The organism is Oceanospirillum multiglobuliferum (assembly GCF_900167095.1).
In the GTDB taxonomy this organism is placed as follows: Bacteria; Pseudomonadota; Gammaproteobacteria; order Pseudomonadales; family Halomonadaceae; genus Oceanospirillum; species Oceanospirillum multiglobuliferum.
This window is the reverse complement of record NZ_FUXG01000004.1, coordinates 90,795-148,465: the sequence shown is the minus strand read 5'-3', so window position 1 is coordinate 148,465 and position 57,671 is coordinate 90,795. Positions and strand designations below refer to the sequence as shown.

51 protein-coding genes and 1 CRISPR repeat array are annotated in these 57,671 nt (G+C 44.6%); of the genes, 28 read left to right on the top strand and 23 right to left on the bottom strand.

Translation table 11 applies throughout. From position 1 onward, the window contains the following. Nucleotides 1-209: 209 nt before the first annotated feature. The 7 genes from tssI to B5D26_RS04465 are packed head-to-tail and all read left to right on the top strand — an operon-like array spanning nt 210 to nt 8,551. Nucleotides 210-3,002 (top strand): type VI secretion system tip protein TssI/VgrG, encoded by a 2,793-nt coding sequence (tssI, locus tag B5D26_RS04495; protein ID WP_078744501.1) that lies wholly within the window; start codon nt 210-212, stop codon nt 3,000-3,002. Nucleotides 3,003-3,009: 7 nt separating this feature from the next. Further along, nucleotides 3,010-4,779: a DUF2169 family type VI secretion system accessory protein gene (locus B5D26_RS04490; protein ID WP_078744500.1), complete on the top strand. Its 1,770-nt coding sequence runs from the start codon at nt 3,010-3,012 to the stop codon at nt 4,777-4,779. Further along, a complete protein-coding gene (locus B5D26_RS04485) occupies nt 4,776-5,699 on the top strand; it encodes a pentapeptide repeat-containing protein (RefSeq protein ID WP_078744499.1) in 924 nt (307 codons plus the stop codon). Before B5D26_RS04490 ends, B5D26_RS04485 begins: the two co-directional genes overlap by 4 nt. Next, nucleotides 5,699-6,769, top strand: coding sequence for a pentapeptide repeat-containing protein (locus B5D26_RS04480; protein ID WP_159445589.1), 1,071 nt, complete (start codon nt 5,699-5,701; stop codon nt 6,767-6,769). Before B5D26_RS04485 ends, B5D26_RS04480 begins: the two co-directional genes overlap by 1 nt. Before the next feature lie 32 nt (nt 6,770-6,801). Then, nucleotides 6,802-7,212 carry a PAAR-like domain-containing protein gene (locus B5D26_RS04475; RefSeq protein WP_078744497.1) on the top strand — a complete coding sequence of 137 codons (411 nt, stop codon included), beginning with the start codon at nt 6,802-6,804 and terminating at the stop codon, nt 7,210-7,212. 17 nt (nt 7,213-7,229) lie between these two features. Next, a complete protein-coding gene (locus B5D26_RS04470; protein ID WP_078744496.1) occupies nt 7,230-7,889 on the top strand; it encodes a DUF3540 domain-containing protein in 660 nt (219 codons plus the stop codon). 41 nt (nt 7,890-7,930) lie between these two features. After that, nucleotides 7,931-8,551, top strand: a complete 621-nt coding sequence (locus B5D26_RS04465) for a FecR family protein (RefSeq protein WP_078744495.1) — start codon at nt 7,931-7,933, stop codon at nt 8,549-8,551. Between the two features lie 93 nt (nt 8,552-8,644). Here the strand turns inward: B5D26_RS04465 and B5D26_RS04460 are convergent, their stop codons facing one another. Further along, complete coding sequence (locus tag B5D26_RS04460) at nt 8,645-9,505, bottom strand: MBL fold metallo-hydrolase (RefSeq protein ID WP_078744494.1); 861 nt, start codon at nt 9,503-9,505, stop codon at nt 8,645-8,647. 185 nt (nt 9,506-9,690) lie between these two features. Between B5D26_RS04460 and B5D26_RS04455 the strand changes: the two genes are divergently transcribed. Beyond that, the gene (locus B5D26_RS04455; RefSeq protein WP_078744493.1) at nt 9,691-11,448 is read left to right on the top strand and encodes a SulP family inorganic anion transporter; all 1,758 of its coding nucleotides are present in this window, start codon (nt 9,691-9,693) and stop codon (nt 11,446-11,448) included. A 27-nt stretch (nt 11,449-11,475) separates the two neighbouring features. On the opposite strand, the gene B5D26_RS04450 is transcribed toward B5D26_RS04455, so the two are convergent. After that, nucleotides 11,476-11,766 (bottom strand): hypothetical protein, encoded by a 291-nt coding sequence (locus B5D26_RS04450; protein WP_078744492.1) that lies wholly within the window; start codon nt 11,764-11,766, stop codon nt 11,476-11,478. Nucleotides 11,767-11,982: 216 nt separating this feature from the next. On the opposite strand from B5D26_RS04450, the gene B5D26_RS04445 reads away from it, so the two are divergent. The 4 genes from B5D26_RS04445 (at nt 11,983) to B5D26_RS04430 (ending at nt 16,994) form a co-directional block, all read left to right on the top strand. Further along, nucleotides 11,983-12,495, top strand: coding sequence for an RNA methyltransferase (locus B5D26_RS04445; protein ID WP_078744491.1), 513 nt, complete (start codon nt 11,983-11,985; stop codon nt 12,493-12,495). Between the two features lie 119 nt (nt 12,496-12,614). Continuing rightward, on the top strand, nt 12,615-12,953 hold the full coding sequence (locus B5D26_RS04440; RefSeq protein WP_078744490.1) for a DUF6172 family protein: 339 nt from the start codon (nt 12,615-12,617) through the stop codon (nt 12,951-12,953). A gap of 179 nt (nt 12,954-13,132) precedes the next feature. Continuing rightward, nucleotides 13,133-15,034: a sensor domain-containing diguanylate cyclase gene (locus B5D26_RS04435; protein ID WP_078744489.1), complete on the top strand. Its 1,902-nt coding sequence runs from the start codon at nt 13,133-13,135 to the stop codon at nt 15,032-15,034. Further along, complete coding sequence (locus tag B5D26_RS04430) at nt 15,024-16,994, top strand: sensor domain-containing diguanylate cyclase (protein WP_078744488.1); 1,971 nt, start codon at nt 15,024-15,026, stop codon at nt 16,992-16,994. The genes B5D26_RS04435 and B5D26_RS04430 overlap by 11 nt, the downstream gene beginning before the upstream one ends. Before the next feature lie 11 nt (nt 16,995-17,005). Here the strand turns inward: B5D26_RS04430 and B5D26_RS04425 are convergent, their stop codons facing one another. The 7 genes from B5D26_RS04425 to B5D26_RS04395 form a co-directional block, all read right to left on the bottom strand. Continuing rightward, a complete protein-coding gene (locus B5D26_RS04425; protein WP_078744487.1) occupies nt 17,006-18,478 on the bottom strand; it encodes a cobyric acid synthase in 1,473 nt (490 codons plus the stop codon). A gap of 244 nt (nt 18,479-18,722) precedes the next feature. Beyond that, entirely contained in the window at nt 18,723-19,997 is a 1,275-nt protein-coding gene (locus B5D26_RS04420) for an OmpP1/FadL family transporter (protein WP_078744486.1), read from the bottom strand. A gap of 18 nt (nt 19,998-20,015) precedes the next feature. After that, nucleotides 20,016-20,858, bottom strand: a complete 843-nt coding sequence (locus B5D26_RS04415) for a M48 family metalloprotease (protein WP_078744485.1) — start codon at nt 20,856-20,858, stop codon at nt 20,016-20,018. After that, nucleotides 20,855-21,349, bottom strand: a complete 495-nt coding sequence (locus tag B5D26_RS04410; RefSeq protein WP_078744484.1) for an SH3 domain-containing protein — start codon at nt 21,347-21,349, stop codon at nt 20,855-20,857. The genes B5D26_RS04415 and B5D26_RS04410 overlap by 4 nt, the downstream gene beginning before the upstream one ends. Before the next feature lie 44 nt (nt 21,350-21,393). After that, nucleotides 21,394-23,556 (bottom strand): adenylate/guanylate cyclase domain-containing protein, encoded by a 2,163-nt coding sequence (locus tag B5D26_RS04405; protein WP_159445588.1) that lies wholly within the window; start codon nt 23,554-23,556, stop codon nt 21,394-21,396. A 29-nt stretch (nt 23,557-23,585) separates the two neighbouring features. After that, complete coding sequence (locus B5D26_RS04400; protein ID WP_078744482.1) at nt 23,586-24,356, bottom strand: 3',5'-cyclic-nucleotide phosphodiesterase; 771 nt, start codon at nt 24,354-24,356, stop codon at nt 23,586-23,588. Nucleotides 24,357-24,367: 11 nt separating this feature from the next. Beyond that, on the bottom strand, nt 24,368-26,029 hold the full coding sequence (locus tag B5D26_RS04395; protein WP_078744481.1) for an HD family phosphohydrolase: 1,662 nt from the start codon (nt 26,027-26,029) through the stop codon (nt 24,368-24,370). Nucleotides 26,030-26,219: 190 nt separating this feature from the next. Between B5D26_RS04395 and B5D26_RS04390 the strand changes: the two genes are divergently transcribed. Next, nucleotides 26,220-27,062, top strand: a complete 843-nt coding sequence (locus B5D26_RS04390) for an RMD1 family protein (RefSeq protein WP_078744480.1) — start codon at nt 26,220-26,222, stop codon at nt 27,060-27,062. A gap of 393 nt (nt 27,063-27,455) precedes the next feature. After that, nucleotides 27,456-27,620 (top strand): DUF2986 domain-containing protein, encoded by a 165-nt coding sequence (locus B5D26_RS04385; RefSeq protein WP_078744479.1) that lies wholly within the window; start codon nt 27,456-27,458, stop codon nt 27,618-27,620. A 46-nt stretch (nt 27,621-27,666) separates the two neighbouring features. Here B5D26_RS04385 and B5D26_RS04380 read toward each other — a convergent pair whose 3' ends face one another. Continuing rightward, the gene (locus B5D26_RS04380; RefSeq protein WP_078744478.1) at nt 27,667-28,518 is read right to left on the bottom strand and encodes a PA4780 family RIO1-like protein kinase; all 852 of its coding nucleotides are present in this window, start codon (nt 28,516-28,518) and stop codon (nt 27,667-27,669) included. Nucleotides 28,519-28,904: 386 nt separating this feature from the next. Here B5D26_RS04380 and megL point away from each other — a divergent pair, with 386 nt between their 5' ends. After that, nucleotides 28,905-30,110, top strand: a complete 1,206-nt coding sequence (gene megL, locus B5D26_RS04375; RefSeq protein WP_078744477.1) for a methionine gamma-lyase — start codon at nt 28,905-28,907, stop codon at nt 30,108-30,110. A gap of 77 nt (nt 30,111-30,187) precedes the next feature. Here the strand turns inward: megL and paaE are convergent, their stop codons facing one another. The 5 genes from paaE to paaA all read right to left on the bottom strand — a co-directional run bounded on the left by paaE (nt 30,188) and on the right by paaA (nt 33,984). Continuing rightward, complete coding sequence (gene paaE, locus B5D26_RS04370; protein WP_078744476.1) at nt 30,188-31,285, bottom strand: 1,2-phenylacetyl-CoA epoxidase subunit PaaE; 1,098 nt, start codon at nt 31,283-31,285, stop codon at nt 30,188-30,190. 50 nt (nt 31,286-31,335) lie between these two features. Next, on the bottom strand, nt 31,336-31,875 hold the full coding sequence (paaD, locus tag B5D26_RS04365) for a 1,2-phenylacetyl-CoA epoxidase subunit PaaD (RefSeq protein WP_078744475.1): 540 nt from the start codon (nt 31,873-31,875) through the stop codon (nt 31,336-31,338). A gap of 61 nt (nt 31,876-31,936) precedes the next feature. After that, nucleotides 31,937-32,701 carry a 1,2-phenylacetyl-CoA epoxidase subunit PaaC gene (paaC, locus tag B5D26_RS04360; protein WP_078744474.1) on the bottom strand — a complete coding sequence of 255 codons (765 nt, stop codon included), beginning with the start codon at nt 32,699-32,701 and terminating at the stop codon, nt 31,937-31,939. 36 nt (nt 32,702-32,737) lie between these two features. Then, nucleotides 32,738-33,028 (bottom strand): 1,2-phenylacetyl-CoA epoxidase subunit PaaB, encoded by a 291-nt coding sequence (gene paaB / locus B5D26_RS04355; protein ID WP_078744473.1) that lies wholly within the window; start codon nt 33,026-33,028, stop codon nt 32,738-32,740. 14 nt (nt 33,029-33,042) lie between these two features. Beyond that, a complete protein-coding gene (paaA, locus tag B5D26_RS04350; protein ID WP_078744472.1) occupies nt 33,043-33,984 on the bottom strand; it encodes a 1,2-phenylacetyl-CoA epoxidase subunit PaaA in 942 nt (313 codons plus the stop codon). Between the two features lie 428 nt (nt 33,985-34,412). On the opposite strand from paaA, the gene B5D26_RS04345 reads away from it, so the two are divergent. The 3 genes from B5D26_RS04345 to B5D26_RS04335 all read left to right on the top strand — a co-directional run bounded on the left by B5D26_RS04345 (nt 34,413) and on the right by B5D26_RS04335 (nt 37,416). Next, entirely contained in the window at nt 34,413-34,979 is a 567-nt protein-coding gene (locus tag B5D26_RS04345) for a cytochrome c3 family protein (RefSeq protein ID WP_234985182.1), read from the top strand. Between the two features lie 34 nt (nt 34,980-35,013). Next, on the top strand, nt 35,014-36,357 hold the full coding sequence (locus tag B5D26_RS04340; protein ID WP_169917379.1) for a multiheme c-type cytochrome: 1,344 nt from the start codon (nt 35,014-35,016) through the stop codon (nt 36,355-36,357). Nucleotides 36,358-36,606: 249 nt separating this feature from the next. Next, nucleotides 36,607-37,416, top strand: coding sequence for a substrate-binding periplasmic protein (locus B5D26_RS04335; protein ID WP_078744470.1), 810 nt, complete (start codon nt 36,607-36,609; stop codon nt 37,414-37,416). Between the two features lie 131 nt (nt 37,417-37,547). Here the strand turns inward: B5D26_RS04335 and B5D26_RS04330 are convergent, their stop codons facing one another. Then, nucleotides 37,548-38,483, bottom strand: coding sequence for a chemotaxis protein CheV (locus B5D26_RS04330; RefSeq protein ID WP_078744469.1), 936 nt, complete (start codon nt 38,481-38,483; stop codon nt 37,548-37,550). 114 nt (nt 38,484-38,597) lie between these two features. Here B5D26_RS04330 and B5D26_RS04325 point away from each other — a divergent pair, with 114 nt between their 5' ends. The 3 genes from B5D26_RS04325 to B5D26_RS04315 are packed head-to-tail and all read left to right on the top strand — an operon-like array spanning nt 38,598 to nt 40,532. After that, nucleotides 38,598-39,425, top strand: coding sequence for a TatD family hydrolase (locus B5D26_RS04325; protein WP_078744468.1), 828 nt, complete (start codon nt 38,598-38,600; stop codon nt 39,423-39,425). Between the two features lie 29 nt (nt 39,426-39,454). Continuing rightward, entirely contained in the window at nt 39,455-39,970 is a 516-nt protein-coding gene (locus B5D26_RS04320) for a hypothetical protein (RefSeq protein ID WP_078744467.1), read from the top strand. Nucleotides 39,971-40,025: 55 nt separating this feature from the next. Next, complete coding sequence (locus B5D26_RS04315) at nt 40,026-40,532, top strand: DUF4442 domain-containing protein (RefSeq protein WP_078744466.1); 507 nt, start codon at nt 40,026-40,028, stop codon at nt 40,530-40,532. 22 nt (nt 40,533-40,554) lie between these two features. On the opposite strand, the gene B5D26_RS04310 is transcribed toward B5D26_RS04315, so the two are convergent. The 3 genes from B5D26_RS04310 to B5D26_RS04300 form a co-directional block, all read right to left on the bottom strand. Then, a complete protein-coding gene (locus B5D26_RS04310; protein WP_078744465.1) occupies nt 40,555-41,625 on the bottom strand; it encodes an ABC transporter ATP-binding protein in 1,071 nt (356 codons plus the stop codon). 106 nt (nt 41,626-41,731) lie between these two features. Continuing rightward, entirely contained in the window at nt 41,732-42,646 is a 915-nt protein-coding gene (argF, locus tag B5D26_RS04305; RefSeq protein WP_078744464.1) for an ornithine carbamoyltransferase, read from the bottom strand. Between the two features lie 76 nt (nt 42,647-42,722). Then, the gene (locus B5D26_RS04300) at nt 42,723-43,907 is read right to left on the bottom strand and encodes an aspartate aminotransferase family protein (RefSeq protein WP_078744463.1); all 1,185 of its coding nucleotides are present in this window, start codon (nt 43,905-43,907) and stop codon (nt 42,723-42,725) included. Between the two features lie 236 nt (nt 43,908-44,143). Here B5D26_RS04300 and grxD point away from each other — a divergent pair, with 236 nt between their 5' ends. Together grxD and B5D26_RS04290 are read left to right on the top strand one after the other, a co-directional pair. Further along, nucleotides 44,144-44,464, top strand: coding sequence for a Grx4 family monothiol glutaredoxin (gene grxD / locus B5D26_RS04295; RefSeq protein WP_078744462.1), 321 nt, complete (start codon nt 44,144-44,146; stop codon nt 44,462-44,464). A gap of 110 nt (nt 44,465-44,574) precedes the next feature. Then, nucleotides 44,575-45,177, top strand: coding sequence for a peroxiredoxin (locus B5D26_RS04290; protein ID WP_078744461.1), 603 nt, complete (start codon nt 44,575-44,577; stop codon nt 45,175-45,177). Nucleotides 45,178-45,273: 96 nt separating this feature from the next. Here the strand turns inward: B5D26_RS04290 and rnt are convergent, their stop codons facing one another. After that, a complete protein-coding gene (gene rnt / locus B5D26_RS04285) occupies nt 45,274-45,951 on the bottom strand; it encodes a ribonuclease T (RefSeq protein ID WP_078744460.1) in 678 nt (225 codons plus the stop codon). A 162-nt stretch (nt 45,952-46,113) separates the two neighbouring features. Between rnt and B5D26_RS04280 the strand changes: the two genes are divergently transcribed. Together B5D26_RS04280 and B5D26_RS04275 are read left to right on the top strand one after the other, a co-directional pair. Further along, nucleotides 46,114-47,076, top strand: a complete 963-nt coding sequence (locus B5D26_RS04280) for a flagellar protein MotY (protein WP_078744459.1) — start codon at nt 46,114-46,116, stop codon at nt 47,074-47,076. Nucleotides 47,077-47,242: 166 nt separating this feature from the next. After that, entirely contained in the window at nt 47,243-48,475 is a 1,233-nt protein-coding gene (locus B5D26_RS04275) for an argininosuccinate synthase (RefSeq protein WP_268808387.1), read from the top strand. Between the two features lie 205 nt (nt 48,476-48,680). Here B5D26_RS04275 and B5D26_RS04270 read toward each other — a convergent pair whose 3' ends face one another. Further along, a complete protein-coding gene (locus B5D26_RS04270) occupies nt 48,681-49,190 on the bottom strand; it encodes a DUF1499 domain-containing protein (RefSeq protein WP_078744457.1) in 510 nt (169 codons plus the stop codon). Between the two features lie 106 nt (nt 49,191-49,296). On the opposite strand from B5D26_RS04270, the gene uup reads away from it, so the two are divergent. Next, nucleotides 49,297-51,225, top strand: coding sequence for an ATP-binding cassette ATPase Uup (uup, locus tag B5D26_RS04265; RefSeq protein WP_078744456.1), 1,929 nt, complete (start codon nt 49,297-49,299; stop codon nt 51,223-51,225). 75 nt (nt 51,226-51,300) lie between these two features. Here the strand turns inward: uup and B5D26_RS04260 are convergent, their stop codons facing one another. Next, a complete protein-coding gene (locus tag B5D26_RS04260; RefSeq protein ID WP_078744455.1) occupies nt 51,301-51,741 on the bottom strand; it encodes a universal stress protein in 441 nt (146 codons plus the stop codon). 95 nt (nt 51,742-51,836) lie between these two features. On the opposite strand from B5D26_RS04260, the gene B5D26_RS04255 reads away from it, so the two are divergent. Further along, nucleotides 51,837-52,328, top strand: a complete 492-nt coding sequence (locus B5D26_RS04255) for a hypothetical protein (RefSeq protein ID WP_078744454.1) — start codon at nt 51,837-51,839, stop codon at nt 52,326-52,328. A 74-nt stretch (nt 52,329-52,402) separates the two neighbouring features. On the opposite strand, the gene B5D26_RS04250 is transcribed toward B5D26_RS04255, so the two are convergent. Beyond that, a complete protein-coding gene (locus B5D26_RS04250) occupies nt 52,403-52,750 on the bottom strand; it encodes a RidA family protein (RefSeq protein ID WP_078744453.1) in 348 nt (115 codons plus the stop codon). A gap of 278 nt (nt 52,751-53,028) precedes the next feature. Between B5D26_RS04250 and B5D26_RS04245 the strand changes: the two genes are divergently transcribed. Beyond that, nucleotides 53,029-55,404: a DNA polymerase II gene (locus B5D26_RS04245; RefSeq protein WP_078744452.1), complete on the top strand. Its 2,376-nt coding sequence runs from the start codon at nt 53,029-53,031 to the stop codon at nt 55,402-55,404. A gap of 37 nt (nt 55,405-55,441) precedes the next feature. After that, nucleotides 55,442-57,666: a CRISPR direct-repeat array (repeat unit 28 nt; unit sequence GAAACACCCCCACGGGCGTGGGGAAGAC). Between the last annotated feature and the right edge of the window lie 5 nt (nt 57,667-57,671).

Below are 57,671 nucleotides of genomic sequence, written 5' to 3'. Positions count from 1 at the left end.
TCACACAGATATACTATGATCATTTAGGTATCTGCTTTGTAATTTGTTACTTAATGTAGCCTATGTTTTTTAATTTAAACAGTACTGTTATTAAAATTTGTGCGCCACGTCTTATTTATCTCAAAATATGCTGGGCTGCTTATAGCTTATACCAATCGAAAGTGTTAAGACTAGATTCACTAACTATCGGTATCGATTTGGAGTAAAAAATGAGCCTATCACCTGATGTTAAATTTGAATTTATCAACCAAGGGGTAGATGAAAATTGTTTTCAGGTTTTACAATTTATAGGGACAGAATCCTTGGGTGATCTTTTTCAATTTGAGATAAAGCTAATTAGTCAAAATCAGCAACTTGACGTAGACGCTATACTCAATTCGGATAGCAAGCTAATACTGGATGTTTACGGTAAATTAAGAGTAATTAACGGAATTTTGTCTGATTTTAAGTATCTAGGGGCAGTTGATAACGGCCATATTTTTCAGGCAACCCTAGTTCCAAAATTGTGGCTACTGTCGCAGATTATCACCAACGAAGTGTATTTAGCCTTAGATATTAATGCTACGTTAATACAACTGTTTGATGAATCCAGCCTTACTGAAAGTCAGTATGACCTATCAGGTTTAACAGGTTATAGAAAATGGGATTACCGTTGCCAGTTTGGTGAAAGTCATTATGATTTTTTGAAACGAATTACTGAAAGAGAAGGTATATATTACTTCTTTGATAGCAATGACAATGATAAGTTAATATTTTGTGACAGTACTGCTCAGTACTCGGCTAAGACAACCTCTATAAGTTACAACTTGCTGTCGGGCCTGTCTTTGGCAGTTGATTCGCCTATAGTTTATCAATGGACTCGACATAATCAACGCATTGCTAAAAAGATTACTATAAAAGACTATAATAACGATCAGCCCTCTGTTGATCTTTCTGCCAGTTACGTGATGAACAGCAGCGGTGTTGGAGAGGTTTTCCGCTATTGCGACCACTTGATTGACAAAGAGGAGGCTGAAAGACTGGTGGAAATTCGCGCGCAGGAGTTACTACTGAAGAAAGAGCAATTCTTTGGCAGTAGCATTGATGTGGGCATGTCACCTGCACATCTGTTTGAGTTGGTTGACCATCCTTTTCAAGCACTGAATCAGCGCTACAACCCTATACAGGTTTGCCACCAAGGCTATTCCCCTGCTTTAAAGTATCTACATGGTTCAGACGAACTTCCTTATAGCAACACGCTTACCGCTATTAATGCGGATATTGAATTCAGACCAGAGCAAAAAACTGAAAAACCACGCTTTTATGGTGTATTAAACGCTATTATTGACTCTGAGGGTGATGGGCAATATGCCCACCTAGACTCTCGCGGCCGTTATCGTGTCAGCTTGCCTTTTGATCGTCGAGATAGAGATGGCGCGCAGGCATCATGGTGGGTGCCTATGTCGCAGCCTAATGCGGGGGAGGGTAGTGGCATGCACTTTCCCCTATTAAAAGGAACTGAAGTATTGCTCAGTTTTATTGGTGGCGATCCTGATCGTCCCGTAATTACTGGCGCAGTGCCTAATGCGGCCAAACCCAGTATTGTGTCCGAGGAAAACCATACCGCAAATAAGATTAAAACAGCTGCGGGCAACGTACTTGAAATGCAAGATGAGGCGGGCAGTAACCGGATCAAATTATTTTCACCCCATAACAATTCCTATCTGCACTTAGGTGCCGCCAACCCAGTTAAGGCCGATGGCATCACTATGATGACTAATGGCGGATGGTATCAAGAGATCGCGGGCGGTTATCAGATCACGCGCTTAACCAAGAAAAATCAAGATGCGGTGCGTGATCAAAAAAGTGTCATCAATGGCAAAGATATTGTTGTCGATATTATTAATGAGTCGGACGTATTTCCCTTCCCTAAAGCAGATGATAACGGAAAACTAACTGGCACCCTTTCCGCAGCTGACGAACGCTCCGGTAATTACTTTACCCATCGGGAACATGGGGAAAAATATTTCTGGAATGATGAGAATATCTACACCTTTGGCGGCGCAAAAAACTTCAACTACGGCAATGGTTATGAAGTGAGCTATGTCGATTACGAGAGCAATAGCACTTGGGATGGCAGCTTTGGTTTAGACCATTATTCGGTTCCCGGCTCCGATCCTAGTAAAATGCTGGTCAGTAAAACCATTGGGCATACCTATGATTATCAACACGGCAACAAAGAAGAGGTGTATTTAGGGCTTGATGCTATTAGCCGTGAGAGCTTACTCGCCAAAACAGAAGCCAGTATTTGCGGGGTTACGACCACTGCATCTATCTCTGTCTTAAACTTTAGTTTTGAAGCGGGTATTAAGTTTGGCGTCACTCTTGCTGCGTCAGTTGATATGACGTTTGGCCCTCAAATATCTCGATCAGACTCTAGCCAAGACATATTCGGTTTTACAGATGTAGCCGTAAGCTCTGCCAATAAAGTCGGCTTGTATGTAGCCCCTCAACCACCAGATAATGTCAGCACTAATTGGGAAGTGATGCAACGGATGGCAACAGGTTTGCTCACTTCATTAGGGCTGAAAAAACAAGCATTACAAGCTGCCGCGACTGCAGGATCCGTATTTGAACTGACCCAGACACCTCCAGCTGCAAAACTCTCTGTTTTAGGTGCAAATAGTATTCTTGTAAGCGCATCAGGCATTACAGGCACAACAACCGCAGCAGTTAACTTAACAGGCGGCACAACGAATCTAACCGCAACAACTGCAAGTTCCATCAAAGGTGCGACCATAGCGCTTACCGCAACAACAAGTTCAACCATCTCAGCACCTTCTGTAAGCGCCAGCGCCACTGGTGCATTAATGCTAAAGGGTGGCGCAAGTGCGATGGTGGATGGCGGCCCCGCACTAACGCTCAAAGGTGCAGCTCTGACTGTCAAAGCCGATGGTATCGGCAATATCAACGCAGGTGGTATGCTAAAAGTGTCTGCCGCAGGTTTAGTGCAACTAGGATAAGTTAATCATGCAACTGATTGCACCGCCTGAAATCACACTCCAAACCCTTGTTTATGGTTGGAAGGGACAACAACGACTGGTTATCACCTTGATGCTGGCGACCCCTCTCGACTCGCCTCAGCCTTACTCCACACAAGATGCTTGGACGGGCATTGCCGCACAAATCCCTAACGCTGAAGTGTTTGACTTAGGTTATCCAAAACCCAAAGGGGAAGTATTGGTCTATGGTCAGTATCACGCCCCAGAGGGCTTTGCCATTAGCGCAGATCAAGTCCGTTTAAAACTTGGCAACGTTGATAAAACACTTGCGGTGACTGGGCCGCGTGTGTGGCGATCCATTTTGGCGCCAACCGCACCAGAACCTTTTAGTCAGCTGCCATTAACCTATCAATATGGGTTTGGTGGAGAGCACTTTGCAAACAACCCTGTTGGCATGGGCGATCCCGCACAAACAGATGCACCATTGCCACAGCTAGAATACCTTGATCAACTGCTGACATCGAAGCATCAGAAACCTGCACCAGCAGGTCTAAATGCCACCAATGTCGATTGGTTGCCCCGCAAAAATTGGTGGGGCACTTACGATACGGCATGGCAGGAGCAAGACTCACCCTTTTTAGCCCGTGATTTAAACCCTGATTTTTTTATGCAAGCGGCATCTGATCAGTGGTTGAAAAGCTATTTCCAAGGGGGCGAGCACTTTGAACTGCACAATATGCATCCCACACAACGCTTGATAAAAGGTGTTGTACCCGCTTATCAGCTTCGTGTTTTGGTACAAAAACTCAACCAACCTGCACAATTACTAGACTGCGTAACCGACACATTACTGCTGTTACCTGACATTAATATGCAAGTGCTGTTGGCGCGCACCGAGCTTTCAATCAACAGCATTGACGGCAGTGAGATTACCCTATTGCAAGCCGCTTATGAGCACCAGTCACAATCTCGCCAAGCCATTGAGCACTACACTGCCCATGCACAGCTTCGGCAGAGCGATACGATTAAAGACGAAGAGATATTAGATTACTCACCGTTACGTCCTAAAGGCTTGTTGGAACCACTGTCTGCACTCAAAGTTGCCTCAACAGCAAAACCCCCTGTTGCCCAGCCGGGTGCTGCTACACTGGCTGTTTTAGCCGCCGCAGGTGGGTTTGCAGCAATGGCAGCTAAAGCCGCAGCTCAATCTAAATCGGATGCTGAGCAAGCCTCCTCCGCAGAAACCACGACGGCGGATAGTGCAGCGGCAAGCAGCGAGATGGTCAACAACATACCAGATGTATCAGAGGCGCAAGCACAAAAAGCTGCTGATGCTATCAACACCCAGTTTGCTGCATTGGGGCTTACGGAGGCAGAACTTGATGCATTGGTACAAGCGCCACCTGAGCAGGTTGCCATACTTATCAATCAGATTTTGGCCAAACAATTCCCCGATGAAACTCGACCGGATGCGACCGCCGTAGGAACAGACCCTGTGGTACAAGCCCAATTGAGTCAAACAGGCGTATTGGTAAAGGACAGCAAAGGCAGCATCCCCGACAGCGACAATCCTGCGGTGGATGCAGAAGTCAAACGCGTGCACCAAACACCGGACACAAATGCCGATATAGCAATACTGTCGCCTTTGGTTACCCAGCAATTGGATCGAGTCTCGACCGAATTAAAGCAGCTATACGAACACTACCCCGGAGAGGACAAACAAGACCTCACTCAACCGGGCAACATCCCCACGCAAGCATTATTAGAGGCCATTAAAAGTCTGGTGGGCAAAACATGACATTAGATGAATTTGTTGAGCGTATTCTCAATAACAGCTTACCGGCTGAAGGGGAGCTGGAGTCAGCGCATATTGAGCACTTTTCTTTCAGTGACTTGGCTCTGCCACGCTGGAGTTTTGTCGATTGCGTATTCAAGAGCGGCACCCTAAAACAGTGCGATTTAACAGAAAGCCGCTGGTTGAACTGCCATTTTGAACAGGTTACTTTTGAAGAAGTGCTGTTACCCAATAGCTTTTGGCACAATACACAATCTCAACAACTGACCTTAAAACACTGCAATCTAAGCGAGTCAGAGTGGCTGACGTCACAATTGCAGCAGTTGAACAGCCAACACTGTCAGTTTAATAGCGCCAACATTAGCCAAAGCCAATGGCCGCAGTGGCAGGATCAAGGCAGTGATTTGAGTGACAGCACGTTTATGCAGTGCCAATTGGAAAGAAGTATTTTCGTAACACTGACAGCACCACGCTCTAGCTGGTTAGAGTCTGATCTAAACGGCGTAAACTTCAATGCAGCCCAGCTGGAAAACGCCCGTTTTCTGGCAGGCACAACACTACAAAACGCCAATATTCAGGCGGCCAACTTGAATAATGCCAGTTTTGCTCAAGCCAACTTAAAGCAAGCTAATCTTTCTGAAAGCCTGCTACATAGCGTTAACTTTTCAGAAGCCGATCTGAGTGATGCACGCGTAAATAGAGTAATGGCAGAGCGAAGCGTTTGGGTGCGTGCCAATTTAAACCGTACCGATTGTTATGGCAGTCAATTGATGTATACATTGTGGCTAGAAGCAGATCTCAGGCAAACTGACTTCAGTTATGCCAATATGTATGGTGCTGACTTTTATTTGGCAACCTTCGCTGAAACTCAATGGCACAAAACCATTTTGGATCAAACCCAACTACAGGAGTGGCAGCCCTAATGCGTGTTGATCCAGAAGCACTACAATACAGCATCAAGTCAGACGAAGTGCAGCAACAGCAGCAGTTTCAACAGTGTCACTTTGACCAGATTGACTTCGCCGTTGCCCGTTTTGAAAACTGTCTGTTTGAAGACTGCCGCTTTACCAAAGTGGATCTTCGACAAAGCTTATTTTATCAATGCCAGTTCAAGCGCTGCCAGTTTATCGACTCTGACTTAGAGTCTAGCCAGTGGTTGAGCAGCCAATTGGAACATTGCCAGTTTCATCAAACGGATTTAAGCCAAAATCAGTGGTTACAAAGTACTTGGCGGGATTGCGATTTAACAGAGAGTAGGCTTGAACACGCCAGTTTTGAGAATAGCCAGCTCAACACCATTAGCTTCAAACAGTGCCAACTGCTGCACCTCATCTTTTTTGCCTGTGAGTTACAGCAGTGTCATAGCGAGAACTGTTTCACAGAGCGTTTAGGTCTTCACAAAACACTACTTAAACCTTTCCCATTTACGGAAAACAATCTCAGCAAAATGCTCTTTGCCGAGTGTGACCTAAGCCACTTAAACCTCAACAGCGTCAATCTCAGTATGACTCAGTTTATGAATTGTAATTTGAGCCATCTGCAAGCCCCAAACGCCAATCTGCAACAAACCAATTTTTGTGGCTGTGATTTGTCTTATGCACGCCTCAACAGTTGCTTAGGTACGGGGGTATTGTTTGCAGGAACGATACTATTAGAAGCTGACTTACGTAATAGTCAACTTGATCAAGCCAGTTTTCAGGGCGCTCAATTACAAAAAGCCCAGTTACAACAATGCAACCTTCAGATGAGCCAATTCACAGGGGCTAACTTGCAGGGTGCTCGTTTGGATCAGGCTGAGCTGACCTATGCCGACTTGAGTCATGCACAGCTACAACAAGCTGTACTGGCGGGCTGTGAATTAACTCGTTGCAACTTGCACCATATTCAAACCGAAGACACCGACTGGCAGGGTGCTAACCGTAAAGATGCCCTACCCACTGATGAGCGACGTTTAAAAGCAGAGCTTTGGCAACCACCGCCACCTAAGCAATAGCTGAACAGAGCCTAAATAAATAAGGAACAGCCATGTTTGCCAATACTCAACAAGGCGCAATGAGCTTTATGATGCCGGATGTGTGCAAAGTCCCTGCACCTCCTGCGCCACCGATTCCGATGCCGTTTCCCAATAATGCCAATAGTTTGATGGCCAATCCGGGTACTGCGTCTACCAAAGTGATGATTTCAAATATGCCCGCTCACTCATTAAAAACTCTTGTACCTCTGAGTATGGGGGATACACCGGGGGTTGCCGGCGGTTTGATCTCTAGCAAAATTATGAGTGAGTGCCGACACATGATGGGTAGCATGAAGGTGATGGTACAAGGTCAGCCTGCAACAAAGCTCAGCGCCATGACTGGACAAAATGGGGTGCCACAAAACGGCCCACCAGGCACCACCATCAAACCCGCTCAACCTAAAGTCATGTTAATGGGCTAGGGCATTAAGGAGACAGTATGAATGCACACCCTTTTTTACGGACTCAGAATAGTACGCACCCTGAGCTACAACCTACAGGGCAAGTGTTGTCGGTGTTAAGCGAAAATCAGTGTTGTATGGTCAGCACTGCAAAAGGTGTTTTAAAAGCACAGATTGCCCTAAGCTGTGTATTACAACCCCTGCAAGGTGATCTGGTGTTATTGGCTGAAACCGAGGCGGGCTGTTTTATTATTAGCCTATTACAACGGGAACAAGCCGTGGCCGCAGCGCTTCATTTTCCGCACGGGGTCAGTGTGCACAGCCAAGGTGGATTAGCACTGAAAAGCACGGGGGATTTAAGTTTAGAAAGCGCCAGTAAAACCGAAGTGACAAGTCCTATATTCAATATTGCTGCGCTAAAAAGTCGTTTACGCATTTTAGATGTAGTGGCTCAAATCAATCATTTTCAAGGTCGTTTTAGCAAGCTGCAATGGTTGGCTGAGTGGGCTGAGCAAAAAGCTGAACGCTTTCGACAGCGCTTTGGCTCTAGTGATCGTGTGGTGCAACACCATGATCTGCAAAAAGCAGGCAATCTTGTACAGAAGGTTGAGCACACCGCCTCTCTACGTTCAGAGCATACGATTATTAAAGCGCGTGAAGATGTGCAAGTAGATGGCAAACGCATTCATATGGGGTGAGCTTGAGCCATGGTTTCCACTATAACAGGAGTTTATTCGTGATGAAGTTTGCATTGTTGTTCGGTTTATTCTGTGTTTTAAACCTACCAACTCATACGATAGCAGCAGATCGCATAGGTATGGTGACGAAAACCCAAGGGAAGGTGATTGTTTTAAGGGGGCAAAAGCGCCTGCTCCTCAATGAGCAAATGCAACTACAAGAAGGTGACACTCTAAAAACGTCATCCAACAGCAAGGTGCAGCTTAAACTAAGAGATGACACAGTTATTACACTGGCTAACAGAACTCAATTCAAACTTAGTCAGTATCAATACAATAAAGCGAAAGCGACATCAAATGTACACTTTGAGTTGGTAGAAGGGGCATTCAGAGCCGTTACAGGTGCTATAGGTAAGCAAAGAAGTCCTAAATTTGAAGTCAAAACTAAAGTTGCTACTATAGGAATCCGAGGTACAGACTTTTGGGGGGGCTTTATATCTTCTGATGCGCTAGATGTAACTATGGTTTCTGGCAAAGGTGTTTATATTAAAAATGCGCACGGACAAGTTGAGCTGAGTGTTGAAGGAGAAGGTACAACCGTGAGCGCTCAGTCAGCACCTAGCGCACCAAAAATTTGGCCTAAAGACAAACTAAATACTGCCATACAAGCAACAGCCCTATGAGGTGCTGACTGCACCTATGTCCATAAACAAAAGACCCTACCATCCTTGGTAGCTGGGCAGACATAAATGTTGTTAGAACCATATTTAAAAGTCTTACTTAAATTGATTCAAAGGCAGCTTCAGGTAAGACACACCATTATTTTCAGCATCGGGGATTAAACCAGCTCGAATGTTGATTTGAATAGAGGGTAGTATCAAGGTCGGCATTTCTAACGAAGCATCGCGGGCAGTGCGCATCGCTACAAATTCTTGGCAGCTTTTTCCGTTACCTATATGGATATTATGTGCCTTTTGCTCTGCCACTGTCGTCAGATAGCACGCTTCTCGATCATTAGGGTAGTCATGACACATGTAAATAGGCGTGTCCTCTGGATAGCTCAGCAATGTTTGAATAGATGCATATAAAACTTCAGCATCACCCCCAGGAAAATCACAGCGTGCTGTACCTACATCAGGCATAAACATGGTATCGCCAACGAAAAGGTGTCCCGCAATATCATAGCTAACACAGGCAGGTGTATGGCCAGGTGTGTGTAGAACGTTGACTTCTAATTCTCCAATTTTGAACTGTCGATTTGCACCTAATAGCTCATCAAACTGTGATCCATCTGTTTTAAATTCATCGCCATAATTGAAAACACCTTTGAAAACCTCTTGCACCCGATGTATTTCAGCGCCTATCGCCACTTTCCCACCTAATTGTGCTTGGTAATATTTTGCCGCGCTGATGTGGTCTGCATGAGCATGGGTTTCTAAAATCCATTCCAATGATAGATTTTGCGCTTTAATGAAGCTAATCACCTCTTCCGCACTTTGGGTGTCAGTAGTACCTGACTTGTAGTCAAAGTCCAATACAGGGTCAATAACTGCACAGGCGGGATTAACGCCGTCAGAAACCACATAGGTGTAAGTAAATGTGGGCGCATGAAAAAAAGCTTTTACTTGTGGTTGCATGTTAAATCTCCTAGTACGGTTCGTGCCGCTTTCATGGGAGTCATGAAAAGATAATAGATGAACATTAGCATATATTGATTTAATATATCAATATTCCATTGAGTTTGGTCGCCAGTCTAAATAAGCTGCAAAACCTAGAGCTACCAAGCTTTATATTAGATCGATGTTTTCCAGTGAGTAGCCCTATGAGTGATGTTAAGCCAACAGGATCACCCTCAAAAAACAGCCGCTGGCAACAAATTTTTCCCATTATAGGCTGGCTGGGTCAGTATCGACGTGAAACGCTTATCAACGACTCTATCGCTGGAATTATCGTGGCGATTATGCTGGTGCCACAAGGTATGGCTTACGCCTTTTTGGCTGGCCTACCGCCTCAGATGGGGTTGTATGCAGGCATAATCCCCTTATTTATCTACGCGCTTTTTGGTAGTAGCCGAAGCCTAGCTGTTGGTCCCGTTGCTATCGCTTCACTTATGGTAGGTGAAGCTGTAGCACAGCATGCTCAGGTGGGCACTCAAGACTATATCGCTACCGCAATGGTGTTAGCACTGCTGGTAGGAATTATTCTTTTGCTGATGTTTGTCCTGCGCTTGGGCTCTTTAGTCAATTTTATGAGCCACTCTGTTATTACAGGATTTACCAGTGCGGCTGCTTTAATGATTGCATTTAGCCAACTGAAGTCTGTTTTTGGCTTGTCCTTCCCTCGCAGCCATAGTTTCCCTGAAAGCTTAGTACTTTTTACAGAGGCATTGCCTAGTTTCAATATTACTACGCTGGCTATTTCCGCATTGTCCCTCATCATCATGCTATTGAGTAAGTACAGGCTGTCATTTTGGCTGCAAGCAGCAGGACTATCCAAAACAGTTGCAAGTGCACTTGCTAAAGCTGGACCAATGTTCGCAATTTTAACAGGTGTTTTGCTGGTACAAATTTTCGACCTTGATAAAACACAGGGCGTCAAAGTTGTTGGTGATATTCCAGCAGGATTCCCTATATTAAGTTTGCTAGAAGTTGATCTTGTCCTTTGGCAAGCACTATTACCTGCAGCGCTTTTAATTGCATTGATTGGTTTTTTAGAGAGTGTATCGGTGGGTACTGCTTTAGCGAGCAAGCACCGAGAGCGAATTTCACCAGATAAGGAGCTTGTCGCTTTAGGCTTGGCCAATATAGGTGCGGCATTTAGCGGTGCTTACCCCGTAGCAGGTGGCTTCGGTCGCTCAATGGTGAATGATGCATCTGGTGCGCAGACGACGGTTGCATCACTGATTACAGCAACTGGTTTAGCATTAACGGTGTTGTTTTTTACGCCTTGGTTTTACTACTTGCCTACTGGCGTGCTAGGTATTGTGGTCATCATGGCGGTACTGCCTTTGATCGACCTTTCTGGAATCAAGAATACTTGGCGCTTTAATCGTGCTGATGCACTAACGCTACTGACCACCTTTCTAGTAGTGCTGATCGCGGGGGTCGAGATAGGCTTATTGAGCGGTATGGCGTTGTCTATCTTGTTACTACTACACCGAACAAGTCATCCTCATATGGCAGTTGTAGGACGTGTCGGTAACAGTGAACATTTTCGTAATATCAAACGTTTTGATGTTAAGACGAACCCATGTTGTTTAGGTGTACGTATTGATGAAAACCTGTATTTTGCCAACACTCGCCATATCGAAGATACAATTATGGCAATGGTCGCAGAGCAACCACAGCTTCAACACCTTGTCTTAATATGCAGTGCAATCAGCTTCATTGATGCGAGTGCATTGGAAACATTGGAGATGTTAAGAGATAACTTGCGAGAATCAGGGGTGACCTTACATTTAGCCGATGTGAAAGGCCCTGTCATGGATCAGTTAAAGCAAACTGATTTTCTAGATCATATGGGGGATGGTCAGGTTTATCTCAGCACTCACGAAGCGATGCGTCAACTTTGTGATTTATAGTGTGGATTAGTACAGAATATACTGGAGCTAACGCTCCAGTATGTCTCGTTCTAAACGCTTCACCATGCTTGCAGCCTCTTCGGCGTTCCAGCGAAGATGTGCCAATGCTTGAGAAAAGCCTTCAACAACCATTTGTTTTTCTTCAAGACTGTCACACAGACTGGCAATACGACTCAGCTCCATACTGATAATACTAAGCACTTGCTCAGCACTGTTCGCAAATTCTGGATTTTCTGCCTGAACTTTCTTGTGGTGCCCTAGGAACTCTCGTGTGAGTTGGCGGGCGCGGTCGGTTAGGCTGTCTTGGAAAGGATTCATTACTCTTATTTCTCGCCTAGCTAGATGTATCATTTAGACTAGCTTTGATTATAACACGGGTAAAGCCATGCTAAGATCTTGATTTGCAAATAAACTATTAGTTTTATAGATTTTTGTAGACTTTGCGTGACATACAGCTAAATGCAAATGGAGTGCGAAATATCGCTATTCTATTGGCTTTAGGCTCAAGCTTATTGTTAATCACACAGGAATTTGATGAATAAATCAACGGTTAGTATTGGATTGACCAACCCTAAAAGCCCAACTAATGTGGGGGCTGTGATGCGCGCTGCGGGGTGTTTTGACGTTGAAGCAGTGTACTACACTGGCAAACGTTATCAACGCGCCGCAAAATTTGACACTGACACACAAAATGCCTGTAACGATATTCCATTGGAGAATGTTGAATGTTTACTGGCTGCCGTGCCAGAAAATGCCAAAATTGTTTGTGTTGAACTGGCACTAGGCGCAACCTCTCTCACTGAATATCAGCACCCTGAAAATGCCTTTTATATTTTTGGCCCCGAGGATAACAGTATCAGCCAGCAGGTGATTGATCGTGCAGATGCAGTGGTTTATATCCCCAGCAAAAGCTGTTTAAACCTTGCTGCCAGCGTGAATGTAGTATTGTATGACCGTCTAGCTAAATCAGGCACTCAGTTTCAAGGCGATGACTTGATATTACAAGCACGAGACCAAAATAACCGTATCAAAGTAAAAAAAGCGTAAAAGGCTTATTCTGAGTTCTGCCGCTTACTCATAGCTGCGAGCTGGTTAATCCGCTATGATGCAAGCGCAATAAGAAGACCTCTAAACGGTCTTCTGACATACCAGCCTTTAGGATTCCAATGAAAAAGACGTTTAAGTTATCTCACCCAAAAATCAAATATGCCCGCTTAATTGAAGCGGCTAAAAGTGAAGCAAAAAAATACCTGAAAAGAGAACGTAACAAAGCATTACCTAAAGGTGCTGATTTTTGGGATTTTGAATGTAAATTTGGTGTAACTGAGCAAGAGGCTCAACCAATTCACGTTGCAGAAATCAATGCTCAGATCAGCTTTGTGGAAAACCAAGCATGGGAAACATTCTACCTAGAAATTATCGCGGTACCCGCTAAACGCACCGCCCGCCCAATAGCAGCTCTAGATGATGAATCAGAAGACTTGGATAATGAAGGTGACGAATAGTCCAGTCTTGATTTGACTGAAAAGCCAGATAAGCATTGTCTGATCTGGCTTTTTGCGCTTCGCTATACCAATAAGTCTGTGCCTGTGCCTCTTTGCCTATTTTGTAGGTGAATTGCGATGTGGTACTCTTTTAGATCTATTTTGAGTTATAGCATTATGATTTAAGCAGCGGAGTTGAAATGCAGCAATATCGTATGGATCGCGGGTTATTGCAGGGATTTTTATCCGTTTCGTTACTACTGATTGTTTCAGTATTAATTTTATTTGCGCTTGACTCACCTCGCCTGACCCAACTTTCGGTTAAAGCCGACCAAGGTATATTTCCCTTAACATTTTGGTTTCCAAAAACCAGCGAACCACTACCTCTTGTTGGTAATTGGCAGGGATATCCAGATCAGTTACTTACGCCTAAGGAAGCGGCTGTTAATATTGATCGTTCTGTGGCCACTTCATTGCCTGATATTTGGTTGTCATCTGGTCCCCGCCGCCATGTCATGACCTATACCCTACGATTAGATAACGTACCGCAAGATGTAGATTTGGCACTGTTTGTACCAGAGCTTAAATCTAGTTTTCGATTATTTATTGATGAATATGAAATTGCGTCAGGTGGGGCTACCACATCAGACCGTGATCAAGTAGAGGGGTATTTTGGTGACAAAATAGTTGAACTAGGCTTACTGCCTAGACAAGTACGTATCACACTACAAGTTGCGAACTATGGGCACGCTAGAGGAGGCGTACAAGCACCGTTAGTAATTGGAACTAAGCAGTATTGGAAGGATTATTACCAGCGCAACATTCTGGTTGAAGGCGTCGTAATCTGTTTAGCCATTCTGGCTGGTACGTTGATGCTATTTGAGTTTTACCTAGTTAGAACCCATAAAGAGCTGTTGTGGATCTCACTGTTCTCCTTTGCTCTTGCAGGTTATGTAGGCACAACAGGTCTGGGTAGCTTTGCAACGTTAATTCCAAGCTTTCCTTGGTGGTTGGCAATACGTCTAGAGCATATAGGGTTAGTAATAGGTTTACCTCTGTTTTTGAATTGGTTGACCGCACTATATCCCGAAAGCGAATTTCAGCTACAGCGATGGCTTTTTGGGCTGGCTTGTTTATGGAGTGGGTTTATTATTCTGTCCCCCACTTCGTTATTCACAGCACTCCTTTATCCTGAGCTGCTTTTACTTATAGTTTCTGCTCTGATGATAGGATGGCTATTATTCAAGTTAGTGCGTGCCAAGCGTTCTGCTGTTCATATTTTGCTAATGGGAACATTAGTACTTATTTTCAGTATTTTGCACGAAATTGCCGTATTTTTAGGCCTTGTTCAGAATGAGCACTATCTCAGTTATGGCGTGCTTTTCTTCTTGGTCTCACAAATTGGCTTTTTGACATTTTATCGCACACAAGAACAGCTTCGCATACTAGATCTAAACCGTGCGCTACAAGGCTTAACACAACAGTTAAAAAATACAGTGTCGGAGCGAAATGAGGCATTGGAACTTCAGTTAGAAGAGCTGGAGAAGAAAAAAGAACGCTACCAATACCAGTTGAGCCATGATGACTTAACCGGATTGTTAAATCGCCACCATTTTTTGCATACGATTGAGCAAAAAATGATTCGATCAAGGCAAATTACTTACAGCATAATGGTCATTGATTTAGATCACTATAAGCAAATTAGTGATACCCATGGTCGTGATTTCGCAGAAGATTTGCTATGCAGAGTAGCTCGATTACTGGTGCGCACTTGTGATGGACACTTTGACTGGATTCCGGCTCGTTTTGGTGGTGACGAATTTGTACTTTGGCTCGGCGCTGCTAGCCAGAAAGAGGCAGAAAGAATTGCCTTACTTTTAGAGCAAGAAGTGGCAAGAACTCAAATACCACTTTTAAGCCAACCGGGTGAGTTTTTCAGATTTAACATTGCTATAGGTATTGCGAACAGTACCCAGCAACATCAGAATATTGATGATTTACTTGCTTGTGCTGCTGATCAAGTTCATTTGTCTCGAAAGCGAACAGAGCTGAACTATAGAAAGAGTACACATCATAAAATGGAGAGTGGCAATGCTTCGTAGTCACTTTGGATATATTCATTGGATATGTATTCTTCTGCTGTGCTACAGCCTGCCATCAACTGCAGGTCATGATGATCTGGTTGCTAAAAATGGTGTACTGGATCTTCGAGCATGGCAAGTTGATCAACAGCCAGAGCTACCATTATCTGGTGACTGGCTGTTTTATCCTCAGCAACTGCTAGACTTGGTGTTATTGCCCAGTATCCCTATTCCTGAAACGACAATATTTCCCCAAGGGTTATTGAATTGTAGCCAGCTGCCATCCACTCTCCCCAATTTATCTTTGACCGGAGTGCATCTAAGAAAACAAGTCGATACTGAAAAGACGACCCTTTCAAATATCGACTGCTATGTCACTTATGTACTAGAGGTGAGAAACCTACCGAACCAACCCTTAGCAGTTTTTATTCCTGAGATGAATACCTCGTTTCGTTTGTACTGGAACAGCTGGTTAATTGCGAAAGGAGGGGATTTATCATTAGACACTTCTTTGTACAAACCGTACACAGGGCACCAGTGGGCACTATTACCTTCTAATCACAAGCAAGGGGTATTGATCTTACAAGTTGCTAATTTTGAAGGCTTTCCACCTGCACCTATACGACCAATGCTAATAGGGGAGGCCAACCACATACAGCAATCCTTCGCGCGCTCTGAACTACAGCAAGCCCTGACAGCCGCTATTGCCGCTATTGCCGCTATTTTATTGATATTACAACAGGTTGCCCGCCGTCGTTATGAAAAGGGATTATGGAGTCTAGGTGTATTTAGTTTAGCTGTGATGTTTTACACACTAACGGAAGGCTACACTGTCTTTAATTGGTTTCTAGAAGCTCCTCAATGGGAGTGGGTTGTGCGCTTAAACTTTTATGCGCTATGCCTATTTGTCCCCACTATAGGATTGTGGCTAGAAAAAACATTTGCAGGAACAATTCCTTTACGTCTTAAGCAGTGGTTCATTCTTCAGTTTATCTTGCCGTTAGCTATTTTTCTGCTGCCTGTTAGTGTGCTCAGTAAAATCGAGACCCCATTGATGCTATTCAATTTAGCACTAGGCATTATCACGGCAAGTTTCTTTATTTATTTCAGTCGAAAGAAAGCACTCAAAACAGGGCCTTTAATCTTCTCTTTATTGGTTTTCTTAATCGCTGCGACACATGACGTTTTACTCTATCAACAGATAGTCTCAGGGGATGATTGGCTATATCTTGGATTTGTTATTTTTATTGTGAGTCAGATTTTTATCACTGCGGTTCAAAGGGCGCGCCAGCATGCAGATATTGAGCAATTAAATCACCGCCTACAGGTGAGCCAAGATCGCTTATCTCTTAGGGTAGACATGCGAACGCGTAAGCTACAACAAAAAGTAGATGAACTAGAGAAACTCAACAATGAGCTACAGCAACTTGCGCGCTATGACCGCTTAACAGGGCTATTGCGCCATACTGTATTTTTGGAACACTGTCAGCAACAAGTCGCTGCCATAGTACTCAACAGCCGTCCTGTTAGCGTGATTCAACTTGATATTGATCGGTTTAAACAAATTAGTGCCCAATTTGGCCATGTTGCCTCTGATCAAGTGATGAAGGATGTCGCTCAATTATTACAACAGTGGGCACAACATGACGGACGCTTGTCTTGTCGAATGGAGGGTGAGTCCTTTGCACTATTTGCTTTAGATTTGAGCCATAATGATGCACTTAAAGAGGCAGAATGGTTGAGAATTCGCATTGCCCAGCGCGCTGTCGTGCTACATAACAGGTTAGATGCAGGCGATGTTTTTCATGTTACAGCAAGCTTTGGCCTCTCCAGTTGTCAGGCTGATGAGGCCAATATACATAAGCTGCTCTCTGAGGCAGATATCGCCTTAAACAGAGCGAAGGCTTGGGGGCGCAACTGTGTTGTTAGCTACGCACAGGTGTTAGAGCGTCAGCAAGATATAGACTATAGCCTTGACTAGCTCTACCTTCATTAGGTCAGTGGATGACCAACCATACTGGCAAGTTGAGTGAGATCAAAATGCTGCTCTATCGTATCAGCTATTCGGTCTATCGCATCTTCATGCAGAGCTTGAATATCAAAGTACTCTGCATCTTGCAGCCCTGCCCATGTCAAAATAGCTTGGCATGCCTCCGCTTGGTCAAATAAGCCATGCAGATAACAACCTGCGACTTGATTATCTTCTGAAATTGCACCATCAACAGCGTCTGAAAACTGTAACATAGCCGCTATTTCGCTATTATTCTGAGTAACGCCTGCATGAATTTCATAACCTTTTACAGGTACTACATGATTGTTCAGCAAAAGTTGTCCTATCCGATTAATAAGCTGTTTCTCAGGCATTAATGTTGTTTCTACCGCAAAATAGCCCAGTCCATCAACAGTGCCCGCAGTGCCTTCAATACCATTAGGATCATGGATTTTTGCCCCCAACATCTGCCAGCCACCACAAATGCCTAGAAGCTTACCACCATAGCGTAGATGTTTTTGCAGATAAGGCTCCCATCCCTGTTCTTTCAGCCAGCTCAAATCAGCTTGCACACTTTTACTACCGGGCAATATTACCAAGTCAGCAGGCGGTGGTGTTTGACCTTGAAGTATAAAATGAAAATCAACTTGAGGATGCTGACGCAGAGGGTCAAAGTCAGTATGATTACTGATACGCGGAGTTACAGGCACCACCACTTTAATCGCACCTTTAACACTTGAACGATCAGGAGCGCTATTAACACCATCTTCAGCTTCTAAGCACAAACCGTGCAGATAAGGCAGAACTGCAAGTACAGGTTTATTGGTATAACTCTCAAGCCAATCGTTACCGGGCTGCAGCAGTTTAATGTCGCCACGAAAGCGGTTAATGATAAAGCCTTTCACCCGAGCCTGTTCTGATTCAGACAGCAACATTAACGTCCCCGTTAGATGTGCAAAAACACCACCGCGATCAATATCAGCCACAATTAGCACGGGGCAGTCTACCGCTTCTGCAAAGCCCATATTGGCAATATCACGGTCACGTAAATTAATCTCAGCAGGGCTGCCTGCGCCTTCAACAATAATCACATCATATTGAGACTGTAAGCGCTGATAACTATCTAGCACAGCAGCCATCGCCACAGTTTTATAGTCGTGGTAAACCTTGGCCTCCATATTGGTAATGGCCTTACCTTGTATAATCACCTGCGCACCAGTATCAGAGTTAGGCTTTAGCAAAACTGGATTCATATCGGTGTGAGGTTCTAGAAAGCAAGCTTGTGCCTGCGCGGCTTGCGCGCGGCCAATCTCTCCACCATCCACTGTTACAGCACTGTTTAGTGCCATATTTTGTGGCTTAAATGGTGCAACCTTAATTCCACGACGGGCTAATAAGCGACACAATCCAGTAACAACTGCGCTTTTTCCAGCATCAGAGGTAGTGCCTTGAATCATCAAGGTTTTGCAGACCATAGAGTCTCCTGAGTTTACAATTTACATTGGTGCAAAATATGCGAGTATCTAGCCTAGGTTTTAGATATTTAAAACAATCGTACTTTGAGCAAACGGTTATCCATTGTCATAAAAAAACAACCCCCCAATATTGGATATCCAACTATTGGGGGGGCCAGGAAATCAGTTTTATTATTAACACACTAAACAAGTTGTCTAGATAGAGCTTAGGAACTTGCTCAGTGTTTACTTAGCAGTATTCATATTAATATGAGTAAGCTGTAGATAGGAAAAAGGTCATATCCAAGGAGCTAACATCAACGATTCGCCCAGATGCAACAGCGCTAGATGTGCCTGTACCATATTGAAAATTAATACCACCTGAAACAGATGAGTTTTTATTAAAGCGAGTGAGACTAAATGCACCGCCAAAATAATCAACTTTTTCAGATGTATTGCTTGTTGTTGGTGTGGGGGCATTTGACATATTACTGAATATGCCGGCACGAATGGCCAACTCTGGTGAGGTGTAATATTCTGCTCCACCCGCAAAGTTCACCACACTTAACTTTCCTGAAACCTCGGAATGATAGCTCAGATCAGCAGAAAGCAATAAACTATTGGTTGCAAAGTAGGCACTACCAAAGCGTAACTCAAATGGATCTTCGCTATGGGTATTGCTAGTTTCTCCCGCCGATTGCTGAGCGTAGGCTATAGCAGGGTCACAAAATTTATTATAACCATTAGTACCAACTGCGGCATTACCATAAGAGGCCAAACAAGTTTGCTGCGAGTAGCCACTAGAATTAATAACAAAGTTTTGACTATAAGTTGCAGCTAAAGCCAATTTATCTGTTGGACTCCAAATAACACCTAGCTTAGGTGTAACGCCATACTCCTTGTTTTTAGAGTAGGTATTGATCCATTCTGTTTTATTGTTGGGTGCTCCAGCAGTTGTATTATTTGGTAGCTGTACATATTGATTCACAATGGTTTTGGAATCGCGCATATGTAAGTACAACGTTAAACCTATGGCAAAGTTTTCATTGGCCTGGTAAGCAATTGATGGGCCAATTTTATTCACGGAATTAGATTCATTCACGTTGATTGTGAATACCTCTACACCGTTGTTGAGATTTTTGAACGTTTGCGCTTGATCCTCTTCGGAGGAGTCTGTTACAGCATAAGAAAAACCTACTGTAAAAGGCCCAAATGGCTGCGTTACCCCAAAATAGTTAGGGACTAAACCTGAGCTTTCACGGCTCCAGTCAATTCCTCCGGACAGAACTCTTTCATAGGTTTTACTTGAGTAACGAAAGGCGTTCACACTTGCGGATAGATTTGCGCTATGGGCATAAACAATGCCCGCAGGATTATAGAATAAACCAGCAGGATCGTCTGAAATTGCGGTATAAGCTCCTCCCATTCCCATTGCTCGACCACCCAGTAATAGGTTGACGTAATGCTCTTGATCAGCCAGCAGTTGTGGGGTAAAGACTAAACTGCCCAGTGTTGCAGCGGCGATAAGTGTTTTTTTCATAACAGTAAAACCTGTAAATTAAAATTTGGTCTGAGCATTAAAGCGCTGCGTATAAACTTTGTTCGGCTCTGAGCTAAGTGCTTCCATTGTCAATAACTGGTCTATACGCACTAATCTTGAATCAAAAGAAGGGTGGGTTTTATTGACTATGTTGAGTTGCTTACGCTGTTTTTTGACTCTATCAAGATAGCGTTGCAACGCTGTAGGATCATAGCCTGTTTGTGTTAGAAGGAGTGTGCCTGTGCTATCAGCTTGATATTCATCCTCAGCCTGCAAACCATTCTCAAAGAGGTAATTAAGCGCTTTATCCATTGCCTGTGAGAATGCTACTCGACTAGGGTCATTAGACGCCCCTAACAGCTTAGATATACCGCTCAGCGCACTTGAATCTGCACCCTTGATACCAATGGCTCTCACAATATGCTTTTCAGTAACATGGCCAATTTCGTGCGCCAATACAGCCGCTAACTCAGCCTCATCTCTCATTTCTTTAATAGCTCCTGTAGTTACAAAGATGTAACCTCCAGGGGCAGCGTAAGCATTAATTTCGTCAGATACAATCGCGGTGAAGTGAAAGTTCAGCTCAGGGCGATCAGAATGCGAGGCTATATTTTTACCTACTAAATTGAGGTAGCGTATTAGTTCCTGATCATTACTCATTTGATAACGAGCAAGAATCCTTGCAGCTAATTCTCGGCCAAATTGAATTTCAGCTGTTACATCTTCTTCTGAAATAGAAGACTGGGCATATTGCTGATCTGAGCGCTGCCTTGCTTCTCTGATGCTGCTGTCTGAAGCGCAAGCACTAAGCAAGCTTGCGGCCACGAGAGAAGATAATATCAATAAACGAGGTGCCCTCATTGCGCATTCTCCAAGGTGAGTGCAAACTGCCGCAATTCAGATTGACTAATTGTAAATTGCTCAAGTTTTTTCAATGCGAAGTAATTAGCGGTATTGTCTTGGTGAATTCGACTGCGCTCTTCACTGGTCAATCCACGAGCTGCTCCTGCAGTTACGATAGATGAAGACCTACGCCGAACACTGTCTTTTAGCTCAGTGTCAGATCGATCCAACACGGACACACGTGTAAGTGGAGGATGTTTTTTCAGCAGTAGCTTAGATAACCAACCTACTTTTTGATCAACACTGACTTGCATCCAATTACCATTGATTTGTAATAGCTGTACGGCTGTACCTTGTACAAGCTTCTGCAATTTCTCGGCACTAAATTTGGGTTTAGCTAGCAAGTCTGCTTTTTGGCTTTGCACATAATATGTTTCTGCTGCGAATAGACTATTTGTCCATGCTGAGCTCAATATAAGTAGAAGTACTAACAAGCGTGAGGGGGTCATGTTCTATCTCCTAGCTACATCATCTATATTAATGACGAATGGGATTATTTCGTATTCATCGTATGCACACCATCCCAGTCCATATCCGGAGAGATAGCTTTGTAGTGATTACAGCGCTCAATCAAATCATCAATTGCAGGTAAGTGCCGGATGGTTTTGAACAACTCAATTGCTCTGTCCCAATCTCGTGCTAGATAATATTCAAAGGCGACTTCACTATTCTGCTGCTGTTGCCATGCTTGGGCTAATTCTATTTCGTTCAGTTCTGCAATGTCTGTCGGTATATAGACTGCAGTTGGATGTTGCTTACCTTTAACTCGAACCAAATCAACTTTGATGCAAGGCATTGGGGATTGGAATGCCCTGACTGTATCTTCTGTAATAAGTACTTCGCAGCGATAATTCTTCGTTAAGCCCTCCATTCGTGAAGCCAAATTGACATTATCGCCAATTACCGTGTAGTCCAGTTTTTTGCTGGAACCAATATTTCCCAGAACAACATCACCAGTGTGAAGGCCTATACCTACATTGATACTCTTATAACCTTTAGCATTCAGCTTTTCGTTAACCTTAGTTAACTCTCTTACCATTGCTAAAGCACATTGAACAGCTTGATCAGGATGATTTGCAATCCTAATGGGGGCGCCCCAAAATGCCATGATGGCATCACCAATAAATTTATCTAGAGTGCCATTGTAATCAAAAATAACATCACTCATGGAGCCTAGATGAATATTAAGCAGATCAACTACTTGGCTTGCATCAAGGTTCTCTGAAATACTTGTAAAACCTCGAATGTCAGAAAACAATATAGTAAGATTCTCGACTGTCCCTATATCAGCTTTAGCCAACTCATCTGTTTTATCAATTAACTCGGTTAGAATGGCTGGTGAGACATACTGAGAAAGCATTTTACGTACCCGTTGTTTATCTCTACCTTCAGTGAAAGTCAAAAAAACCAAGCTCAAACCACTTGCAAGAATGATAGTTATGACAGGGCTTATTAGATTGTAGAGTTCACCAATTGAGAACTGCCAATAAACAAAACCAACATAACTTACGGCTAGCACCGCTGGTAGTAAGATTTGCAGGCTGAAAACAGAGAAGTAAAGTACACTGGCGCTTGCCAATAATGCAAATAGTAAGATCAAGATGTAAGAGACTTGTGGCGATGCAGGCTCTAAAAAATCACGTTCTAAAATATTGCTAGTAATAGATGCGTGAATCATGACCCCCGGTGCCTGAGACAACACTGGAGTGGCCTTTATATCCTCAAGGCCCACGGCACTAGCGCCAATGTAAATGATTTTGTTAGTAAACTCTCTAGGATCAACAATTAAATTATCAACATTACCTTGCCTAATCTGCTGCAAGGACGCCATCAATCCACCAAAAGAATAAGTATTAAATTTTCCTACCATATGAACGGGGTATTCACCGTTATTTAACAATGGGATTTGGATATCATCAAGAGTAAGAGAGTTCTCATTTCGCCTTATAGTTGTATCTCTATTAACAAAAGCAGCAAAGCCTAGACTAGGTAGTGCTTTGTCCTGATAAATTCTAAAAGGATGAACTGTTCGGTAGATTCCATCAGCATCTGATTTCATATCAACGGAGCCAATCCCTCTAGAGCCTGAATATAGATCTGTGTAAGGTAGGGCGTAATTATTAGTTCTAAGATCAGTGCTTAATTTTTCATTTAGCTCAAAGCCAAATTGCTGTTTAAAAGCGTCTGGTAACGGCCTGTCAAGCATTTTGTCTTTTCTTTCATCCTCTGCTACAGCCATAATTTGAGCCGCATGATATACTGAACCTGTACTTGCAGTTGCAATAGCAAAGCTCAAATCATCTTCTTGCTCAATACTATTTTTCGCATTCTGATGCTCTGTGAATAAAATATCGAAAAGAATAGCTTTAGGTTCCGCGTAGTTCAAAAACTCAAGCAGGTCTGTATACACCGTTCGTGGCCAAGGGAATCTTCCTACTAGCGGAGCCATTGCTTGTAACGAAGATTCATCTATTAAAATAATTGCGATGTCATCATGGGCTTTTTTGTCGGCTCTAAACACTTTGTATCTATGATCGTAAGTAATCCATTCTAAGCGTTGCCCCCCCCCCAAGAAGTGCAGTATTGTCATTAACGTGCAGACAGTTAAAAATATGACTGTGCCAGCTTGTAAACGACGCGCGCTTGCTTTAGTCATTGAATGCGCCCTCTGGGAATTGCAGTGCATCAGTCAATATTTATACTATCTCCGCTTTTGATGCAGGTAAGCTGATAACCGTTTAATACCTTGTGGAGCTGTTCTGAAATCATGATTTCCATCCCAGGTTTAAGATGAGAAATTAATAAATGAGGCTTATGTTTTAGTTTGCACAAGTCTTTGGCAAGGGTATTAGGAGTATAGTGTTTAGCCAATTTACCGAGCGCTTCATGGCTATTTGGGAAACCTGATTCAATCATTAGCGTATCAAGTGAGGGCAGATTATTTAATGCCTCCCATAAACTATCATTGGTTGCGGTGTCACCACTGAAGGCAAATGTTCGTCCTGCCTCATTTGTAACAATATAGCCTAAGCCTGGTACAACATGGTCAACAGCAACGGCCTGAATAGTGCGTTTTTTTATTTTAATACTCTGATTAGGCTGAATAACATTGAAAGCCATAACGGGCCGATCTTTGTTTGGAAGCTCTGAAAAGTCAGGCCAGATAACCCAGTTAAAAACATGTTTTTTCAAAGCATCAATTGTTTCAGGCAGCCCATAAACCTGTATAGGCTCTTCAATCTGACTGAAAATACTATCAACTAGAAAGGGTAAAAACGCGATATGATCTAAATGAGAATGTGAAATAAAAATGTGCTTCACTTTACACATCTGTTGTAGTTGTAAGTCGCCAACTCCACTACCTGCATCCAACAGAATATCATCATCAATGAGAATGGATGTGGTGCGATTACCAGGACCAATACCGCCACTACAACCTAAAATAGATACCCACATAGAGCTGTCCTTTATCGTGAAGCCGAAAATGGCAAAATGTAAGTCATACCAGGCAGATCTTTTGGGTTGACTTCTTCTATTTGCTCTGGCTGTAGGAATTTGTAAGCGTATTGCAAATAAACTTTATCTTGAACAAATAGTCTAAAAATATCTGGGTCTAAATGATTCTCTTCAACCATTCTTCCCATAATGGTAAGCGCCTGTTTTACTGGCATCGGTTTTTTGTAAGGGCGATCTGTCGAGGTGAGCGCCTCAAAGACGTCCGCTACAGCCATAATACGAGCCGGTATTGACATTTCGTCTCTAGTTAATCCCTTTGGATAGCCTTTACCATCCATTCTCTCATGATGCCCACCTGCATACTCTGGTACTCTGCGTAAGTGCTTTGGAAATGGCAATTGTTCCAACATTCTGATGGTTAGCACCATGTGGTTATTGATAATCTCTCGCTCTTCTGCCGTAATTGTCCCTTTACGAACCGTTAGATTTTTTAGTTCGTCTTTATTAATTAGCGGGTTGGAGTTTCCATCAAAATCAGTCCACTGTAGCTCTGCAATGGACTCAACTCTAGCAACTTGCTCATCTCCCATGAACTCACCACCAGTATTGCACTTTTTAACATAAGCGTGATCCTCTGACAGAGACTGCATCAATAATTGGTAATTATTAATGATAGAACTGTGATCAGTTTCACCTTTTTCTACCGCCGCTAGTCGTTGTTTCAGCATAGATATTTCCATATCTCTACGAATAATCTCAAAACGGGCAGAAACCAACTCTATGCGATCATGAATAGTCTCAAGTTTGGTAGATTTTTCAATAACATGGACTGGCGTCGTTATTTTTCCGCAATCATGTAGCCAAGAAGCCACCTTAAGCTCGTAACGATCTGTTTCATCCATCTTAAACTGTTTGAAATATTCATTGGTACTGACACTAGCCGCTTCCGCAAGCATCATGGTGGCTTCTGGTACTCGGCGGCAGTGATTGCCTGTGTGGGGTGATTTTTCATCAATTGCAGTTGCGATTAACTTGATAAAAGAATCAAAGAGCGATTGAAGCTCATCAATCAGCCTTTTGTTAGTCAGGGCAACTGCGGCTTGGGATGCAAGAGACTCTGCTAGTTTCTGATCCTGCTCTGAGAATGCTATAACGCTATTATCGTCCTCATCAATTTTATTTAGTAGTTGTAGTACGGCCATGATATCGTTTTCATGATTCAGCATTGGAACCGTTAGAAAAGACTTTGAGCGATAGCCTGTGTGCTGATCAAATTTTCTCGTACCAGAGAAGTCAAAATCAGTTACCTCGTACGCATCTGGAATGTTAATCGTCGCAGAGGTGAGTGCCGCGCATGCAGCTATCATTTGACGATTAGGCGTACCATCTTCTAAATAAAGCCGGAGAGGCCGAAAGTTCTCATTGATAGGAGCCCCAGTTTTTCCGCCCAACTTAATACCTAGAGAGTCTGTTCTTACAATTTTAAACTCCAAGGTGTGATCCTGCTCATTAAACAGATAAAGTGTCCCACCATCAGCACCTGTAAGTGATTTTGCGCTTACCAAAATCAACTCTAGCAGGCTATCCGTATCTTTTTCAGCTGATAGAGCGATGCCGATATCATTAAGTTTGTCCAAAATTGCTAAAGCAGGATTGGCGCTCTTATTAGGCATAATTGTTAACCTGTCCACTAGGTGAGTCGCGAATATAGATTATTTTAAGAGTTTAGCGCCTAGAGTCATACTTTTTCTTATATTTATTCAAATTGTTAGCTCAAGCCCAGCATAAATCTTAATGCCTATGTCTTAGTTATACATTAGAGTAATCGACTAGCCGCACTACTGTGTCTTTTAGGAATGGATCATGTCATCTGAATTGGCTGTTTTAAATGAAGTCATACCCACCGATTTTTCGCACTTCCAAACCAGCTGTCGAGCAATAGGTATTGCAGAATCCATCAATATGATGGAGCTGAGACCTGTGCTGGAAAGTCGCTATCGCTTAACCCTTTATCGAGATTTAATTTGTGCTGAAGCAGGTGAAGGCGAAGCTTTTATTTTTCCTTTCGGTGTTATTGTGCTGTGGGGGTTAGGCTACGACGCAACCGCAAAGTTACTTGACGAGATAAAACCTCATTGCGGCACTTTATTAACCCCCTCTAATGAGGACCACTTTCAGTTTGAGCTGGGACAACCGCAGTTTAGAGTGAGCAATGATACATTTATCCTCTCCACTGGAGATGTCTTAGAAAAAATGGCGGTATCACATGCTCTCGCACAGTCCGTTAAACTGATGCAATTTGAAGGTTCAACTGCACAAATTTTAGCGGATACAGCTTACTTACCAAAACAGATCAAAAATACTGGCCACACCTCTTTGAGTCGTAAAGAGATTGCCAAGATGCGGGGGCAACTACATATCCATCGTATGGATATCAATTTGCGGTATGATCTGCTAGATACACCTGAAGTATTTTGGGAGTATGTTGAAGTTGAGCCAATTTATAAGACATTGGCGAATTATTTAGAGATATCACAGCGTATTTTAGTCCTGAATAAACGCCTAGAGGTGCTACATGAGCTATTTGACATGTTGGCAGATGAACAAAACCACCGCCACTCATCAAACTTAGAGTGGATTGTAATTTGGTTGATTGCAGTCGAAGTGATCATCTTTTTTGTACATGATTTATTGGGCTGGGTATAACGACTCAGTACCAAAGTATTCAGCTTTGATCACATTTGACTGTATTTTAATGCCTGTGGAGCTTCATCAAAACCAACAGCTTGGTCAAGCTGTTGGTTTTTGCTCGATATTCTTGTTTCGGCTTTAGTACTGATGGTGAGCAGATTAATGATTTACATGTGAATCAGACTTGCATCGGCATCATGACTTGCACTATTTCTTGCCGTAGTGAAGTGGGGAAAGGGTGTTGTTTTGAGATCAACTTTCCATTGTAACGCAATGCTAAAAGACTATTTTGCAGGTAAGGCTGGCAGCTAAACTTAGTGTTTCGTTCTAGTCTGCTATTTTTGGTAATTGATCCTTATAGTCTATACAATCAGCGCTTCATAATTACTGAATGCAATTGGTATCGTAATGAACCGAAAAAAGAAGATTAATCAGATTCTGAAAGCCCGTGCCAAAAAAGCTAATGCCAAATTGGTCGGTAATAATAAAGAGCGCTATATCTCGAAAGCAGAACGGGAAAAGTTAGCAGCAGAGTCATCTGGTGACGTCTCTACTGCTTCTGAAAGTGAGTGAACACTACTAAAACGATTTTATGGCGCGGTGTATACTGGCAGAGGAATTAGAACTCCTCTGCTTCTCTAACCGATTGACGAAAGGCTTCCTCAGCAAGTACGGCTTTAATCTCCTCTAAAACTGAATCAACATTCGCTACTTCATCTTCTTCGGTAAACTCTCCTGTCAGCTCGGTATCAGGATTGATCTCCCCTGCTTCAAATAATGCCCACATCTCTTTTGCATATTGTGTTTTTGCTAAATGTGGAGCAAATTGACTGTAATAAGTGGTAATGGCACTAACATCCCGTGACAGCATCCATTTAGCATGGTTGTTTGCGGCTGCATCAATGGCCTGTGGTAAATCAATAATGACTGGACCATATTCATCAACCAGTACATTAAACTCGGAAAGGTCACCATGAACTAAGCCTGCACACAGCATCAGCCAGATGTAATGCATCATCAATGCATGATCTTCTTCGGCTTGCTCTACAGACATAGACACATCGTTTAAGCGAGGCGCAACTTGCCCTGATTCATCGGTGATTAACTCCATCAGTAATACACCATCGAAGCAGCCAAAAGGTACAGGCACACGCACCCCCGCATCAGCTAACCGATATAAGGCATTTACTTCCGCATTTTGCCACTCAGCTTCTTGTTGATCGCGGCCAAACTTAGTGCCTTTTTCCATTGCGCGAGCTCGACGCCCGCTACGTACTTTTCGGCCCTCTTGATATAACGTAGCTTTTTTAAAGCTGCGTTTACTGGCTTCTTTATAGACCTTGGCGCAACGGATCTCGTCTCCGCACCGCACAACATAAACTGCTGCTTCTTTTCCGCTCATCAGCGGGCGAATGACCTCATCTATAAGGCCGTCTTCAACCAAAGGTTGGATTCTTTTCGGAGTTTTCATGGATCCTCATGACCTTCCCTTCACAGATTAATCCCTGCCAAGTCGGTTAGCCTTGTTTAACTCAATGATTATTCACAGTTGTACAAATTCAAATGCCAGCCAATTACAGAAGATCAATTGACGGTTGCACATCATAAAGACAATCACCATACCACATCAACACTGGGATACGTTTCAGTCACGCTTTAAGCTGATAAATATGTATTTTAATCTGCGTTAGAAGGTGTTGCTAAGAAAGCTGGCTTTTTTTTGTCATTATTCGGAATTATTGAGTGATTGTAATCAAATTGGTCTGTTTTGGGCTTTTTGATTGGTGCAAAAGTCCAAGCCAATTGCACTAATCTTTAAATAAGGTAATCACACAATAATAAAACTACAGGTGAGTTATGAAAAACATCAGTTCAAAAGCCCCTAAAGCAGCTTTTTCAACACGGGCAATCCACTCTGGCTATGATTCTGATACAGAGAATGGTGCATTAACGCCGCCTATTTATATGACTTCAACCTTTGCCTTCGATTCTGCTGAGCAAGGCGGTGCACGTTTTGCTGGTGAAGAAGAGGGGCCTATCTATTCTCGTTTGGGTAATCCGACACAATCTATTTTGGAAACTCGACTAGCTGACTTAGAAGAGGGAGAGGCTGCACTTGCTACGGCTTCTGGTATGGGAGCTATTAGTGCTGCCTTCTGGACGCTACTTGCGGCAGGTGATCATATTGTTGCGGATAAGACTCTTTATGGTTGTACTTTTGCACTAATAGAGCACGGCCTGAAAAAGTTCGGCATTGAGGTGTCTTATGTTGACTGTTGCAATGTAGAGGAAATAACGGCTGCTTTAAACGAAAATACAAAGTTGGTGTACTTTGAGTCGCCTGTTAACCCTAATCTAAGGGTAATGGATATCCAAAAAATTAGTGATGAAGTACATCGCTTTAACTCAGAAATTAAAGTGATTGTTGACAACACCTATTGCACACCTGCTATTCAGCAACCTTTGATGCTGGGAGCTGACCTAGTCGTTCACTCTGCTACCAAGTACTTAGGTGGTCATGGCGACCTGATTGCGGGGGCTGTGGTTGGTGATGCAGAAACAATTCAGCGTATTCGTTTTGAAGGTTTAAAAGATATGACGGGGGCAGTGATTGCACCTATGACGGCATTTCTAATTATGCGAGGCCTTAAAACGCTTGAACTGAGAATGCAGCGTCATAGTGAAACCGCCTTAATTATTGCAGAGCGTTTACAGCAGCACCCTGCTGTTGAAGTCACATATTACCCTGGCTTACCAACTGATCCTTATTATGATTTGGCAAAGCAGCAGATGAGCCTTTCCGGTGGCATGCTGGCATTTGAGCTGAAAGGTGGCCTAGAGGCAGGAAAAAGCTTCATGAATAAGCTACAGATGATCAAACGAGCGGTAAGCCTAGGTGATGCTGAAACTTTGTGCCAGCATCCAGCCAGTATGACTCATTCAACCTATACTCCTGAACAGCGTTTGGCTCACGGCGTATCAGAAGGTTTAGTACGTTTGTCCATTGGTTTAGAAGGTGTTGAGGATATTTGGCAAGATATTGAAAGAGGATTATTAGCGTAGCAGCTAACGTTTTTGGGTCGTAGTCACATAAAGGCTTGAGTTTAACTCAAGCCTTTATGCTTAGGTTTTCTGAGCGACTAACGCTGATCGAAGTCCAATACCACTTCATCAGTAATTGGGTGAGCCTGACAGCTCAACACGTAGCCGGCATCAATTTCGTGCTTTTCAAGGCCATGAGAGATATCCATCTCCACTTCACCTTTAACCAGCTTACACTTACAAGTGGAGCAAACGCCCCCTTTGCAGGAGTAAGGTAGATCCATACCCGCATCCAAGCCCGCATCAAGAATGTTCTGGCCCACAGTGGCCAAATCAAACATCACTGAACGGCCATCTGCAATCACGGTGACTTTACTGGTCTTATCTTCGCCATACTGGGCTACACGCGCTTGCGCTTTCTCAAGCGTGGCTTGAGCATCAGATGATGAGCTGGCGAACAGTTCATAGTGAATCTGATCTTCGCCCAGACCTTCCATACGGAAACCACGAGACACTTCTGTCATCATCGCTTCTGGGCCGCAAATGAAGGCTTCATCAGTGCTCTTAATATCAATCAGGCCGGCTTTTTGTAAAGCATAGCCTTTCTTGTTATCAATACGACCATTCAGCAGATCGGCACCTTGGTCTTCATAATCCATTACGTTAATCCACTGGAAGCGGCTCATGTAACGGTTTTTGATGAAGTTCAGCTCATCTTTGAACATCACAGTGTTGCTGCGCTGGTTACCATAGATCAAGGTCACCTTGCTATTAGGTTCAATATCCAGCACTGATTTCATGATAGAAATCATCGGCGTGATACCAGAACCCGCTGCAATGCACATGTAGTTTTTAGCGTTAACAGCATTCAGTTCACTATAAAAGCTACCTTGTGGCGGCATCACTTCAACAGACATGCCCGGTTTAAACTGGTCATTGGCGTAGTTTGAAAACTTACCGCCGTCAACACGTTTAATACCCACACGCATATGACCATCATTAACGCCTGAGCAGATTGAGTAAGAGCGACGAACATCTTCGCCATCAATCATTGCACGCAAGGTTAAAAACTGGCCTTGGATAAACTTGAATTTGCTTGTCAGTTCTTCCGGAACCGCGAAGCTAACACAAATTGCGGTGTCCGTTTCCGGTTGCACATCCGCAATTTTCAGTGTGTAAAACTGGGTGTCAGACATGGTGTCACCTATATCTTTTATATTTTTTGAAGCACTAAGGCGATCCGCGCTTAGATCTTCTTAAAGTAATCAAACGGCTCGTTGCAATCGTTGCACTGGAACAAAGCCTTACAGGCTGTTGAGCCAAACTCGCTAATCCGTCTTGTATTACGAGAACGACAATGTGGGCACTGAGCATGCGCATCTGGCGTTAAGCCATCTTCGTCAAGTTCAGCATCCTCAGGTGGCGCAATGCCGTAGTTGCGTAGCTTACGGCGACCTTCCTGAGTCATCCACTCAGAACTCCAAGCAGGCGCCAGTTCGGTTTTGATTTGTACTTGATCAAAACCAGCGTCCTTCAGCGTTTGAGTGATGTCGTCTGCCATTGTGTTCATCGCAGGGCAGCCTGAGTACGTGGGCGTAATGGTGACAATCACCTGCTCACCATCACGCTCAATATTGCGCAACACACCCAAGTCCCACAAAGTCAAGACGGGAACTTCTGGATCTGTGACGGCATCCAAAAGATCCCAAAGCGCTTTGACACGGTCATCATTGCGCTGTTGTAGACGCTCATATTGCTCAACGGGCATCAGCGGGATTTCTGTCATTGACTCATTACCTATGGATTCACGATTACGGATTACAACCTCTGCTCACAATCGAGCAGTGTTACCACTTACAACCTGGGAATGAACGATGCACGATCTGCATCTCAGTCAACATATGGCCTAAGTTTTCAGTGTGGTAACCCACGCGACCACCGCGTACTGCCCAGTCATCGGCAGGTACAGTCAGAGTCGCTTCCGTTAGGATTTCGGTGACTTTCGCCAACCAAGCACCGCGCAGCTTTGAAACATCAACTGCGATGCCTGCGTCAGCTAACATCTGCTCTGTTTCATCCATATCGAACAGCTCATGGGTGTAACCCCACAGCGCGTCGACCGCTTTCTGTGTGCGCTTATGGCTCTCTTCAGTGCCATCACCAAGGCGCAGTACCCAGTCACGGCTACGGCGTAGGTGGTATTTGGTTTCTTTGATCGCTTTCGCAGCAATTGCCGATAAAGTCTCATCTTTTGACTGCAACAGTTCTGGCAACACATAGGTGTAATACACATCTGCAAACAGTTGGCGCACCTGAGAGTAAGCGAAGTCACCTTTCGGCATCTCCATTAACAGCAGGTTGCGGTATTCGCGATCATTACGCATATAGGCGAAGTCGTCTTCATCGCGACCATCATTCGCCAGCTCTGCTGCATAGGTGTAGAACATGCGCGCACGGCCAATATAGTCGAGAGAGACGTTGCCATAGGCAATATCTTCTTCTAGAAATGGGCCATAGCTGATCCATTCTGAAATGCGGTGACCCAGTACCACTGAGTCATCACCCAAGCGGGTGGCGTATTCAAGCGTTGCCGCTTTAATTGCTTCACTCATTATTTTCACTCCTAACCTCAATTAAAAACCGCTGTATTACATGTTGTTTACAGGGTCAGGTAGGACGTAATAAGTGGCATGACGATATGGCTTGTCATCGTTTGGATCATAGAAGCAATCTGCATCATCTTCTTGTGAGGCGCAGATATCAGAAGACTTGATCACCCAAATGCTCACACCTTCGCTGCGGCGAGTGTAGCAATCACGCGCATACTCTAGGGCTTGCTCATGATCTTCAGCGTGAAGGCTACCAACGTGCTTGTGATCAAGACCACGCTTTGAACGGACAAACACTTCAAATAGTTCTAATTTTTCAGTAACAGACATCTTTGTTCTCCCCTTTACGCTGCTTGTTGAGCTTTTTTCGCTCTTTTCTTTTCGTTATATGCAGTGATGGCATCACGTACCCACTCACCTTCGTCATGAGCGGCAATATGGTGTTCAATGCGCTGGCGGTTGCAGTGGCCGTTGCCATTGATCACGCTCCAGAACTCATCCCAGTTCAGGTCTGAACTGTCATAGTGACCACGGGCTTCGTTCCATTTGATCGCTTGATCAGGGTGATCCAGACCCAGTACCTCAATTTGCTTAACGGTTTGATCAACAAACTTCTGACGCAAGTCATCGTTGGTTTCACGCTTGATCTTCCACTCCATCGACTTTTGCGAGTGTGCCGAGTCAGAGTCATGTGGGCCAAACATCATCAGCGCAGGCCAGTAGAAGCGGTTCAATGCATCCTGTGCCATCGCTTTTTGCTCAGGAGAACCTTTGGCCAAGGCCAACATTGCTTCGTAACCCTGACGCTGGTGAAAAGACTCTTCTTTACAAATACGAATCATGCCGCGTGAATATGGGCCATAAGAGGTGCGTTGCAGTGAAACCTGGTTAACAATTGCAGCACCGTCTACCAACCAACCGATTGCAGCAATGTCTGCCCAAGTCAATACAGGATAGTTGAAAATAGAGGAGTACTTCGCCTTACCGCTTTGCAGTTGCTCGATCATCTCTGAGCGCGAGATACCCAGTGTTTCTGCTGCACTGTAAAGATAAAGACCGTGTCCGGCTTCATCCTGTACCTTAGAGATCAGTACCGCTTTACGGCGTAGAGAAGGTGCACGAGTAATGTAGTTACCTTCTGGTTGCATACCAATCACTTCAGAGTGCGCATGCTGAGAAATCTGACGAATCAGATTCTTGCGGTAAGCATCAGGCATCCAGTCTTTCGGTTCGATCTTTTCTTCCGCTTCGATCTTACGCATGAAATTCTGTTCTTCGGGCGTCATATCTATGCTCTCCGATCTTTTATTATAATCTGCCAAGCCATGTCACTGATTCAGATAAATCTGATGACAGTTTTGTATCATGCTGTTAGCAGGTTGCAGCAAATCTGTTAATTGAGACAACACCCACCGAAAGCAGGTGTACCCTTTACTATATAATAGGCAGTATCAGCAAATTGTGATGACTTTTGCTATCAAAGGCTCGCCATTATATGACACCAATTAAAAAAACAAAACATTAATCATGTATCGCTTTATATAAGCGAGACGACATCCAATCGAAAATCATGTGAATGTTTCGAATTAAAATGCCAAAACATAGACCTTGGTCTAGAAAAAGATATTTTTTCGAGCGCAAAAATGAACTTTTCTGGCGAAAGTTAAAGCATAACGCTACTCTTTGCGGGTATACCCACAAAGGGAGTATTGTTTTGAATAGACGTAGAAAAAACAGAGGCCTACGCTCTCTTATCATGTTGGCAACCGTTCTATCTGCCATCGGCTTAGGTGTTGTTTTGAGCTGGATGGGCACTGACTATGCCTTGCACGCCACATCAGACCAAGCCTTTTGCGGCAGCTGCCACAGCATGAAACCCATGCAAGCCTCATTTCTAGAAGACATTCACGGCGGACGATCAACAAAAGGCGTGCAAGCCCTCTGTACAGATTGCCATCTCCCCCAAGACAACTATGTTAATTATCTCTATATGAAAGCTAAAAATGGTGCTTGGGATGTATGGAAAGAATATGTACTGGGAGCAGAAGACGTTGACTGGATTGCAAAGTTAGAACATGCCAATCGCTATGTTTACGACTCTGGCTGCCTGAAATGCCACAACAACTTACAGACAGGTTCTGAGCTCAACAATAAACAATTTGTCGCTCACAAACCTTATTTCCAAGGCACTACCGAAAAATCTTGTGTCGATTGCCATCAAGTCGGTCATCACGATATGAAGCGACATCTGGCAATGGCTCGCGAGAAAAACTCTCAGTGATTGGATGGGATAAAATGATGACAAAGGGGTTAATATGTTAATTACAAAGCATTTGATCAGGTATAGCCTGATGTTTGTGCTGATGCTGCTGATCGCAATCACCAGCAATGCAGCCAAAGCAGAAGAACCTGCGGCAAAAGGCATCGACTTAAGCCAAGTGAAGACGCTTAACTTTAAGCGTGGTTTAAGTGAAGAGGATAAAGCCTGTATTAGCTGCCACCAAAAAGAGCAGCCAGGCATTGTGGCCGACTGGAAAGACAGCCGCCATAGCCATGTGGGCGTAGGCTGTAATGACTGTCACCAAGCCAGAAAAGGCGAGCCTGATGCCCAGTTACACAACAAAGGCGACCTGAAAAACGTTTATATCTCTCCACTGGTTTCCCCTGCAACCTGCGGCCGTTGCCACTCTCAGGAACAGGAGCAATTTAACAAAAGTGGCCACTTCCGCTCTTATCATCAGATTATCCCTAAAGATAGTCTACATGCTTTAGTGAAGTTTCATGAGGGACGCAATAATAAAGAACTGGGCAACGCACCAGATGAAACGGGCTGCATGCAATGCCACGGCACAAAGATCAAGCTGGATGCCGAAGGCAAACCTGATCCAACCACTTGGCCAAACGCAGGTATGGGTAACATTTATCCCGATGGCTCAACAGGCAACTGTGCGGCGTGTCATACTCGTCACAAGTTCTCAATTGCTGAGGCTCGTAAGCCTGCGGCCTGTGCGTCTTGCCACTTAGGCCCAGACCATCCGGATATTGAGGTGTTCAACAATAGTAAACATGGCCACGTATTCAATGCTGATGGCAATAACTGGAAGTGGGACTCACCTTCTGATGGATGGGAGCCGGGTGATTACCGAGCACCTACTTGCGCGACTTGCCACATGAGTGGCATCGGTGAGCTGAGCACTACCCACAATATCAGTGAGCGCCTGTATTGGAACTTGTGGGCAAAAGAGTCAAAAGTGCGCAACTCAGACGATGTGATGAGCCCGCTTCTTGGTAATGGCGTTGAAGGTCGTAAAAAAATGGAGCAAGTTTGCAGCTCCTGTCACAGCAGCACCCATACAACTGGCTTCTTCAAACAAGGCGACAAAGCAGTCAAGCTGTATAATGTGGAGTACTACGCACCTGCGCAGAAAATGCTGGATGAGCTGAAAGAAAAAGGCTTACTAAAAGATAATCCTTGGACAGATGAGTTCCAGATCACGTTCTACCACTTATGGCACCACGAAGGACGTCGTGCGCGTCATGGTGCAATGATGGGAGCGCCGGACTATGCCCACTGGCATGGCTTCTTCGAATTGCAGCAAGATTTGTACAAACTGCAAGCCATTCATAAGCAACGCCTTGAAACAGGTAAAATAGAATAGTTTCTGTTTTATCAAGCAAACTGCCCTCGTGTAAGAGGGCGGTTTGATAGCTATTCTGAAAAGTTTAGTATGCGTATCGTAAGTACAGGCCGCAAAATTCAAACCAAGGTTGTAGCCCCCCTTTTTTAACTCGCTGAGCTGTTTTCGGTACAATATGTTAAAATTTGCTAGTATTCTGTAATCAAAATCTGTTTATAGTCATCTAATACCGCTTATAAATTTTGGCAGCCTAAATGGGAGGGAACTCCAATGGTGAAGAGCAAAGGCTTAGACTCACTGGTCAAATTTCTCGGCATTCTTCTACTGACGATAGTTTCAATGCAAAGCTTGGCTGGCACTCCTTTAAAGCTAAATTTAGCTGGGCCAAAGTTCGCTCCTTACTATTATGCAGATGCAGATGGTAAGCCCTCTGGTGAGTTGGTTCGGCTTTATGCTTTAATTGTTGAGCACGCTGGCTTTGGATGGGATGGCGCTATTATTCCCGCAAAAAGAGTGATGAAAGCCCTAACCGATGGGATGTACGACAGCAGTATTTTGGTGAAAAACCCCTTGCTAGAAGCATCTGGTACGATACTGTCTAGCCCCGTCCCAGTATCGGAAATGATTCTGAACTTGTATTCGCATCAAGTCCAAAAGCAGTCTCTAACAAAAGAAAGTTTGTTAGGCAAAAAAGTTGTCGTAATGAGGGGTTATGGCTACGGAGGGCTTAGATCTTGGTTGGATCATAATCAGGATAAGCTTGTTATGATTGAAGTGGATAGTTTTAGTAGTGCCATTAGAATGTTAGAGGCTAATCGCGCTGATTATGCTTTGCTCTATGATGTTAATTTCGCTGCGGGTGAAAAAGAGTTGGGGCGCAGTGCAAAAGCGGTTAACTCGTACACGCTAGAGCGCGTTCCTCTTTATTTCCATATTAATAGCCAGCAAATCCCTAATGCCCAGCAGGTGATGAATAAGCTGATGGCAAGCTATCAAAGCTTGGTGTCATTAGGTGTATTAGCGGCTGCTTCTAATCTTCCTGATCAAGTCGTAAAAGCAAGTGGAGTACAACCTCAATAAATGTGCGGGGTTGTGTCTATGGAAAGTGTGCACTAATTTTCAACAGCAGTCTCTGCTGTCAGCAACATTGGTTTATACAGCAAAACCCCAGCTTTTTAACTGGGGTTTTTGATCTGGTATTAAGCTTGCGACTACTCGATGCCCTGTACATCGGCAATGCGACGACTGACAACTTCAAATAATTGTTTGGGCTGGAATTTAGACAAGAAATCATCGCAGCCTACTTTTTGTACCATCGCCTTGTTAAAACTGCCGCTTAATGAAGTATGCAGAACAATAAATAGATCCTTCAGACGTGGGTCTTCACGAATTTCACGCGTTAAACGATAGCCATCCATTTCTGGCATTTCAGCATCGGTAATTAACATTAACAGCTTTCTTGGAACGTCTTCACCTGCATCAGCCCATGCCTTCAGCTTGTCAAGTCCTTCACGGCCATCACGTGATTCATGGATGGTAATGCCCAGCTGACTCAAGGTTTCTTTTACTTGGCTGCGCGCAGTAGATGAATCATCTACCATCAATATTTCCATATCCTTAGCGGCATTTAGAATACGGTCATCCATGCTTTCTGTATCAAGTGTAATTGTATAGGGTGATATTTCAGCTAGCACCTTCTCGACATCAATAATCTCAACAATTTGATCATCTACACGAGTGATTGCCGTTAAATAGTGAGAACGCCCTGTGGTGCGTGGTGGTGGCATAATTTGATCCCAGTTCATATTGATGATGCGATCAACGCCACCCACCAAAAATGCCTGAATCGAATTATTGTACTCAGTCACAATCAAGTTACTGTTTTCTGTTGGCTTAAGTGCAGGCATACCGATAGCCTGACTCAAGTTGATAACAGTCACAGTCTGTCCACGCAAATGCGTTACACCAACAACGTAGGGATGATGATGAGGAAGATTAGACAAAGCAGGAAGGCGCATCACTTCCTGAATTTTAAATACGTTAATGGCAAAAAGCTGCCCTGTGAGCAAACGGAACATCAGCAGCTCTAGGCGGTTTTCACCTACTAGCTGGGTTCGAGAATCTACACTTGCTAATACCCCTGCCATGGGTCGCTCCAATCTTGATGTTATCGAAATGAGGCTTTCGCCACAGTTACACTTCCTTCCGAAAGACAATAGTAGTTAAATTTGACGGCTTTTTCTATCAGGATTCCAACTCAAATGTCTGTAAATACACAAAATCAGCTATTAATCGCTCCCGCGCCACTTGTGGATATTGGTGTCAACTTAACTAACTCTCGTTTTTCCCATCAATTAGATGAAGTGCTAACACGTGCGCAACAGGCTCAGGTTAAAACGCTAATTGTAACAGGCACTTCCGTAGAAGAGTCAGAAGCCGCGCAAGTCTTGTGTGAGAAATATCCTGGGCAGCTTTATTTCACTGCAGGTGTACACCCTCATGACAGTAGTCAATTTCAAAAAAGTACATATCAAACCTTATTTAATCTTGCTCAAGATAAATCTTGTGTAGCCATCGGTGAAACAGGGCTAGATTTTAATCGCAATTTTTCAACACCTGAGCAACAAGTTAATGCTTTTGAACGTCAAATTGAGTTGGCTGTTGAACTGAAAAAGCCGATGTTTCTACATGAGCGTGATGCGTTTTCCAAGCAGTCTGAGATACTTAGGTATTATCGCGACAATATTGTTGACGCTGTGATTCATTGTTTTACTGGGGATCAAAAAGCGTTGTTTGGCTATTTAGATTTAGACTGTTATATCGGTATAACAGGTTGGGTCTGTGACGAGCGTCGAGGATTAGAGTTGCAGCAGTTGGTAAAAAATATTCCAACGGCACGCTTAATGCTAGAAACTGATGCCCCTTATTTATTACCACGCAATATGCAACCCAAACCGAAGAGTCGCAGTAACGAGCCAGCCTACTTACCTTGGGTGTTAAAGCAAATGAGTCAGTGCTTAAATCAAGATGAGTTATCTTTAGCGCAACAGACCAGTGATAATGCCCAGCGCTTTTTCCGCTTACCTTAAATCTGACACTTAAAATAAAGAGAGATCATATGAGTCAATTTCCAATTTTTCTGGATTTTGAATGTAGTAGTCCTGATGAAGATGGTTTTCCAATCGCCGTGAGTTGGAGTCTGCCAGATGGGCAAGTTAAAAGTACCTTGATTTGTCCAGAAGACCACTGGCTAGAATACGAAAGCAGTAGCTTTGATGACCATCATCTCGATATTGATGACTTAATGCTACATGGTGTAAGTGCCTTAGAGGTAATTAGAGAGTTACAAGCCGATATTGACAGTGATGTGGTTTACGTTGATGGCTTAGGTGAAGATGAACACTGGTTAGATAAGCTCTATCATGCTTATCAGATGGAGCCTCAGTTTGCCTTGGAGCCTGCTTATAGCCTTTATGAGATGCCAAGCGAAGACTGGATACACCTGAAGCAGGAGTGGCTTGAACATCACGGCTTAGATCAATACCAATCAGAAGCTAATGTTGTAGCGATGCTGCACCTGCATCAAGGGGTGGATGGCTTTAAAAATAATCTAGATTTTGAAACGGACGTTTGATTTTTGCTGCCTTAATCGTCATTATCTCTAGTATATTTAGTCTAGGGTACTGTCAATGAAGTTAAAAGCTGCACTCTTAAAATGGGGAATCTCCCTTTGGCCACCTTTGTTAGGCGCGGGTGTAAAGGTTGAGCGTTTAGATGCTGATTTTAGAGTTGCCCGTGTACGTATGAAGCTGCGCTGGTATAACCGAAACTACGTAGGTGTGCATTATGGCGGGTCACTCTATTCAATGACTGATCCGTTTTATATGCTGATGTTGTCTGAATCTTTGGGCAAGGGTTATGTGGTGTGGGATAAGGCTGCACATATTGAATATGTAAAACCTGGTCGCTCAACGGTGTGGGCAGATTTTCAAATTACACCAGAACTGCTGGCTCAGATTAAAGATAAAACAGCTAATGGAGAAAAGTATCTGCCAGAGTTTGAAGTGTTGATTCGAGATAACAACGATGAAGTGGTTGCGAGAGTCATGCGCACTTTATATATCAGGCGTAAGCGAGCCAGTACAGTGGTGAGCGCTCAGACGTCAGAGCAAGGTAAAATGCTGACATCTGAGTAGCGTGAGAAAATGGCAATGTAGATTAACGAGCCAGTGATGCGCAAGACTCGTCTTTTTTAAACAAAATAAGATGGTCTGCTTTCATTTCAATGCAAACTTGTTCACCAATGCTGTACTCAGCATGGCTGTTAAACATTGATTCAACAATCTGTCCTGAGGGTAGTCGTAGGCGATACAAAGTGGCAGACCCTGCAAAGGTGTGCTGTTCTACGGTCGCTTTGATGTGCCCTTGAGGGTTTTCGATAATGTCGTCAGGACGCAATAGTACATCTACTTCAGTGCCTTCAGGCCAAGGATAGGCTCTGTTCCCTTCAAATAAACCGACCTCTGTTTCTACTTTATGGTGTTCTTTTAAAACGCCGGGAACAAAGTAGCCTTGCCCGACAAAGTTAGCAACAAAGCGGTTGCGTGGCTCATGATATAGATTAAAAGGTGTATCCCACTGTTGTAGGCGGCCCTGATTGAGTACCCCTACGTAATCTGCCATGGCGAAAGCCTCAGTTTGATCATGAGTTACCAGTACAGCGCTAATATTCAGCGCTTTCAATATGCGGCGTACTTCTAAACCTAGGTGCTTACGCAGCTCAAAATCAAGATTAGAGAAAGGCTCATCAAGTAGAATAAGCTGAGGTCTAGGGGCTAAGGCACGTGCTAAGGCGACCCGCTGCTGTTGACCGCCTGAGAGTTCATGGGGGTATCGCTCTGCTAGCTCCTGCATATTGACCAGCTCTAGCATCTCATGCACACGCTTTTTCTTGTCGCTGTCAGACAACTTGCGTAATCCAAAGCCTATGTTGTCTGCAATGGAAAGGTGCGGAAATAATGCATAGTCCTGAAATACCATGCCCACTTGGCGCTGTTCTGGTTGCAGCATCATAGAAGGTGAGGAGATTAGCTCACCATTTAGCTTAATCTGCCCAGCGTAAACCTGATCAAAGCCTGCAATAGTGCGTAGTAGGGTTGTTTTGCCACAGCCACTAGGGCCTAACAAACAGCAGATATCGCCTTGGTTTAAAGCGAAGGAGATATCTTGGGTAATAACGAGTTGGTCATAACGGCACTCTATGCCGTCAACTTGTAATAATGCACTCATAATTGAAACGCTGCCTGAAAATAAAAACCCAATGACTGAAAAATACAGGGCTTAAAAAGCAAAAAGCCCAGTGGTCAGACTGGGCCGAAGCACAAAAGTTTAGTGTTTATGAGTCTACTTTACCCAATAACAAAAATTCCATCAGTGCTTTTTGTACGTGTAAACGGTTACCCGCTTCCTGCCATGCTACTGCGCGAGGATCGTCTAGCATATCTTCACTGATCTCTTCTCCACGGTGAGCGGGTAAGCAGTGCATGAACAGTGCATCTTCTGAGGCTGTATCCATCAGGGCTGGACTGACTTGATAGCCTTTGAAGGCTTTAAAACGTGCTTGCTGCTCTTCTTCCATGCCCATTGATGCCCACACGTCAGTTGATACAAGGTGAGCGCCTTTTATCGCTTCTTCTGGAGTGCGATACAGGCTGATTCGATCTTTAGCCTCTTCCATCAGACTCGCCATAGGCTCATAACCTTCTGGGCAGGCGATATTTAGATGAAAATCAAACTGCTGTGCAGCATTAATGTAAGAGTTGCACATATTATTGCCATCACCCACCCAAGCTACGGTTTTGCCTTGAATGCTACCGCGTAACTCAATAAAGGTTTGAATGTCAGCAATTAACTGACATGGGTGATAGTCATCGGTTAGCGCATTAATCACAGGGATGCTGGAGTACTCTGCAAAACGCTCAACCAAGGCATGTTCGAAGGTACGAATCATTACAATATCGACCATCTCAGATAGTACTCGTGCGCTGTCTTCAACAGGCTCGCCACGACCCAATTGGGTGTCTCGTGGTGATAAAAAGATAGCGCTGCCACCTAACTGTGCAATGCCTGCTTCAAAAGAGACACGGGTACGGGTTGAGGCTTTCTCAAAGATCATACCTAACACTTTGTTCTTTAGAGGCTCGTATATCTTGCCTGCTTTGTGTTCCTTCTTAATGGTGATTGCCCGTTCTATTACGTAATGTAGTTCGTCAGGGGTAAAGTCTAATAGGGTTAAAAAATGTCTTGCCATGAGCTTTGTTCCAGTAATCGGTTGGGAACACCTGATCCTTTGGCGTTCGCTTTACAACAGCTGGTGAATCGGAAATTTATTGTGAACTTGCTGAATACGCAAAAATAAGCGCACTGACACGCTCAATAATCTGGTCGGCTTCAGACTTGTTGATCGTGAGCGGAGGTAATAGTCGAATAACATTACCTGCCGTTACGTTGATCAAAATTTGTGCCTCTAGTGCTTGGGCTACTATGGCACTACACTCTGTTTTTAGCTCTATGCCTAGCATCAAGCCTTTGCCACGAATATCAACAACTTGATCGCAGTTAGCTAATGCCTCTGCAAAACCATTCCGTAAGTATTGCCCCATTTTGGCGGCATTCTCGGGAAGTTTCTCTTCAACTAAAGTTTTAACTACAGCTTCGGCAACAAAGCAGCCTAGCGGATTGCCGCCATAGGTTGAGCCATGACTGCCAGGCTGAAATAGCGCTGCGGCTTTGCCTTGGGCTAGGCAAGCCCCAATAGGGAAGCCATTGCCTAAACCTTTAGCCGTTGTCACTACATCAGGTTTTATGCCTGATTGCTGATAGGCAAAATAAGTACCAGTGCGACCATTGCCCGTTTGAATCTCATCTAGAATCATCAGCAGGTCATGCTTATCGCAAAGTGCACGTAACAACGGTAGATATTGATCGTCAAGACTTGCTAGACCACCTTCGCCTTGCACGGGTTCTACCATAACAGCCACAATATTTTTATTGTTACGCAGTATGGACTCAACTGCTTGAATATCATTGAAGCGTGCACGTGCAAACCCTTGTACTAAGGGCTCAAAGCCTGCTTGCACTTTGCGGTTGCCCGTTGCTGTCAATGTTGCAATGGTGCGGCCATGAAAGGCATTTTCCATCACAATCACTGTTGGTAGCTCAATGCCTTTATGTTTACCATGAAGGCGAGCCAGCTTTATTGCTGCTTCATTAGCTTCTGCGCCAGAGTTAGAGAAAAATACTCGGTCCATACCTGATATCTGGCATAGTCGTTCGCCCAATGTTTCCTGTGCGGGTATTCGGTACAGGTTAGATGTGTGCATCACTCGTGCAGCTTGCTCACAAATTGCTTGGGTTACGGCTGGGTGTGCATGCCCTAAGCCACAAACAGCGACACCGCTTACGGCATCTAGATACTGTTTGCCTGCTTCGTCATACAACCAAGCGCCTTTCCCATGGGTAAATGCCACAGGAAGACGGCCATAGGTGTTCATCAGGTGTTGACCAGTCATTATCCTCACGTCCCTAAAACACAAAACGGCAGCGAAACGCTGCCGATAATGAGGGTTAAAAGAGCAAAGCTATAGCCAAATATTAATGTTGTCAATGAGATAAGCTTTTAAAAAGTTTCAAGTTAGGGCTTGAATACTGATCTTTATGGCTGCATTTTGGAATCAGTCAGGCTAAAATTGACTTCATTAGTAGGTTAATTTTAGCTGGTTTTACTGTATAAATTGAAAGGTTAAATATGAGCGCAACCATCGATACCATCAAAGAACAGATCGCAAACAACCCTATTCTGCTGTACATGAAGGGTAATCCTCAAATGCCACAGTGTGGTTTTTCTTCTCAAGCTGTACAGGCGTTGATGGCTTGCGGTGAGAAATTTGCGTTTGTTAACATTTTAGACAATCCTGATATCCGTGCCGAGCTACCTGCTTATGCAAACTGGCCAACATTCCCTCAGTTATGGGTTAATGGTGAGTTGGTTGGCGGTTGTGACATCATTGTTGAAATGTATCAGTCTGGTGAGTTACAAAAGCTAATTACAGAAGCGGTTGCTTCTTAATATTGTAATACAGATCATAAACGATAGATTAACACTAAACAGGCCGGACGATTTTATAGATTGTTCGTTCTGAACTTACTGTGAACTACCCAAACGATTGGAGAATTAAAATGGGCGTATTGGTTGGAAAGAAAGCACCTGATTTTACAGCTGCTGCGGTATTGGGCAATGGCGAAATCGTTGATAGCTACACGCTGTCAGAAGCTTTAAAAGGCAAGTATGGTCTAGTGTTCTTCTACCCTCTGGACTTTACATTTGTATGTCCTTCTGAGTTGATCGCACTTGATCACCGCATGGAAGAGTTCAAAGCACGTAACGTTGAAGTTGTGGCTGTATCTATCGATTCTCAGTTCACGCACAACGCATGGCGTAACACACCAGTTAATGCTGGTGGTATTGGCCAAGTGGCTTACACAATGGTTGCTGACGTTAAGCACGAGATTTGCCAAGCTTATGACGTTGAGCATGATGCAGGTGTTGCATTCCGTGGTGCATTCCTAATCGACTTAAACGGCAATGTACGTTCACAAATCGTGAACGACCTGCCACTAGGTCGCAACATGGACGAACTGATTCGTCTAGTTGATGCGCTACAGTTCACTGAAGAGCACGGTGAAGTTTGTCCTGCTGGCTGGAACAAAGGTGACAAAGGTATGACTGCATCTCCTGAGGGTGTTGCAGCGTATCTGAGCGAGTCTGCTGACAAACTATAAGGTTTGATAGCCTAGTACTTGCTACGCTTGAAAAGCAAACCCCCGATGCTTATTGGCATCGGGGGTTTTTTATAGGGCTTTATGGGGGGTATAAGATTAACTTTTTCGCAATCTATGTTGCTCTTGTGCTGCCAGTTCCCAGCCGCCTAAGTCTTTCCAACGGTTAACAATTGAACAAAACAGTTCGGCAGTTTTCTCAGTATCATAGCGGGCAGAGTGGGCTTGGCTATTGTCAAAATCAATACCTGCAACTTTGCAGGCTTTAGACAAAACGGTTTGTCCGTAAGCTAAACCGGACAAAGTAGCCGTGTCAAAACTGGAAAATGGGTGAAATGGATTGCGCTTAATGCCACAGCGCTCAATTGCTGCATTTACAAAACTCAAGTCAAAACTGGCGTTATGACCAACCAAAACGGCTCTAGTACAGCCAAACTCTTTTAAGGTTTTGCGTACCGGCTTAAATATTTCACCTAGTGCTTGTTCTTCACTTTTAGCCATGCTTTTACGCAACGGATTGTTTAAATCAATTTTGGTAAACTCAAGTGCAGACTGTTCAATATTAGCACCTTCAAAAGGCTCAATATGGCAAGAGTATGTATTGTAAGGGTGTAGATAACCCTCTTCATCCATCATCAGTGTAACGGCAGCAATTTCAAGTAAAGCATCAGTTTTCGCATTAAAGCCTGCGGTTTCCACATCCACTACAACGGGTAGAAACCCCCGAAATCTCTGTGCAAGCGGGTGTTTGTCATCGTAGATTTCCGCTTCTGACATAAGTAATTCCAAGGCTAATAACCCCTATACTGTAATTGGCCGATAAATATTGATATAGAATGGTAACTGATTCATACAGGCAGATATAGTTTGTAAAGGTTTAAAGTTTTGTATTTACTGGCCGAACTGGCAAAATAGAGTTCTTACAAATCAAGGAGATTGATGGCAATGCCACTTTTTAGGCTCCAACGGACAATTTTATTCACGCTGACATCTTTGCTTTTTGTGAGCGCACAATCTTATGCCGCCCAATATGGTGCATCTATTGGCAACAGTGTGTGGCAGGCGACACCGCCATCGCCACTATATTGTGAGCTGACGCACCCTATTCCTAATATGGGGATGGCGCGCTTTACCCATCGATCTGGCGAAGATCTAAAGTTCAGGCTTGACCCCTATGGGCAACCTTTACAAAAAGGTAGCGCGGAGCTTATGGCGTTGCCTCCAAATTGGAAGCCGGGTGATGCCCCTGTTGACTTAGGAAAAGTCAACGTCGGTTTGGGTGAAGAGGGCGTGCACATTGACTCTGAACAAGCGCACTTAATGGTGGAAGTTCTAGAGCAGGGTTTGAATCCAACTTTCATGCAAACCCCTGCTGATAAACGCTATGCGCCAATCCGAGGCCACTTGAGCGCTTTAGGCTTCAAACCTGCATTTGCTGAATATGTACAGTGTCGAGGAAACTTACTGCCAGTTAACTTTGACCAGATCTCTCGTTCGGCGATCACCTTTCCTGGTGGTGGTATTGATATTTCAACCGCTGATAAAGAGCTGTTGAGTTTAATTATGCGTTATATTAACGCTGACCCATCGGTTAAATATGTATTTTTAGATGGCCACTCAGACAGTTATGGCAGTCGTAGAGATAACCGTAAACTATCAAAAGAACGTACAGATACTGTGCTGAATTACTTGATCGACTTAGGCTTGAATGAAGCAATGGTTACCGCGCGTTATCATGGTGAGCGTTACCCTATTGTACCCAATAATACAAAAGCCAATCGTGCTAAAAATCGCCGTGTGACTATTCGGTTAGAGCGCGAGGGTATCGCCCTAGGTGATCCTGTTGTGCCTAGTGATGCCCAAGTGCAGTATGACAACGGTAGTGCTGATACGGCCAATTAAATAGACAGGTGGTGCCGAAGTAGGTGCAAATCGGTTATACTCTTGTCATTTTATTGTTACCGTTCAATCAATTGAACATTATTTAAGTAAAGAACGGCTATCTGATTAGATAGCCGTTTATCTTTGTCAGATTAGTGCGCAACAAGCCGCCTAGTCTGTGACAGCGTTGGAGCAACAAATGTCAGACATTAAAAAAGTAGTGCTGGCCTACTCTGGTGGCCTAGATACATCGGTAATCGTGCGTTGGTTACAAGATGAGTACAACGCAGAAGTGGTAACCTTTACTGCTGACCTAGGTCAGGGTGAAGAAGTAGAGCCTGCTCGTGCAAAAGCAGAAGCACTAGGCGTGAAAGAAATTTTCATCGAAGACGTGCGCGAAGAGTTTGTTCGCGACTTCGTATTTCCAATGTTCCGTGCTAACACCATCTATGAAGGTGAGTACCTGCTAGGTACGTCTATTGCACGTCCGCTGATTGCCAAACGCCTAGTTGAAATCGCTAACGAAACAGGTGCAGATGCAATTGCACACGGCGCGACAGGTAAAGGTAACGACCAAGTACGTTTTGAAATGGGCGCTTACGCGCTGAAACCTGGCGTAAAAGTTATTGCGCCTTGGCGTGAGTGGGATCTGACATCCCGCGACACATTGATGCAGTATTGTGAACAGCACAATATTCCAGTTGATTTCTCAACCAACAAAAAGAAATCACCGTATTCAATGGATGCTAACTTACTGCATATCTCTTATGAAGGCGGCATCATGGAAGACCCATGGGCAGAGCCAGAAGAAGACATGTGGCGTTGGTCTGTAAGCCCTGAAGCGGCTCCAGATGAAGCAACGTACCTAGATCTATCGTTCGTTAAAGGTGACATCGTTGCCATTAACGGTGAAGCAATGTCGCCTGCTACTGTGCTTGAAACACTGAATAAGATTGGTGGTGCTAACGGTGTAGGTCGTGTTGATATTGTAGAAAACCGTTATGTGGGCATGAAGGCTCGTGGCTGCTATGAAACTCCAGGCGGCACTATCATCCTGAAAGCACACCGCGCGATTGAGTCAATCACGCTAGACCGTGAAGTTGCACACCTAAAAGACAGCTTGATGCCGAAATATGCTGAGCTGATCTACAACGGCTACTGGTGGAGTGCTGAGCGCAAAATGTTGCAGACTATGATTGATGAGTCGCAAGAATTTGTGAACGGTGATGTACGCCTGAAGCTGTATAAAGGTAATGTGATTGTTGTTGGTCGCCAGTCTAAAGACAGCCTGTATGACGACAAGATCGTAACTTTTGAAGATGATGCGGGTGCTTACGACCAGAAAGATGCAGGCGGCTTCATTAAGTTGAACGCTTTACGTATGCGCATTGCGGCAATGAAAGGCCGTAGCCTGCTATAAGCTAAAAGTATCTCTTCAAATTAGAGGTGATTAATACCCTAAAAGCCTGGCTTTGGTATGAACTGAAGTCAGGCTTTTTATTGTCAGAGCAAACCAAATAAACGAATGGATTATGACTATGTCATGACGATTCTTTGTGACTGCCTTGCGATTTCTTCTGGAGGCTAGCGTTAGACTCTGCTCTAACCGATTAAATTTATAGCCTCTATTCAGTGAGCAGTGCTCGCTCTATTGATGCATCTGATGTATCAGGCTCAGCAATTACCACACTGAATTCTTTGCGTAGTTTCTCTATTCTTCGACGATTGGTGCCTAAGTCAGAGTAGCCAATGCGTGATGCGGAGCGAACGGCAATGACTCCGGGCACTTGAAAGAAAAACTCCACATCATCAATGAAGCCGAGAATAGGCGTTCTGAAATCAGCTCTGAGATAGAGGTTAGGCTCGCGACTCACGATAATGGCATCTTCATGACTGCGTAGTAGTTTCTCAAGCCGAGCATATGCCAAGCTTTGTTTTGCGGTGTAAAAAATAGGCGCAACTTTCTGTGAGTCTGGTGTTTCTGGATGTGAGTTGACACAGTTTGGTGTTTCAGGGCAAGGGGATAGCCTGTTATTTTGCACACCAAGTTCTGGAACATGGTGCATACAGCCAGATAAAAAGGTGATAATAGCAAGTATTGATAGGCTCGTTTTCAGATAAGCGCACTTCAACATTTTATAATCCTAAGCTTTTCCGGATGAGCAAGAGTAATCAGTTGATTATAACTGTAAATACTCAATCTTAGGTGTTCAATTTTTTTAGTTTTTATACGAGTAGACAATGGCATTAGTCAGGTTAGAAAAAGTCAGTATCGCATTTGGTCACCACGCGCTATTAGACAACTCATCTTTAGTCATCAGTAAAGGTGAACGTATCTGCGTTGTGGGTCGGAATGGTGCAGGTAAATCCACTATGTTGAAACTGGTGTCTGGTGAGCAAACGCCTGATAGCGGTAGCTTATGGCTACAGCCGGGGTTGAAAATTGGCCAGTTAGCGCAGGATTTACCAGATGCGGATGAAGAAACTGTGTTTGATATTGTTGCCAGTGGCTTACCCGGTATTGGTGAACTGATTAGAAGCTATCACCACCAAGTGATGTCAATTCACACGGATGAGGACTTGAAAAAACTAGAGCGCCTACAAACCGAGCTAGAAAGCAAAGACGGTTGGGCGATGACTCAACGAGTTGAATCTATTATCAGTAAATTGAACTTGCCTGCTGAAACCCCGATGAAATCTTTGTCTGGAGGCTGGCGTCGCCGTGTTGCCTTGGCTCGAGCCTTGGTTTCGGAGCCTGATCTATTACTATTAGATGAACCGACCAACCACTTGGATATTGAAACTATTGATTGGCTAGAACAACAAATCAATGAATTCCGTGGTGCCGTTTTGTTCATTACTCACGACCGTGCCTTTTTGCAGAAGCTTGCCACACGTATTGTTGAACTAGACCGTGGTAACTTAACAATTTGGGAAGGTGACTATCCAAGCTTTCTAGAAAACAAACAGCACTTGCTTGAAGTGGAAGAAAAGCATAATGCTGAGTTTGATAAGAAGTTGGCTCAGGAAGAAGTTTGGATCCGACAAGGTATTAAAGCACGCCGCACTCGTAATGAGGGGCGAGTACGCGCACTTGAATCACTACGCAAAGAGCGCGCTCAGCGTCGTGAACGTATGGGCACCGCAAATATCACGCTAGATAAAGCCTCTAGCTCAGGTAAATTGGTGGCAGAGCTAGATAACGTCAGTTATGGCTGGGGTAATAGACCTATAATTAGAAATTTCACCACATCTGTAATGCGTGGTGATCGCATCGGTCTTTTAGGCCGTAACGGTGCGGGTAAAAGTACCTTATTAAAACTGTTGCTTGGCCAATTAGCACCACAGTCAGGCGACTTGAAAATGGGGTCTAAGCTTGAGGTTGCCTATTTTGACCAACTACGGGCGCAGCTTGAGCCTGAGCGTACCGTGATGGAAAACGTCGCCGAAGGACAGACGAGCATTACCATTGGTGGCCGTGATAAACACATCATGAGCTACTTAAGTGACTTTCTATTCTCCCCTGAGCGCGCCCGTACTCCTGTAAAAGCGCTATCAGGTGGTGAGTGCAACCGCTTATTACTGGCTAAACTGTTCACCAAGCCCGCCAATATGCTGGTACTAGATGAGCCAACAAACGACTTGGATGTGGAAACGTTGGAGCTTCTAGAAGAGTTGTTGGCAAACTTTGATGGCACGGTGCTTTTAGTTAGTCACGACCGAGCCTTCATGGATAACGTGGTAACCAGTGTCTTTGCCTTTGAAGGAGACGGTATTGTTAAGGAATATGTAGGAGGTTATAGCGATTGGGTTCGGCAGGGTGGGCGCTTTCCGCCTGAGGCTTCTGCTCAGCAAGAAGCTGAAGATGAACTGGCTGCGGCGCCTAAGGCAGAAATTAAGCCTGTCGATACAGCTGTACCTGAGGCAGAACCAAAGGTGCTGAAAAAGTTGAGCTACAAATTACAGCGCGAACTTGATCTGTTGCCTGCTGAAATTGAGCGCTTAGAAGCAGCCCTAGAAGATTTACATAAACTAACGGGCGACAGCCAGTTTTATCAGCAAGATCAAGATAAAGTGGCAAAAACTTTAGATCAACTTCAACAAACTGAAGCTGAGTTAGAGACCGTTATGGAGCGCTGGTTAGAACTAGAGGCGATGCAACAAGGCTAAGTTGTCACTTAAACTAAAAAGGCTACGCCCAACAACGGTGAGAAGGTGCGCTGTTGTTGGGCTCTTTTTGAAAAATCAGTCTTCTTTTTGGATGCGTACTGCGAGAACATCGCATTTGGCGCCATGCAAAACTCCCGTTGAGGTTGAACCCAGTAGAAGTGATAAGCCATGACGGCCGTGGCTACCTACAACGATAAGATCAACACCTTGTTCCTTGGCTATGCGGTGAATTTCGCTATCAGGTAAGCCCACCAAAATATGTTGGCGCTCCTGAGGTATATTGAGCGGTGCTGCTAGATCTGCAATTTTAGCGCGGGCGTGTTGATCAAGCTGATCTTGGATTGAGGTTAAATCCATAGGTATATCACCACCGTAGGCAAATCCTAGCGGCTCCAGTGCATGAATTAAGCTTATTTTAGCGCCATTGCGCTCGGCAATACCTTGTCCTTTCTCGATAACTTGATGAGACTCTTCGGTTAGGTCAACGGCAATTAAAACGTGCTGATACTTAGACATTAGTGTTTCCTCATGTTTAAAAATCCATATCTGACTGTACTTTATCTTGAGTCTATCGATTAGTATAGCGCGTTACTTCAATAGGAATTTTAACCATGAGCACAAATTGGCTAATTATATTAGTGATAGTGGCCGCAGTGATTAGCCCCATTTTTTGGTTAATGCCTTCTCCACGGCAGCGCTACCAAATGGAACTGCGCAAGCAGGCGATGCATGCAGGCTTGAAGGTGAGAATTGAGAAACTCAAACTGAATGGGCAAGAGTACTCAGCAGTGGCTTATCGCTGGATGCGAGAAGATAAAAAAAACGTTTATCGTTTTAAGGTTGCCAGAACGGCACGTTTAGAAAAAGAAGAGATTGGCATTTACGGGGATCCTTTCATTGAGGGTTGGCATTGGTTAGAAGAGCCTATGCCAATCGCTGATGCAGCGACCTTAGCGAAACTAGAGGAGATGTTAAAAGCATTACCAGCAGATACCATGATCCTAGAAGGTGGCACTGCAACTTTAACGCTTTGGTGGCATGAGAATGGCTCGCCAGAGGACGTTCAAAAGCTGGCGGAATTGTTTGCCCAGTCTCCTGTTTAAACAGACCATAAAAGAGCCATACCAGTATTTGAACTCTCTGGTATGGCTTACTCGAAATTAGACCGCCAAATAGGTTATTGAGCCGCAGCTACAAAGGCAATTTCAACCAAATAAGCTGGGTCGGCTAGCTCTACTTTTAAGCAAGCTCGGCTTGGTGCACAACCTTCTGGTAACCATGCGTCCCATGCACTGTTCAGTGCGGCTAAGTTGGAAAAGTCCGTTAGGTAAATTGTTGCAGATAATAGACGTGACTTGTCGCTACCAAAAGTAGCCAGCGAAGCTTCAGCTTGAGCGAAAATTTGGGCAACCTGCCCTGCTATATCCGTATTGGTATCTTCTGGTACTTCAACAAAGTGTGCAATACCGTTAAAAATAGTGGCATCTGACCACCGAGGCGTTGGGTTAATGCGTTGAATTGTCATAACTCTACCTTCGTGAAATTAAAGCAATATAATACCGAAATTTTCTGATTACTGGTGAGTTTTACTGCCTAAAAATAGAACTGCAGTATTAATGATATCGACCATAAAGGTCGTCAAAGCGCATAATCTAGGCTCTTGAAATAAGTGCTTACTGATCCTTTAGCTAAAAACTTAAGGTTGCTTGACGCATTAAAACTGTAAGAAAATACAGTAACAAGCAAAAACTCTGCATTAAGCCGTTCTTTTGCTGTTATTGATCCTCTAGAGCTTATCTTCTCATGCAGCAAGGTTTTTTACTGACCCGACACAGCCGCGATATCGGCAATCAAACCGAAATTACGCTTTGGCTCGCCACACCAGAAGGGCCGGTTCAGCTGAATATTCAGGGTGAGCGTCCGCTGCTATTTGTCGATCAAGTGGATCTACCACGGGTGCAAGTTGCCTTGACTGAACTGGCCGGCCAGTATGAGCTGCGCACCCTTAACCTAAAGTCCTTTCAGCACCGTCCTGTGGCGGCGCTATACCTGCCGACATTACGCAGCTTTCATCACGCGGTGGACTGTCTAAACCGACATCAGATCACGCTGTTAGAACATGACTTTCGGTTAGATGATCGCTACTTAATGGAGCGTTGGATTCGAGGGGGGATTCGTTTTCAAGGAGAGCGACAGGTAAAAAAAGACCATGTACAACTCAACAACCCGCAGCTACGAGCCGCTGAAGTGACGCCTCAACTCAAGGTGATCTCTTTGGACTTGGAATGCTCTGAGCAGGGTGAACTTTACTCCATCGCTTTTTACGGAGAATCGGTTGCGCGGGTATTAATGATTGGTGATGCCTCTCTTTGGCAAACACCGCCGACAGACTCGCTCGCACCTGACCAAGAGCTGATCTGGGTGACAGATGAGCTGGATTTACTGTTGGCACTGCAAAACAGCATGGCCGAATTTGATCCTGATATTCTCATCGGCTGGAATGTGGTGAACTTTGATTTCAGGCTTTTGATCGAGCGCGCTCAGCGTTATGGTTTGCGTTTAAAACTCGGACGGGGCGGCGGTTACGCCTCTTGGCGGGCCTCTCGGGAAGAGAATAATACGGGTTTTATCAGTTTACCTGGGCGTGTGGTGGTTGATGGTATTGCAGCACTGAAAACCGCCACCTATCAGTTTGCCAGTTTTAGCTTAGAGTTTGTGGCACAAACCCTATTAAACCGAGGCAAGTTAACGGAATCAGCAGAGAATCGCTTGGCTGCCATCACCTATGATTTTCAACATCGAAAACACACACTGGCCGCTTATAATCTTGAAGATTGCCGATTGGTGTGGGACATCTTCCAAAAAACTAAACTGTTAGAGTTTTTGGTTTTGCGCTCACAGCTCACAGGGTTAGAGTTGGACAGAAGCGGTGGCTCAGTGGCGGCCTTCACCAATCTGTATTTACCAAAACTGCATCGGGCTGGTTATATTGCGCCCAATTTACCAGAGGGAGGCGGTTTGGCCAGCCCCGGTGGTTATGTTATGGACTCTGTTCCAGGGTTGTATGACAACGTTATTGTTTTAGATTTCAAAAGCCTATACCCCGCCATTATTCGCACTTTTAAAATTGATCCAATGGGTTTAATAGAGGGCGCTCTACAACCTGAGCAAGCCATACCGGGGTATAAAGGGGCGTTTTTCTCTCGGGATAAACACTTTTTGCCCGACATTATCACCGCGTTATGGCAGCAGCGCGATGAAGCAAAAAAAGCCAAGGATCTCGTTCGGTCACAAGCCTTAAAAATTCTAATGAACTCGTTTTATGGGGTTTTAGGCTCTGGCGGTTGTCGGTTTTACGACACCAAATTGGCCAGTTCTATTACATTGCGTGGGCATCATATTCTTAAACAAACCACCGAATGGCTTGAGGCTAAAGGACTGAAAGTGATTTATGGTGATACCGATTCTTTGTTTGTCTTGCTGAATGATAAGCTGAACCATCAAGAGGCTGATCAGATCGGTCGAACACTGGTTGAAGAGATCAACGCCTGTTGGGCAGATCAACTCAAGACTCAATACGGTTTAGCATCCTATTTAGAGCTGGAGTATGAGACGCACTACAGCCGCTTCTTTATGCCCACCATTCGAGGCAGTGAAACAGGCAGCAAAAAGCGTTATGCGGGTTTAATCGTTCAGCAAGGTCAAGAACAGTTGGTATTTAAAGGGCTGGAATCGATCCGTTCTGATTGGACAGATTTGGCTAAAACCTTACAACAAGCACTCTATTTACAGATTTTTCACAATGAAAACCCCAGTGCATTAATTCTGAATACCCTCGCAGAACTGCGTGCAGGCCAACGGGATCATCAATTGGTGTACAGTAAACGATTGCGACGTCCCTTAAGTGCCTACGTGAAAAATAGTCCCCCGCACGTTAGAGCCGCCCGCCGAGCTGACGACATCAACCTAAAGAAAGGTAAACGTCTTCAATATCAACACAAGGGGCAAGTGGCTTATTTGATGACCATCAATGGCCCTGAAGTGGTGGAGTACCACAGTAGTCCTATCGACTACGAACACTATGTTGAAAAACAGATCATTCCCATTGTCGATGCAATATTACCTTTGATGGGGCTGTCATTTCGTGCGATCACAGATCATCAAATAGCGTTGTTTTGATGGAACTTTGCTTTTTAACATCATGAAATGGCACACCTAAACACCCCCACGGGCGTGGGGAAGACTTACTCTCTGTCAGTTTGAAATTTTACTGTCAGGAAACACCCCCACGGGCGTGGGGAAGACTGTGAAGATGGCACGCTTGAAAGTGCGTTTGAAGAAACACCCCCACGGGCGTGGGGAAGACCTGATTCGGCAGTTGCTCAAGCGATCGGTAGCAGAAACACCCCCACGGGCGTGGGGAAGACTTATCAGATATTTTACCTGCCAAGGCTGTAACAGAAACACCCCCACGGGCGTGGGGAAGACAATCACGCAATAGTTGACGAAGATCTTAGTGAGGAAACACCCCCACGGGCGTGGGGAAGACGCCAGCAGGATTTGCACTGCATCAACAGCATTGGAAACACCCCCACGGGCGTGGGGAAGACCGCCTGAGCCTGCCATCTGTGGCATTTGCGGCAGAAACACCCCCACGGGCGTGGGGAAGACGAAATGCAATACTACTAAAACTTACTTTTAGTGGAAACACCCCCACGGGCGTGGGGAAGACTATAAGCCAAAACAGACTTAAAGGTATCGGGGAGAAACACCCCCACGGGCGTGGGGAAGACTTTTTTATATGACTTCTGGTCAGAGTATTAATAGAAACACCCCCACGGGCGTGGGGAAGACTTCTATCGCTAGCGTTATCGCGGCGGCGGGTGAGAAACACCCCCACGGGCGTGGGGAAGACCACGGGTACGCAGGCCATCTCAACGGTGACAGGGAAACACCCCCACGGGCGTGGGGAAGACTCTTTAAATTTTCCAAAAAATTCAAGCAGCATAGAAACACCCCCACGGGCGTGGGGAAGACCTTAAAATCAACCTTCATGGGGCATTGCCCATAGAAACACCCCCACGGGCGTGGGGAAGACCGAAGAAGAGTACGGAATACAGGATGTATGAAGGAAACACCCCCACGGGCGTGGGGAAGACGCCATTATCAAACACGAAAACGGCCTAAATCCGGAAACACCCCCACGGGCGTGGGGAAGACAAGACTTCGAGACGATTAGAATAGCCCCAGAAGGAAACACCCCCACGGGCGTGGGGAAGACGCGAGCAGCGTCCAAAAAATCTTTTTATCAATGGAAACACCCCCACGGGCGTGGGGAAGACCCGAAAAGTGTGTTATCAGTATCATGTTCTTTAGAAACACCCCCACGGGCGTGGGGAAGACCCGAAAAGTGTGTTATCAGTATCATGTTCTTTAGAAACACCCCCACGGGCGTGGGGAAGACCATCTGTAGAAAGTCGCCTGGTCGGTTTGTCTGGAAACACCCCCACGGGCGTGGGGAAGACCTTTTTGTGTCCGCAGCGGTTGCCCATTCCTGAGAAACACCCCCCACGGGCGTGGGGAAGACTTAACGAGTCGCTGTCAGGTACTGTCGGTACAAGAAACACCCCCACGGGCGTGGGGAAGACACATCGTCAAGTAACTGGAGCGGTTACGATACAGAAACACCCCCACGGGCGTGGGGAAGACCGGACTTGAATATCAAGGTGGCGCTGGTTGACGGAAACACCCCCACGGGCGTGGGGAAGACGCCAGCGTTAGCCATGCTTTCCATGCCAGTTCAGAAACACCCCCACGGGCGTGGGGAAGACGCCACCCCATGCCGCCATTTCTGCGGCTGCCTGGAAACACCCCCACGGGCGTGGGGAAGACAATAATCTAAACACCATCATGCTAACAGTTGTAGAAACACCCCCACGGGCGTGGGGAAGACCAGCCGAACCAACCCCGCGTGGTGCTCGCTGAAGAAACACCCCCACGGGCGTGGGGAAGACCTAGCAAGACACGTACGCTTGTCAGTAAAGAGGGAAACACCCCCACGGGCGTGGGGAAGACCTTTGCGTGCGCTCAAAGCGACCAGTGCTGAGAGAAACACCCCCACGGGCGTGGGGAAGACTGTGCGCCTGCAACCCGTATCAGCACTAGCGAAGAAACACCCCCACGGGCGTGGGGAAGACAGAAGATCGCTAATGCGTTGCAAAGCTTGATGAGAAACACCCCCACGGGCGTGGGGAAGACCTGAGCACTGAATGAAAAAAGACCCAGATAATAGAAACACCCCCACGGGCGTGGGGAAGACTGCGGCGCGATCTAAAATAGCGCGCACCTTTCAGAAACACCCCCACGGGCGTGGGGAAGACTTTGGATTCTCAGTCACTCGTCTTTCTTCACCGGAAACACCCCCACGGGCGTGGGGAAGACTCAGC

Coding starts and splice junctions, on each gene's coding strand:
- tssI (WP_078744501.1), top strand. CDS start 210: ATGAGCCTATCACCTGATGTTAAATTTGAATTTATCAACCAAGGGGTA.
- B5D26_RS04490 (WP_078744500.1), top strand. CDS start 3,010: ATGCAACTGATTGCACCGCCTGAAATCACACTCCAAACCCTTGTTTAT.
- B5D26_RS04485 (WP_078744499.1), top strand. CDS start 4,776: ATGACATTAGATGAATTTGTTGAGCGTATTCTCAATAACAGCTTACCG.
- B5D26_RS04480 (WP_159445589.1), top strand. CDS start 5,699: ATGCGTGTTGATCCAGAAGCACTACAATACAGCATCAAGTCAGACGAA.
- B5D26_RS04475 (WP_078744497.1), top strand. CDS start 6,802: ATGTTTGCCAATACTCAACAAGGCGCAATGAGCTTTATGATGCCGGAT.
- B5D26_RS04470 (WP_078744496.1), top strand. CDS start 7,230: ATGAATGCACACCCTTTTTTACGGACTCAGAATAGTACGCACCCTGAG.
- B5D26_RS04465 (WP_078744495.1), top strand. CDS start 7,931: ATGAAGTTTGCATTGTTGTTCGGTTTATTCTGTGTTTTAAACCTACCA.
- B5D26_RS04460 (WP_078744494.1), bottom strand. CDS start 9,505: ATGCAACCACAAGTAAAAGCTTTTTTTCATGCGCCCACATTTACTTAC.
- B5D26_RS04455 (WP_078744493.1), top strand. CDS start 9,691: ATGAGTGATGTTAAGCCAACAGGATCACCCTCAAAAAACAGCCGCTGG.
- B5D26_RS04450 (WP_078744492.1), bottom strand. CDS start 11,766: ATGAATCCTTTCCAAGACAGCCTAACCGACCGCGCCCGCCAACTCACA.
- B5D26_RS04445 (WP_078744491.1), top strand. CDS start 11,983: ATGAATAAATCAACGGTTAGTATTGGATTGACCAACCCTAAAAGCCCA.
- B5D26_RS04440 (WP_078744490.1), top strand. CDS start 12,615: ATGAAAAAGACGTTTAAGTTATCTCACCCAAAAATCAAATATGCCCGC.
- B5D26_RS04435 (WP_078744489.1), top strand. CDS start 13,133: ATGCAGCAATATCGTATGGATCGCGGGTTATTGCAGGGATTTTTATCC.
- B5D26_RS04430 (WP_078744488.1), top strand. CDS start 15,024: ATGCTTCGTAGTCACTTTGGATATATTCATTGGATATGTATTCTTCTG.
- B5D26_RS04425 (WP_078744487.1), bottom strand. CDS start 18,478: ATGGTCTGCAAAACCTTGATGATTCAAGGCACTACCTCTGATGCTGGA.
- B5D26_RS04420 (WP_078744486.1), bottom strand. CDS start 19,997: ATGAAAAAAACACTTATCGCCGCTGCAACACTGGGCAGTTTAGTCTTT.
- B5D26_RS04415 (WP_078744485.1), bottom strand. CDS start 20,858: ATGAGGGCACCTCGTTTATTGATATTATCTTCTCTCGTGGCCGCAAGC.
- B5D26_RS04410 (WP_078744484.1), bottom strand. CDS start 21,349: ATGACCCCCTCACGCTTGTTAGTACTTCTACTTATATTGAGCTCAGCA.
- B5D26_RS04405 (WP_159445588.1), bottom strand. CDS start 23,556: ATGACTAAAGCAAGCGCGCGTCGTTTACAAGCTGGCACAGTCATATTT.
- B5D26_RS04400 (WP_078744482.1), bottom strand. CDS start 24,356: ATGTGGGTATCTATTTTAGGTTGTAGTGGCGGTATTGGTCCTGGTAAT.
- B5D26_RS04395 (WP_078744481.1), bottom strand. CDS start 26,029: ATGCCTAATAAGAGCGCCAATCCTGCTTTAGCAATTTTGGACAAACTT.
- B5D26_RS04390 (WP_078744480.1), top strand. CDS start 26,220: ATGTCATCTGAATTGGCTGTTTTAAATGAAGTCATACCCACCGATTTT.
- B5D26_RS04385 (WP_078744479.1), top strand. CDS start 27,456: ATGAACCGAAAAAAGAAGATTAATCAGATTCTGAAAGCCCGTGCCAAA.
- B5D26_RS04380 (WP_078744478.1), bottom strand. CDS start 28,518: ATGAAAACTCCGAAAAGAATCCAACCTTTGGTTGAAGACGGCCTTATA.
- megL (WP_078744477.1), top strand. CDS start 28,905: ATGAAAAACATCAGTTCAAAAGCCCCTAAAGCAGCTTTTTCAACACGG.
- paaE (WP_078744476.1), bottom strand. CDS start 31,285: ATGTCTGACACCCAGTTTTACACACTGAAAATTGCGGATGTGCAACCG.
- paaD (WP_078744475.1), bottom strand. CDS start 31,875: ATGACAGAAATCCCGCTGATGCCCGTTGAGCAATATGAGCGTCTACAA.
- paaC (WP_078744474.1), bottom strand. CDS start 32,701: ATGAGTGAAGCAATTAAAGCGGCAACGCTTGAATACGCCACCCGCTTG.
- paaB (WP_078744473.1), bottom strand. CDS start 33,028: ATGTCTGTTACTGAAAAATTAGAACTATTTGAAGTGTTTGTCCGTTCA.
- paaA (WP_078744472.1), bottom strand. CDS start 33,984: ATGACGCCCGAAGAACAGAATTTCATGCGTAAGATCGAAGCGGAAGAA.
- B5D26_RS04340 (WP_169917379.1), top strand. CDS start 35,014: ATGTTAATTACAAAGCATTTGATCAGGTATAGCCTGATGTTTGTGCTG.
- B5D26_RS04335 (WP_078744470.1), top strand. CDS start 36,607: ATGGTGAAGAGCAAAGGCTTAGACTCACTGGTCAAATTTCTCGGCATT.
- B5D26_RS04330 (WP_078744469.1), bottom strand. CDS start 38,483: ATGGCAGGGGTATTAGCAAGTGTAGATTCTCGAACCCAGCTAGTAGGT.
- B5D26_RS04325 (WP_078744468.1), top strand. CDS start 38,598: ATGTCTGTAAATACACAAAATCAGCTATTAATCGCTCCCGCGCCACTT.
- B5D26_RS04320 (WP_078744467.1), top strand. CDS start 39,455: ATGAGTCAATTTCCAATTTTTCTGGATTTTGAATGTAGTAGTCCTGAT.
- B5D26_RS04315 (WP_078744466.1), top strand. CDS start 40,026: ATGAAGTTAAAAGCTGCACTCTTAAAATGGGGAATCTCCCTTTGGCCA.
- B5D26_RS04310 (WP_078744465.1), bottom strand. CDS start 41,625: ATGAGTGCATTATTACAAGTTGACGGCATAGAGTGCCGTTATGACCAA.
- argF (WP_078744464.1), bottom strand. CDS start 42,646: ATGGCAAGACATTTTTTAACCCTATTAGACTTTACCCCTGACGAACTA.
- B5D26_RS04300 (WP_078744463.1), bottom strand. CDS start 43,907: ATGACTGGTCAACACCTGATGAACACCTATGGCCGTCTTCCTGTGGCA.
- grxD (WP_078744462.1), top strand. CDS start 44,144: ATGAGCGCAACCATCGATACCATCAAAGAACAGATCGCAAACAACCCT.
- B5D26_RS04290 (WP_078744461.1), top strand. CDS start 44,575: ATGGGCGTATTGGTTGGAAAGAAAGCACCTGATTTTACAGCTGCTGCG.
- rnt (WP_078744460.1), bottom strand. CDS start 45,951: ATGTCAGAAGCGGAAATCTACGATGACAAACACCCGCTTGCACAGAGA.
- B5D26_RS04280 (WP_078744459.1), top strand. CDS start 46,114: ATGGCAATGCCACTTTTTAGGCTCCAACGGACAATTTTATTCACGCTG.
- B5D26_RS04270 (WP_078744457.1), bottom strand. CDS start 49,190: ATGTTGAAGTGCGCTTATCTGAAAACGAGCCTATCAATACTTGCTATT.
- uup (WP_078744456.1), top strand. CDS start 49,297: ATGGCATTAGTCAGGTTAGAAAAAGTCAGTATCGCATTTGGTCACCAC.
- B5D26_RS04260 (WP_078744455.1), bottom strand. CDS start 51,741: ATGTCTAAGTATCAGCACGTTTTAATTGCCGTTGACCTAACCGAAGAG.
- B5D26_RS04255 (WP_078744454.1), top strand. CDS start 51,837: ATGAGCACAAATTGGCTAATTATATTAGTGATAGTGGCCGCAGTGATT.
- B5D26_RS04250 (WP_078744453.1), bottom strand. CDS start 52,750: ATGACAATTCAACGCATTAACCCAACGCCTCGGTGGTCAGATGCCACT.
- B5D26_RS04245 (WP_078744452.1), top strand. CDS start 53,029: ATGCAGCAAGGTTTTTTACTGACCCGACACAGCCGCGATATCGGCAAT.